The organism is Candidatus Poriferisodalis sp., from assembly GCF_965204195.1.
Lineage (GTDB): Bacteria > Actinomycetota > Acidimicrobiia > Acidimicrobiales > Poriferisodalaceae > Poriferisodalis.
In genome coordinates this window covers 3,182,619-3,239,798 of sequence record NZ_OZ241975.1, presented here as the reverse complement: position 1 = coordinate 3,239,798, position 57,180 = coordinate 3,182,619, and the positions used below count along the sequence as shown (strand labels likewise).

50 protein-coding genes (1 of these 50 cut by a window edge) are annotated in these 57,180 nt (G+C 66.4%); 31 read left to right on the top strand and 19 right to left on the bottom strand.

Annotated elements, in window-relative coordinates; genetic code table 11:
• Window positions 1-51: 51 nt before the first annotated feature.
• Window positions 52-1,125 carry an alpha/beta hydrolase fold domain-containing protein gene (locus ACOGI8_RS14510; RefSeq protein WP_419854505.1) on the bottom strand — a complete coding sequence of 358 codons (1,074 nt, stop codon included), beginning with the start codon at window positions 1,123-1,125 and terminating at the stop codon, window positions 52-54.
• 267 nt (window positions 1,126-1,392) lie between these two features.
• Here ACOGI8_RS14510 and ACOGI8_RS14505 point away from each other — a divergent pair, with 267 nt between their 5' ends.
• The gene (locus ACOGI8_RS14505; RefSeq protein WP_419854504.1) at window positions 1,393-1,575 is read left to right on the top strand and encodes a NagC family transcriptional regulator; all 183 of its coding nucleotides are present in this window, start codon (window positions 1,393-1,395) and stop codon (window positions 1,573-1,575) included.
• A 252-nt stretch (window positions 1,576-1,827) separates the two neighbouring features.
• Window positions 1,828-2,661 (top strand): fibronectin type III domain-containing protein, encoded by an 834-nt coding sequence (locus ACOGI8_RS14500; RefSeq protein ID WP_419854503.1) that lies wholly within the window; start codon window positions 1,828-1,830, stop codon window positions 2,659-2,661.
• A gap of 90 nt (window positions 2,662-2,751) precedes the next feature.
• Here the strand turns inward: ACOGI8_RS14500 and ACOGI8_RS14495 are convergent, their stop codons facing one another.
• On the bottom strand, window positions 2,752-5,097 hold the full coding sequence (locus tag ACOGI8_RS14495; RefSeq protein WP_419854502.1) for an acetyl/propionyl/methylcrotonyl-CoA carboxylase subunit alpha: 2,346 nt from the start codon (window positions 5,095-5,097) through the stop codon (window positions 2,752-2,754).
• A 76-nt stretch (window positions 5,098-5,173) separates the two neighbouring features.
• Window positions 5,174-6,799 carry an acyl-CoA carboxylase subunit beta gene (locus ACOGI8_RS14490; protein WP_419854501.1) on the bottom strand — a complete coding sequence of 542 codons (1,626 nt, stop codon included), beginning with the start codon at window positions 6,797-6,799 and terminating at the stop codon, window positions 5,174-5,176.
• Between the two features lie 300 nt (window positions 6,800-7,099).
• Here ACOGI8_RS14490 and ACOGI8_RS14485 point away from each other — a divergent pair, with 300 nt between their 5' ends.
• A complete protein-coding gene (locus tag ACOGI8_RS14485) occupies window positions 7,100-12,235 on the top strand; it encodes a RecQ family ATP-dependent DNA helicase (protein WP_419854500.1) in 5,136 nt (1,711 codons plus the stop codon).
• A 13-nt stretch (window positions 12,236-12,248) separates the two neighbouring features.
• On the opposite strand, the gene ACOGI8_RS14480 is transcribed toward ACOGI8_RS14485, so the two are convergent.
• The 3 genes from ACOGI8_RS14480 to ACOGI8_RS14470 form a co-directional block, all read right to left on the bottom strand.
• Complete coding sequence (locus tag ACOGI8_RS14480) at window positions 12,249-12,668, bottom strand: hypothetical protein (protein ID WP_419854499.1); 420 nt, start codon at window positions 12,666-12,668, stop codon at window positions 12,249-12,251.
• Window positions 12,665-12,907: a hypothetical protein gene (locus tag ACOGI8_RS14475; RefSeq protein WP_419854498.1), complete on the bottom strand. Its 243-nt coding sequence runs from the start codon at window positions 12,905-12,907 to the stop codon at window positions 12,665-12,667. Before ACOGI8_RS14475 ends, ACOGI8_RS14480 begins: the two co-directional genes overlap by 4 nt.
• Window positions 12,908-13,049: 142 nt before the next feature.
• Window positions 13,050-13,340 carry a hypothetical protein gene (locus ACOGI8_RS14470; protein WP_419854497.1) on the bottom strand — a complete coding sequence of 97 codons (291 nt, stop codon included), beginning with the start codon at window positions 13,338-13,340 and terminating at the stop codon, window positions 13,050-13,052.
• Between the two features lie 23 nt (window positions 13,341-13,363).
• On the opposite strand from ACOGI8_RS14470, the gene ACOGI8_RS14465 reads away from it, so the two are divergent.
• Window positions 13,364-14,041: an O-methyltransferase gene (locus ACOGI8_RS14465; RefSeq protein ID WP_419854496.1), complete on the top strand. Its 678-nt coding sequence runs from the start codon at window positions 13,364-13,366 to the stop codon at window positions 14,039-14,041.
• Window positions 14,042-14,107: 66 nt separating this feature from the next.
• A complete protein-coding gene (locus tag ACOGI8_RS14460; RefSeq protein ID WP_419854495.1) occupies window positions 14,108-14,860 on the top strand; it encodes an SDR family NAD(P)-dependent oxidoreductase in 753 nt (250 codons plus the stop codon).
• A gap of 28 nt (window positions 14,861-14,888) precedes the next feature.
• Here ACOGI8_RS14460 and ACOGI8_RS14455 read toward each other — a convergent pair whose 3' ends face one another.
• On the bottom strand, window positions 14,889-15,185 hold the full coding sequence (locus ACOGI8_RS14455; RefSeq protein WP_419854494.1) for a DUF1330 domain-containing protein: 297 nt from the start codon (window positions 15,183-15,185) through the stop codon (window positions 14,889-14,891).
• An 88-nt stretch (window positions 15,186-15,273) separates the two neighbouring features.
• Entirely contained in the window at window positions 15,274-17,010 is a 1,737-nt protein-coding gene (locus ACOGI8_RS14450) for a solute carrier family 23 protein (protein WP_419854493.1), read from the bottom strand.
• 161 nt (window positions 17,011-17,171) lie between these two features.
• Between ACOGI8_RS14450 and ACOGI8_RS14445 the strand changes: the two genes are divergently transcribed.
• From ACOGI8_RS14445 to ACOGI8_RS14415, 7 genes are all read left to right on the top strand, one after another.
• Window positions 17,172-17,954, top strand: coding sequence for an alpha/beta hydrolase (locus ACOGI8_RS14445; protein ID WP_419854492.1), 783 nt, complete (start codon window positions 17,172-17,174; stop codon window positions 17,952-17,954).
• A 60-nt stretch (window positions 17,955-18,014) separates the two neighbouring features.
• A complete protein-coding gene (locus ACOGI8_RS14440; protein ID WP_419854491.1) occupies window positions 18,015-19,163 on the top strand; it encodes an ABC transporter permease in 1,149 nt (382 codons plus the stop codon).
• The gene (locus ACOGI8_RS14435; RefSeq protein ID WP_419854490.1) at window positions 19,160-20,092 is read left to right on the top strand and encodes an ABC transporter permease; all 933 of its coding nucleotides are present in this window, start codon (window positions 19,160-19,162) and stop codon (window positions 20,090-20,092) included. Before ACOGI8_RS14440 ends, ACOGI8_RS14435 begins: the two co-directional genes overlap by 4 nt.
• Window positions 20,093-20,271: 179 nt before the next feature.
• Window positions 20,272-21,369 (top strand): BMP family lipoprotein, encoded by a 1,098-nt coding sequence (locus tag ACOGI8_RS14430; RefSeq protein WP_419854489.1) that lies wholly within the window; start codon window positions 20,272-20,274, stop codon window positions 21,367-21,369.
• Between the two features lie 85 nt (window positions 21,370-21,454).
• On the top strand, window positions 21,455-23,059 hold the full coding sequence (locus tag ACOGI8_RS14425; RefSeq protein WP_419854488.1) for an ABC transporter ATP-binding protein: 1,605 nt from the start codon (window positions 21,455-21,457) through the stop codon (window positions 23,057-23,059).
• A 66-nt stretch (window positions 23,060-23,125) separates the two neighbouring features.
• Window positions 23,126-24,292 (top strand): amidohydrolase family protein, encoded by a 1,167-nt coding sequence (locus tag ACOGI8_RS14420; protein ID WP_419854487.1) that lies wholly within the window; start codon window positions 23,126-23,128, stop codon window positions 24,290-24,292.
• A gap of 85 nt (window positions 24,293-24,377) precedes the next feature.
• A complete protein-coding gene (locus tag ACOGI8_RS14415; protein WP_419854486.1) occupies window positions 24,378-25,448 on the top strand; it encodes an LLM class flavin-dependent oxidoreductase in 1,071 nt (356 codons plus the stop codon).
• Window positions 25,449-25,485: 37 nt separating this feature from the next.
• Here the strand turns inward: ACOGI8_RS14415 and ACOGI8_RS14410 are convergent, their stop codons facing one another.
• The gene (locus ACOGI8_RS14410; protein WP_419854485.1) at window positions 25,486-26,691 is read right to left on the bottom strand and encodes a hypothetical protein; all 1,206 of its coding nucleotides are present in this window, start codon (window positions 26,689-26,691) and stop codon (window positions 25,486-25,488) included.
• A gap of 88 nt (window positions 26,692-26,779) precedes the next feature.
• Here ACOGI8_RS14410 and ACOGI8_RS14405 point away from each other — a divergent pair, with 88 nt between their 5' ends.
• Window positions 26,780-27,457 (top strand): dienelactone hydrolase family protein, encoded by a 678-nt coding sequence (locus ACOGI8_RS14405; protein WP_419854484.1) that lies wholly within the window; start codon window positions 26,780-26,782, stop codon window positions 27,455-27,457.
• 154 nt (window positions 27,458-27,611) lie between these two features.
• On the top strand, window positions 27,612-29,219 hold the full coding sequence (locus ACOGI8_RS14400) for a M1 family metallopeptidase (protein ID WP_419854483.1): 1,608 nt from the start codon (window positions 27,612-27,614) through the stop codon (window positions 29,217-29,219).
• Here ACOGI8_RS14400 and ACOGI8_RS14395 read toward each other — a convergent pair.
• Window positions 29,203-30,090: a MaoC/PaaZ C-terminal domain-containing protein gene (locus tag ACOGI8_RS14395; protein ID WP_419854482.1), complete on the bottom strand. Its 888-nt coding sequence runs from the start codon at window positions 30,088-30,090 to the stop codon at window positions 29,203-29,205. The two genes, ACOGI8_RS14400 and ACOGI8_RS14395, sit on opposite strands and share 17 nt — an antisense overlap.
• Before the next feature lie 142 nt (window positions 30,091-30,232).
• On the opposite strand from ACOGI8_RS14395, the gene ACOGI8_RS14390 reads away from it, so the two are divergent.
• From ACOGI8_RS14390 to ACOGI8_RS14380, 3 genes are read left to right on the top strand one after another with little or no spacing between them, the layout of a single operon-like run.
• A complete protein-coding gene (locus tag ACOGI8_RS14390; protein ID WP_419854481.1) occupies window positions 30,233-30,979 on the top strand; it encodes a lysophospholipid acyltransferase family protein in 747 nt (248 codons plus the stop codon).
• Window positions 30,980-31,002: 23 nt separating this feature from the next.
• Window positions 31,003-32,253 (top strand): CaiB/BaiF CoA transferase family protein, encoded by a 1,251-nt coding sequence (locus tag ACOGI8_RS14385; RefSeq protein ID WP_419854480.1) that lies wholly within the window; start codon window positions 31,003-31,005, stop codon window positions 32,251-32,253.
• Window positions 32,253-33,539 (top strand): CaiB/BaiF CoA transferase family protein, encoded by a 1,287-nt coding sequence (locus tag ACOGI8_RS14380; protein WP_419854479.1) that lies wholly within the window; start codon window positions 32,253-32,255, stop codon window positions 33,537-33,539. Before ACOGI8_RS14385 ends, ACOGI8_RS14380 begins: the two co-directional genes overlap by 1 nt.
• Window positions 33,540-33,564: 25 nt before the next feature.
• Here ACOGI8_RS14380 and ACOGI8_RS14375 read toward each other — a convergent pair whose 3' ends face one another.
• Window positions 33,565-34,677 (bottom strand): LLM class flavin-dependent oxidoreductase, encoded by a 1,113-nt coding sequence (locus tag ACOGI8_RS14375; RefSeq protein ID WP_419854478.1) that lies wholly within the window; start codon window positions 34,675-34,677, stop codon window positions 33,565-33,567.
• A gap of 141 nt (window positions 34,678-34,818) precedes the next feature.
• On the opposite strand from ACOGI8_RS14375, the gene ACOGI8_RS14370 reads away from it, so the two are divergent.
• Complete coding sequence (locus ACOGI8_RS14370; protein WP_419854477.1) at window positions 34,819-35,562, top strand: helix-turn-helix domain-containing protein; 744 nt, start codon at window positions 34,819-34,821, stop codon at window positions 35,560-35,562.
• Window positions 35,563-35,575: 13 nt separating this feature from the next.
• Here ACOGI8_RS14370 and ACOGI8_RS14365 read toward each other — a convergent pair whose 3' ends face one another.
• Together ACOGI8_RS14365 and ACOGI8_RS14360 are read right to left on the bottom strand one after the other, a co-directional pair.
• The gene (locus tag ACOGI8_RS14365) at window positions 35,576-36,055 is read right to left on the bottom strand and encodes a type II toxin-antitoxin system HicB family antitoxin (protein ID WP_419854476.1); all 480 of its coding nucleotides are present in this window, start codon (window positions 36,053-36,055) and stop codon (window positions 35,576-35,578) included.
• A 13-nt stretch (window positions 36,056-36,068) separates the two neighbouring features.
• Window positions 36,069-36,275, bottom strand: a complete 207-nt coding sequence (locus ACOGI8_RS14360; protein WP_419854475.1) for a type II toxin-antitoxin system HicA family toxin — start codon at window positions 36,273-36,275, stop codon at window positions 36,069-36,071.
• Window positions 36,276-36,399: 124 nt separating this feature from the next.
• Between ACOGI8_RS14360 and ACOGI8_RS14355 the strand changes: the two genes are divergently transcribed.
• The 4 genes from ACOGI8_RS14355 to ACOGI8_RS14340 all read left to right on the top strand — a co-directional run bounded on the left by ACOGI8_RS14355 (window position 36,400) and on the right by ACOGI8_RS14340 (window position 42,173).
• Window positions 36,400-37,251, top strand: a complete 852-nt coding sequence (locus ACOGI8_RS14355; RefSeq protein WP_419854474.1) for an LLM class F420-dependent oxidoreductase — start codon at window positions 36,400-36,402, stop codon at window positions 37,249-37,251.
• A 29-nt stretch (window positions 37,252-37,280) separates the two neighbouring features.
• On the top strand, window positions 37,281-38,861 hold the full coding sequence (locus ACOGI8_RS14350; RefSeq protein ID WP_419854473.1) for an acyl-CoA carboxylase subunit beta: 1,581 nt from the start codon (window positions 37,281-37,283) through the stop codon (window positions 38,859-38,861).
• Between the two features lie 140 nt (window positions 38,862-39,001).
• On the top strand, window positions 39,002-39,703 hold the full coding sequence (locus tag ACOGI8_RS14345) for an ABC transporter ATP-binding protein (protein ID WP_419854472.1): 702 nt from the start codon (window positions 39,002-39,004) through the stop codon (window positions 39,701-39,703).
• Between the two features lie 10 nt (window positions 39,704-39,713).
• Entirely contained in the window at window positions 39,714-42,173 is a 2,460-nt protein-coding gene (locus tag ACOGI8_RS14340; RefSeq protein ID WP_419854471.1) for an FtsX-like permease family protein, read from the top strand.
• A 38-nt stretch (window positions 42,174-42,211) separates the two neighbouring features.
• On the opposite strand, the gene gluQRS is transcribed toward ACOGI8_RS14340, so the two are convergent.
• Window positions 42,212-43,153, bottom strand: coding sequence for a tRNA glutamyl-Q(34) synthetase GluQRS (gluQRS, locus tag ACOGI8_RS14335; RefSeq protein WP_419854470.1), 942 nt, complete (start codon window positions 43,151-43,153; stop codon window positions 42,212-42,214).
• The gene (locus ACOGI8_RS14330) at window positions 43,150-44,361 is read right to left on the bottom strand and encodes a nitroreductase family protein (RefSeq protein ID WP_419854469.1); all 1,212 of its coding nucleotides are present in this window, start codon (window positions 44,359-44,361) and stop codon (window positions 43,150-43,152) included. The genes gluQRS and ACOGI8_RS14330 overlap by 4 nt, the downstream gene beginning before the upstream one ends.
• A gap of 208 nt (window positions 44,362-44,569) precedes the next feature.
• Between ACOGI8_RS14330 and ACOGI8_RS14325 the strand changes: the two genes are divergently transcribed.
• From ACOGI8_RS14325 to ACOGI8_RS14310, 4 genes are all read left to right on the top strand, one after another.
• Window positions 44,570-46,120, top strand: a complete 1,551-nt coding sequence (locus tag ACOGI8_RS14325; protein ID WP_419854468.1) for a hypothetical protein — start codon at window positions 44,570-44,572, stop codon at window positions 46,118-46,120.
• Window positions 46,121-46,138: 18 nt separating this feature from the next.
• A complete protein-coding gene (locus tag ACOGI8_RS14320; protein ID WP_419854467.1) occupies window positions 46,139-47,302 on the top strand; it encodes a pyridoxal phosphate-dependent aminotransferase in 1,164 nt (387 codons plus the stop codon).
• 128 nt (window positions 47,303-47,430) lie between these two features.
• Window positions 47,431-47,721, top strand: a complete 291-nt coding sequence (locus tag ACOGI8_RS14315) for a nucleotidyltransferase family protein (protein ID WP_419854466.1) — start codon at window positions 47,431-47,433, stop codon at window positions 47,719-47,721.
• On the top strand, window positions 47,718-48,062 hold the full coding sequence (locus ACOGI8_RS14310) for a DUF86 domain-containing protein (RefSeq protein ID WP_419854465.1): 345 nt from the start codon (window positions 47,718-47,720) through the stop codon (window positions 48,060-48,062). The genes ACOGI8_RS14315 and ACOGI8_RS14310 overlap by 4 nt, the downstream gene beginning before the upstream one ends.
• A 60-nt stretch (window positions 48,063-48,122) precedes the next feature.
• Here the strand turns inward: ACOGI8_RS14310 and ACOGI8_RS14305 are convergent, their stop codons facing one another.
• Together ACOGI8_RS14305 and ACOGI8_RS14300 are read right to left on the bottom strand one after the other, a co-directional pair.
• Window positions 48,123-48,689, bottom strand: a complete 567-nt coding sequence (locus ACOGI8_RS14305; RefSeq protein WP_419854464.1) for a hypothetical protein — start codon at window positions 48,687-48,689, stop codon at window positions 48,123-48,125.
• A 94-nt stretch (window positions 48,690-48,783) separates the two neighbouring features.
• Window positions 48,784-49,926, bottom strand: coding sequence for an LLM class flavin-dependent oxidoreductase (locus ACOGI8_RS14300; protein WP_419854463.1), 1,143 nt, complete (start codon window positions 49,924-49,926; stop codon window positions 48,784-48,786).
• Window positions 49,927-50,053: 127 nt separating this feature from the next.
• On the opposite strand from ACOGI8_RS14300, the gene paaK reads away from it, so the two are divergent.
• On the top strand, window positions 50,054-51,352 hold the full coding sequence (gene paaK / locus ACOGI8_RS14295; RefSeq protein WP_419854462.1) for a phenylacetate--CoA ligase PaaK: 1,299 nt from the start codon (window positions 50,054-50,056) through the stop codon (window positions 51,350-51,352).
• Window positions 51,353-51,387: 35 nt separating this feature from the next.
• On the opposite strand, the gene ACOGI8_RS14290 is transcribed toward paaK, so the two are convergent.
• Complete coding sequence (locus ACOGI8_RS14290; protein WP_419854461.1) at window positions 51,388-52,572, bottom strand: Fic family protein; 1,185 nt, start codon at window positions 52,570-52,572, stop codon at window positions 51,388-51,390.
• Between the two features lie 550 nt (window positions 52,573-53,122).
• Between ACOGI8_RS14290 and ACOGI8_RS14285 the strand changes: the two genes are divergently transcribed.
• The 3 genes from ACOGI8_RS14285 (at window position 53,123) to ACOGI8_RS14275 (ending at window position 54,540) form a co-directional block, all read left to right on the top strand.
• Complete coding sequence (locus tag ACOGI8_RS14285) at window positions 53,123-53,431, top strand: NIPSNAP family protein (RefSeq protein WP_419854460.1); 309 nt, start codon at window positions 53,123-53,125, stop codon at window positions 53,429-53,431.
• Window positions 53,432-53,552: 121 nt separating this feature from the next.
• Window positions 53,553-54,356, top strand: a complete 804-nt coding sequence (locus ACOGI8_RS14280; RefSeq protein ID WP_419854459.1) for an HpcH/HpaI aldolase family protein — start codon at window positions 53,553-53,555, stop codon at window positions 54,354-54,356.
• Window position 54,357: 1 nt separating this feature from the next.
• Entirely contained in the window at window positions 54,358-54,540 is a 183-nt protein-coding gene (locus ACOGI8_RS14275) for a hypothetical protein (RefSeq protein WP_419854458.1), read from the top strand.
• A 28-nt stretch (window positions 54,541-54,568) separates the two neighbouring features.
• Here ACOGI8_RS14275 and ACOGI8_RS14270 read toward each other — a convergent pair whose 3' ends face one another.
• A complete protein-coding gene (locus ACOGI8_RS14270; RefSeq protein ID WP_419854457.1) occupies window positions 54,569-56,227 on the bottom strand; it encodes a hypothetical protein in 1,659 nt (552 codons plus the stop codon).
• Between the two features lie 180 nt (window positions 56,228-56,407).
• Between ACOGI8_RS14270 and ACOGI8_RS14265 the strand changes: the two genes are divergently transcribed.
• Window positions 56,408-57,180, top strand: partial view of a vWA domain-containing protein gene (locus ACOGI8_RS14265; protein ID WP_419854456.1) — the 5' portion only. The gene runs 67 nt beyond the window's last position; 773 of the gene's 840 nt are visible here — the first part of the coding sequence; its start codon is at window positions 56,408-56,410; the stop codon falls past the right edge of the window.

Below are 57,180 nucleotides of genomic sequence, written 5' to 3'. Positions count from 1 at the left end.
GCCGCGCGAGTCCTCGGCCTCTGAACGAGCGGCGTCACCGCGGCGCGGCAGCTACACCGAGTAGGCGAAATCCCGCAGGGCTGCGGCGGTTGCTGCGTACACCTCGGGCATCGCGCCCCGGAAGATCACGTCGCCCGCATGGCAGGTGCCGTTGACCGTGCGGGCCTGCACGCTGTTGCCCGCAGCAGCCAGCTTGCGGTAGTAGGCGAGGCCCTCGTCGCGCAGCGGATCGAGCTCGTTCACCGAGATGACGTGCGGGGGCAGCCCGGTCAGGTCGTCCACGCTGGCGTGGAGCGGCCACGCCAGCGGGTTGGTGCGGTCTGGCCCGCCCAAGTCGTACACTTTGGCGATGCCGCCCATGTTCTCGCAGTCCAGGAAGTACTGGTTGTTCTCATGCAGCGACGGCAGGCCGGCGGGCGGGTCCGCGTACATGCCCGAGATGTACGGGCACTGGGCGAACACTCCGTCGATCATCTCGAGATAGCCGTCGCGCTTGGCCTTGAGCGCGGTGGCCAGGGTCAGGTTCCCGCCGCCCGACTCACCCGAGACAGTGATGGTCGACACGCCCAAGGCATCCTTGTTGGCCGCGACCCACTGCAGGCCCGAAGCGCAGTCGTTGAGGCCGGCGGGGAACGGGTGGTTGCCCAGCTCGCCGCCGCCGTTGCGGAACTCGACGCCGATCGCGACCAGCCCGAGCGCCGCCAGCTCGTCCCGCCAGCGGACATAGGACTGTCCCGATGCTTTCAGCAGCACCATCCCGCCGCCGTGGATGTGATAGACGCACGGCTGCGGGCCCGCAGCATCCGACTGGTTGTGGATGTAGAGGTTGATGTCGTTGCCGTCGACGCCGCTGATCACCTCGGTGCGCGACTCCACGCCCTCGACAGCCGGCAAGGCGCCGAAGAGCGCGTCGAAGAGCATCTCGAAGCCGGGCTCAGCCTCATTGACCCAGGCGTACAGATCCTCCATCGACGTCTCTGCCGTCGCGGGCGACGGCTCGCCGTGGCCGCCCATGCCCACCATCTCCAGCACCGCGATCATGCGTGGGTCGGCCCGCGGATCGTCGGCAATGGTCATGTCCGGATCGCCCAGCCGTCCGGGACGATGTACTGCTGCTGCGGTCATGTGGGCTCCTTCCGCCCGCCGGACGACGCCGAGCCGCCGTGCTGTGCCGCCGACAGTAGTCAAGGCCGGGCCTGCTCTTGTCGAGTCTGCCGCGGTGAGATGAGCCACACGTCATGGCGACCCGAGGTGCCGACAGCCCGCTTCCCGCAAACATCTTCACTGTTTTGCGCAGGCTCCAGAGATTGGAGCAAGCATGGGATCGGTGGATGCAGAACTTCGTCCGGCGGCGACGTCGAGGCCCGCGGCGGCCGCTGGGCCGCCGCGGAAGTGAAGCTCGGCGGCGAGCGCGACATCGAACAAGCCGCCCGCTCGCTGCTGCGGCTTCGCGACAAGGTCGACACGTCACGAGCCGGCGAACCGTCCAAGCTGCTCATCATCACCGCGACCGGCTACGGCTATGACAGGCCCGACGGCACCACCGTGGTGCCCATCACCGCGCTCGGCCTCTGACACACCCGCACGGAGCCGCAGGCGCGGGCGGCAGTGCAGGATCCGTGCCGTCTGGGTCACGTGCAGCAGACGCACCTGCTGGCGGTGCGTGTGTTGTAGCTTGTGGCGACCGGTGGGTCGGCTGCGTGCGTTCGCGGGCGGCTCATCAGAGCTCACCAAGAAAATCGGGATATTCGGAGACTGAAATGAAGCTTCTGGGAAGGCCTATTGCCGGGGGGGGGGGGGCAGGCTAGCCCTCTCCGTTGTGTCGGCGTGATTCGCCGACGCATAGCCGCAGTGGCAGCGGTGGCGGCGCTGTCGCTGGTATTGGCGCCGACAGGACCTGCCGCTGCTGCTGAGCCGGTAGAGCTGCCGCCCGCGCCGCCTACCGGGCTACAGGTTGACGCTGCCGGAAACGGCCTCACCGTGAGTTGGCAGGCAGCCACGACCGGCACCGCGCCGACCGGCTACAAGGTGCGCGTAAACCCTGACTGCGGCAAGGCCAAGACCAAGACCGTCGGCGCAGACAAGCTGTCTGTGACGTTCGGCAAGGTGAAGCAATGCATCACCTACAAGGTTTGGGTACGCGCCCAACACAGCGCAGGCGACAGCGACAAGCTGAAGACCGAATGGCAGCGGCCCCAACACTCAGAGGCCGACGACGAAACGGAAGAATGCGGGGCCGGATGCCGCGCCCGCTACGGCATCGCCATTACGTACTGGCACCACTTGGACGCCGAAGGCAACAAGGGCGCAATTTCCTACGTTGCGGCCATCGAGCGCGAGGAGTTCTGCTACGGCGACGAGCAGAACGAATGCGATCCCCCCCGCTACTGGCGGAAGATCCGCTACGAGAGGGCGATTCCGCAGTTCAAGAACGCTGATTTCCCGAACGGCATCTACTACGCCGAAGACGCTTGGTTCTACGCCGACGATCCGCCCGAGCTTCGCTGCGCCACGTTCTCAGGCATCGGCCGAGTCACCTACACATTGGTCGAAGGCAACCTCGATCCTCAGATCGAGGATTGCGAGCCGCCGTGCCCACCCGGTACAAGCAACCGCTTGGGCAAGACGCTCGGCTGCTACCAACACAATTGGCGTAGCTAGCCAACGCTGACGGCTGCGCCGGGCTGTTCCTCGATCCACGGGGAGCGGCCCGGCGTTATTCGACGGGGCGGGCGTGCTCTTTGGCCCGGGCTATGCGTCTGCGGTAATCACCACCAGCAATTCGCCGTTGTCGACCTGATCGCCGACCGCAGCCCGCACCTCGCTCACCTCGCCGTCGGCCGGTGCCGTGATCTGGTGCTCCATCTTCATGGCCTCCATCACCACGAGCACCTGGCCGGCGGTCACCCGGTCGCCGGGCTGCACATCGACCATCAGCACCTTGCCGGGCATCGGGGCGACCAGGCCGCCTTCGACTGCCTCGGCATCGGGATCGGGGAACCGCGACCGCTGCACCAGGGTGACTGACCCGCCGAGGGGCCCTGTGGCGTACCAGCGGTTGCCGCGGCGGCTGACCTCCCATGCGCCGCGAAATCCCGCAAGTCCAGGAACCGGCACCTCCACATCGACGGTTGCGTCCACATTGCCTGCGTAGACGCCGTCGCCGCTCACGGCGTCGGAGGAGGCCGCGTCTGCGTCGGCGAGGGGGCGAAGCGTGATGCCGTGGACGCGTACCGACCAGTCGCTGTGTGCCGGAGCGTCGGCTGCCTCATCGGACTCGCCTGCGTCGGAGGTGTCGTCAGTGTCGTCGCCTATGCCGGCGTATGGCCCTGTCTGCGGAAGTGACCCGACGCGAATCCTCCAGGCTCCGTCGCGCTGGCGGCGGTACTGCACGCTGGCCTCGATGAGTTCGCTCCCGATCGCAGCCGACAGCGGCAGCACCTCGTCGGGCATGACGCTGTTGCGATACCCCGAAGCCATGAAGTCCAGTCGAATGGCGTCACGCCGGTTGCATTCCTGCGAGACCAGTGCAACTGCGGCAGCGGCGGTGTGGACGAACATCGGATGGCGCGCCGATTCGGAAGCGGCGAGCCCGCCGCTGGGTTCGGTGCCCGCTTCGGCGTGCCCGAAGTACACCCGGTCGATGAAATCCGTCGTGGTCTCGCCGGCGAGGAACTCGTCGCTGCGCAGCACAGCGCAGAGGAAGTCGCGGTTGGTGACCACGCCGCCCAGTCGTGTGCGGTCGAGCGCAGACGCCAGCCCGAGCGCGGCCTCGGTACGGGTGGGTGCGGCCACGATCACCTTGGCCAGCATCGGGTCGAACTCGGTGCCCACCACCGATCCCGCTTCGATGCCCGAGTCGAAGCGCGCCCACGACGACGCCGAGTTCGGGCCGCCCGTGGCGGGCAGACCGTCCGACGTGTCATCGGCGCACGTGCGGGTGCTCTGCGCCACGCTGTCGGCGAGAGCGCGGAAACCGGTCGCGGGCCGCCACAGATCGACGGTGCCGGTCTGCGGAAGGAAGCCCGACGCAGGATCCTCGGCGTACAGACGCGCCTCGATGGCGTGGCCGCAGATGCCGATGTCGCCCTGTCCGTAGCCCAGCGGTTCGCCCGCGGCAATGCGGATCTGCTCCCGCACGAGGTCGAGGCCGGTGATCTCCTCAGTGACCGGGTGCTCCACCTGCAGCCGGGTATTGACTTCGAGGAACCAGAACTCGGCATCGTCGCCGCTGCCCTCGAGCAGGAACTCCACCGTTCCCGCCGAGCAGTAGCCGATCGTGCTGACTGCGGCCACTGCTGCCGCGCCCATCCGCTCGCGCAACGCAGGCGTGACGGCGGGAGACGGGGCCTCCTCGATGACCTTCTGATGCCGCCGCTGGATCGAGCACTCCCGCTCGAAGCAGTGAACGATGTTGCCTTGCGTGTCGCCCAACACCTGGATCTCAACATGGCGCGGGGCCGCCAGGTAGCGCTCCAAGAACACGGTGTCATCGCCGAACGCGCCGGCGGCCTCACGCCGCGCAGCGGCGACAGCGTCGGCGAGCGTGCTCGGCTCGTCGACGATGCGCATGCCTTTGCCGCCCCCGCCCGCTGAGGCCTTCACCAGCACCGGAAAGCCGATGTCGGCTGCGGCGGCCGCCAAGCGCTCGCTGTCCATGTCGTCGGTGACAGCTGTCGACGGCAGGGTCGGCACGCCCGCTGCGGTCATGGTCTCCTTGGCAGCCAGCTTGTCGCCCATGGCGGCGATGGCCTCGGGCGGCGGGCCGACCCAGACGAGTCCGGCGTCGATGACCGTTTGGGCGAACTCGGCGTTCTCCGACAGGAATCCGTAGCCGGGGTGAACTGCGTCGGCGTCGCTGGCCTCCGCCGCGGCGATGACCTTGCGGGCTGACAGGTAGGTCTCGGTGGCGGTGCGGCCTCCGAGTGGCACCGACAGATCGGCGTCGGTCACGAAGGGCGCTTCGGCGTCGCCGTCGGCGTACACCGCCACGGTCGAGATGCCCATAGCTCGTGCGGCGCGGAAGACCCGGCGGGCGATCTCGCCGCGGTTCGCGACGAGCAGCCGCCGTATCGGTCGAAGCTCAGAGTCGCTCATGACAGCCGCCCTCGCATCCGGAAAAGCCGTGTTGTTGCGGCGTCTTCCGTCGTGTTTCGCTCATGACAGCCGCCCCCTACATCCGGAAGACGCCGAATCCGTCGGCGCCTTTCACCACGTTGTTGTGACAGGCAGACAGCGACATCGCGATCACGTCACGGGTGTCACGAGGGTCGATGACGCCGTCATCGGTGACGCGCCCGCTGGCGTAGGGGGCCAGCGACTTCAGCTCGTGGTAGTGCTCGACCTGCTCGGTGATCTTGCGGTCGGCGTCCTCGTCGAACTCGATGCCGCGGCGCATCGCCTGGCCCCGTCGCACGATCGACATGACGCCCGCGATCTGCTTGGGCCCCATGATGGCGATCTTGGCGGTGGGCCACAGGTAGGTGAAGCGGGTGTTGAACGCCCGACCCGACATGCCGTAGTTACCCGCGCCATAGCTGTTGCCCAGGATGACCGTGATGTGCGGCACCATCGAATTGGACACGGCGTTGATCATCTTCGAGCCGTTCTTGACGATGCCGCCCTGCTCGAAATCCTTGCCGACCATGTAGCCGGTGATGTTCTGCAGGAACACCAGCGGGATGTCCTGCTGGTTGCAGAGCTGAATGAATTGCGTGGCCTTCTCGGAGCTGTCGCTGAACAGCGGGCCGTTGTTGCCCAGGATCCCCACCGGGTAACCGTGGATGGATGCCCAGCCGCAGATCAGCGTGGTGCCGTAGCGGGCCTTGAACTCCTCGAAGCGGGAGCCGTCGGTGATGCGGGCGATCACCTCGCGGCAGTCGATCATGGCTTGCAGGTCCCGCGGCATCAGCCCAAGGAGCTGCTCGGGGTCGTGCACCGGGGGATCGGCCGGCATGGTCGGGCCCGGGCCCAGCTTGCACCAGTTCAGGTGCGCCACGACCTCCCGGCAGATGCGCAGCGCATCGGCTTCGTCCTCGGCCAGGTAGTCGGCGAGGCCCGAGATCTCGGCGTGCATCTGCGCCCCGCCGAGCGTCTCGTCGTCTGAGTCTTCGCCGGTGGCCATCTTCACCAGCGGCGGTCCGCCCAGGAAGACCTTGGACTGGTTGCGGATGAAGATGTTGTAGTCGCTCATGCCGGGCTGGTAGGCGCCCCCGGCGGTGGAGCTGCCGAACACCACCGAGATCGAGGGGATCTTCATCTTCGACAGCTCGGTGACGTCATAGAACAGCCGGCCGGATTCGGCGAAGTGGCTCTCCTGCTCGAGCATCTGGCGCTCGGGGTCGTCGTCGCCGCGTAGGTCGCCGCCCGCCGACTCCACGAACTGGATGTAGGGCATGCGGTTGTCGCGGCAGATCTCGATGGCCCGCATGATCTTGCGGCCCGCAAACACCGTGATGGCCCCGCCCAGCACGGTGGGGTCGTTGCCCTCGATCATGCACTCGACGCCGTTCACGACGCCGATGCCCATCACCAGCCCGCCGCCGACGGCGTAGTTCGAGCAGTAGCCGGCCAGCGAGCTGATCTCGAAGAACGGCGAGTCGCGGTCGAGCACCATGGCGATGCGTTCGCGCACCGGCATCTTGTCGCGGCTGCGCATGCGTGCCATGGCCCGCGGCCCGCCGCCGGCCGCAGCCTGCTGCTGCAGCTCGTCGAGCTCGGCGAGCTGCTCGCGCATGTCGTCGCAGTTCTTGGTGAACCACTCGGCGGAGGTGTCGATGTGGGATCGCAGTACCGGCATGTGACTCCCGCAGGCTCGCAGCGCTCCCGCCTGCGCCCCACCAGCCGGGACCTCAGACGCGAACTGCCGAATTCTGCATGACCCAGCCCGCCTTTGCCTACTTGCCGGCTTGAGCTACGCGGTCCTGCAGCAACGCGATGGGTGGACCCTACGCCGGCTTCATCTCTTGTTGAGGTCGATTTCTGCTAAATCGAGAACGACGTGGCTGACTCGCACGCAATTCCGGACGGGCTGTCCCGATGCCTCGCGATAGATCTCGAGGTCTCACGGCAGGACCGACGTATCTTGGCGTTGGCGGGTGTGCGCGCCGACACGGGCCAGAGCGTCGTGTGGTCCAAGCGGCTTAGATCGCCTGAGACCGCCAAAGCGAGCCTCATCGCCAATACGGGTGACCACATCGTTGCGTCGCGACACATCGGTTCGGCAGCCGCCGCGCTTGCGGAGCTCGACGCCATCGCCGAAGGCGCCGAGTTCGTTCTCGGCCACAATCTGATCGAGTTCGATCTGCCGATCCTGCAGGCGGCTGATCCGGGTATGAAGCTGCTGGATCTGCCAGCGGTGGACACGCTGTGGGTCAACCCATTGGCGTTTCCGCGGCATCCCTATCACCGCCTGGTCAAGCACTACAAAGACGCCCCTCTGACTCGCAGCGAACGCAATGATCCCTACCTCGACGCACGGCAGGCGCTCGAATTGTTCTCGGATCAGTCGAAGGCGTTGCGAGATGTGCCGCCGGAGATGTTGACGGCTTGGCACTGGCTCACCACCCGTGGCCGCGAATCAGATGGCTTCAATCTGTTCTTCGGTTCATTGCGGGAGGCTCAGGGCCCGAACATGTCCGAGGCCAGAGAGGCGATCCGCAGTCGCCTTGACGGCCACGTGTGCCAGTCAGAGCTTCGACGGGCAATTGCTGACGCCCCAGAGCATGGCTGGGATCTTGCGTTCGCGATGGCCTGGATTTCTGTGTCAGGAGGGAAATCCGTGATGCCGCCGTGGGTGCGTCATCAGTTCCCCGGCACGAGTCGACTGGTTCGGCGCATGCGCGACGACGCATGCAACGACACGCGCTGCAGATGGTGTCGCGACCGCCACGACGCTTCCCAAGAACTCAAGCGGTGGTTCGGCTTCGACTCGTTCCGAGCGGAACCCGCAGACCCTGAGACCGGTGAACCGCTGCAGCAGAGGATCGTCGAGACTGCGATGGCGGGACACGACGCGCTGGCGATTCTGCCCACCGGCACTGGCAAGTCACTGTGCTACCAGCTACCCGCGCTGTCCCGCTACGACAAGACGGGTGCCCTGACGGTGGTGATCTCGCCGTTGGTGGCGCTTATGGCCGACCAAGTGGCTGGTCTCGAACGCCAAGGCATCACGTCGTGCGTCACGGTCAACGGGCTGCTGTCGGTGCCCGAGCGCGCGGCAGCGCTCGACAAGGTCCGGCTGGGCGATGCAGCCATCGTGCTGATCTCCCCCGAACAGCTGCGTAGCCCGTCAGTGCGCAGCGCCCTTGCGCAACGCGAGATCGGCTCGTGGGTGCTCGATGAGGCCCACTGCCTGTCCAAGTGGGGGCACGACTTCCGCCCGGACTACCGGTACGTGGGTCGCTTCATCCGCGAGAAGTCCGACAACGAGCGGATCCCGCCGGTGCTGTGCCTCACCGCGACTGCCAAGCCAGAGGTCAAGGGGGAGATCTGCGAGTACTTCGCCAAGCACCTCGGCATCGACATGGGGCTGTTCGACGGAGGCAGTCGCAGAACGAATCTGAACTTCGTGGTGCAGCAGACGACTCCCGCCATGAAGCTCCCCGACATCAAAATGACTCTGGACCACCATCTGCCTCCCGACGTGCCCGGCGGGGCGATCGTGTACTGCGCGACCCGCAGGCGCACCGGCGAGGTTGCCGAGTTCCTCCAGACGCAAGGACTCGACGCTGAGCGCTTCCACGCCGGACTGCAGCCAGAGGAGAAGAAGACCATCCAGCAGCGCTTCATCGAGGGCGAATTGCGGGTGATCGCAGCCACCAATGCCTTCGGGATGGGCATCGACAAGTCAGACGTGCGTCTGGTCATCCACGCCGACATCCCGTCCTCGCTGGAGAACTACCTGCAAGAGGCAGGGCGGGCGGGCCGCGACCAGCATCAGGCGCACTGCGTGCTGCTCTACACCACCGATGACGTGGAGCGCCAGTTCGGGCTGTCGGCCAGATCGCGGCTCACCCGGCGTGAGATTCACGGGGTGCTGCGCTCGTTGCGCGCCATTGACCGTCGGAACCGACGAACAGGCGAGCGAAGCCAGCGGCCCGGCGAGGTGATCGCCACTTCCGGTGAGATCCTCACTGAGGACGAGGCCGACGAATTCAGCCGAGACTCGGCCACCGACGACACCCGTGTTCGAACTGCGGTGGCGTGGCTGGAGGAAGCAGAGCTGCTGACCCGCGAGGAAAACCGTGTGAGCGTGTTCCCGTCGTCGTTGCGGGTCAGCACGGTGGAAGAGGCCCAAGAGAGGCTCGACACAGGTGATCTGGATGATGGCCAGCAGAAGGCGCTGCTGGCCATCGTGAAGGCCCTCATCGACGCGGACCCTGACGACGGCATCTCGACTGATGACCTGATGGGTGTCGCTGGCCTCGGCTCGGACAAGCTGCGGGCCGCCTTGCACGATCTCGAACACCGGGGGCTTTCCACAAACGACACCGTCGTGACAGCGTTCGTGCATGTCGGGGTGCGCCGGCCCTCCCATCGCAGGCTCACCGAGGCCTCAGGCATGGAGGAGGCCCTCATCGGACTGATGCAAGAGGCGGCGCCTGACTTGGAGATCGGCTCTTCCACACCACTGAACCTGCGCGTGACGGCGCAGCACCTGCAGGACGCTGAATTCGAGAACGCTCGGCCTGAGCACATCGCCCGAGCGCTGGAAGGCATCGCCCAGGATGGCCGAGGAGATGGCGGCGACCGAGGCAGCGCCTCCGTGCGCAAGCACGCTTCCGAGAGCGTCTTGGTCACTCTCCGGCGCGAGTGGTCGTCCCTCGCGGGCATAGCGCAGCGTCGTCGCGGCGCGGCCGGGGCGCTTCTTGAGCATCTCTTGTCGAAGCTGGCGCCGAGTAGCCGGGGCAACGACTTGCTCGTGGAGACGACACTCGGCGAACTGCAGAAGGCCGTCGACCAAGCAATCGAGGCTGACCCGGCGCTGGGCGGTGACACCCGGGACTCCCGCAGGCTCATGGAGCGGGCGCTGATGTGGCTCCACGAACAGGAGGTCGTCAGGCTGAACAGAGGCTTGACGGTGTTCCGCCCCGCGATGACCATCTCGCTGGAGCCGGGGTCCCGGGGCTTCAGGCGAACGGACTTCGCCGAACTCGCCGAGCACTACGGCCGCACCGTGCGACAGATCCATGTGATGGCCGAATTCGCTGAGCAAGGCCTCACCAAGATTGCCGACGCCCTGCGATTGTCGCTCGACTATTTCGAGCTCGGCGAGGAGGAGTTCGTCCGCCGCTGGCTCCGGGGGCGGCGTAGCGAGATCGACCGTCCGACCACGACGGCATCGTGGAAGAAGATCGTCGGTGACCTCTCCAGCGCGCAGCGAGCGATCGTGGCAGACGACCGCGAGAACACCAACGTGCTGGTGCTTGCGGGACCGGGCTCAGGCAAGACCAAGGTGCTGGTTCACCGCATTGCCTACCTCATTCGGGCAAGGCGGCAGAATCCGCGAGGCATCCTCGCCCTCGCCTACAACCGGCATGCTGCGGCCGATATCCGCCGACGTCTGCGCGATCTGATTGGTGATGATGCGAACGGCGTGATGGTGCTGACATGTCACTCGCTCGCCATGAGGCTCGTCGGTGCAAGCTTCTCGGGAGCCGCGAGCGAAACCAGCGACAGCAAGTTCGCCGAGAAGCTCGACGAAGTCATGGCGAAAGCCATCGCGTTGCTGCAAGGAGACGAACTTGAACTCGAAGAGGCCGAGGAATCCCGGACGCGTCTGCTGGCGGGCTTTCGGTGGATACTCGTCGACGAGTACCAAGACATCGGTCACGATGAGTACCGGCTGATCTCCGCTCTCGCGGGACGGACCGAATCCGACGACGACGCTCGTCTGACCCTGTTCGCCGTCGGCGACGACGACCAGAACATCTACTCCTTCAACGGGACCTCGCCGGAGTTCATTCGCTGCTTCGAGCAGGACTACGACGCCAAGACCGAGTACTTGATCGAGAACTATCGCTCCAGCGGTCACATCATCGACGCTGCTAACGCCGTCATCGCCGCGGCGACTGCACGCTTGAAGCTCAGGCACACGATCAGCCGCGACAGAGCTCGTCGAGGCGACCCGGCTGGCGGGGCTTGGAACGAGATGGATCAGGTGGCTGCGGGCAGAGTGCAGGTGGTGCCCGCAGGAGGCGACCGGGTTTCTCAAGCGCAGGCGGTGATGGCCGAGCTTGACCGGTTGTCTGGCCTAGCGCGCGACTGGGACTGGTCGCGCTGTGCAGTCATCGCGCGTGAATGGCGTCAACTCGAACCGGTACGGAGCATCTGCGTGCGCGACGGCATCCCGGTGCAGCTCGCCAATGAGCACGAGATGAGCCTGTGGCACCTTCGCGAGACCCAAGCGCTCAGGCAACAGATCCAACAACACGACACTGCGCTGGTTCGAAGCCGAGATCTCGAAGCGTGGCTGGACCGCCGACCAGAAGGGCCGTGGTATGAACTGCTGCGCCAAGCCGTCGAGGAGCATCGCATCGAGACAGGCGGTGCCGCGATGCCGGCGGCCTCGGTCACCGAGTGGCTGGCGGAATGGTGTCGCGGTACGCGGCGGCGCCAGCGCGGACTGCTGCTGCTGACGGCCCACCGGGCCAAGGGTCTTGAGTTCGACCATGTTGCAGTGCTCGACGGAGGCTGGGAAGGACGAAGCCGCGACGAGGACGCTGATGCACCCCGCCGTCTGTATTACGTGGCCATGACCCGGGCCAAGCAGACGCTGACCCTGTCGAGTCTGGATGGTGCTCACCCATTCCACGAACCGCTTCGGGGCAGAAGCTCGGTGCTGCGGCGTCGCGCCGTGAGATTGCCGCCTCCGACGCCCGAATTGGGCCGCAGCTATCGCAGCCTCACACTGCGCGATGTGTACCTCAGCTTCGCCGGACGCGAGCCAGCCGGTCACGTCATCCACCGGAGCATCAAGGCGCTGTCGCCAGGCGATCCCCTGCAACTGTGTCGTCGCAACGACCGATGGGAGATCCTCGACCACCGCGGGACGGCCGTCGGTGTGCTGGCTAGCAGCTTCGAGGCACCGAACGGGATGCACTGTGTCGAAGCGAGCGTCTCAGCTATCGCTACCTGGGGCAAGAGCCAATCCGACCCGAAGTACACCGACAAGCTGAAGTGCGATCAGTGGGAGGTCGTGATCCCAGACCTCGTGTTCGAACCTGACGACTGATCTCGGCTGACGGTCAGTCCACAACGACAGCCTGACGGCCTTCTGCGACGAGAGCCTCTTGCAAGGGAGGCGAGGGCGTGCTCAAGTAAACCTCGGCGTCCAGGTGCAGAGCCGCCGCCAGTGCCTCGATCGACAACAGGTTGAGCGTTCGATGCCGCTCGCGCAGTTGGCCGATCAGCGGGGCGAGCATTCTCAGGCTCACTAGTCCGATCTCGGCGGGGAGCTCCAGCAGAGATTCCATGACCCTGCTGCGCAGACGTGGAGGCAGTTCGGTGAAGGCGCCCGAGAGCACCCCGCTGACCGTCGGGCTGAGTGCAGCTTGGCAGAGACGCAGGTACCAGCACCCGGTGGTGTAGACGGCCTGATGCTGACGCTCCGCGGTTCGCTCTAGCAGCAGGCCGAAGAGAACCCTGTCATCGACGAGTTGGGTCACTCGCTAGAGAGCTCGGGGTCGCCGAAGCCGGTAGCCGCCTCTGCCCATACGTCGTCGGTGATGGCACCGAGCAGCTGGGCGCGCAATTCTTCGATTCCTCCTGGTACCAACAGCAGCAGGCTGCCAAGATCGAGATAGCCGACCTCACCGCCCTCGGTCAGACCCCAGTGGTGACGGGCCGTCGCAGGAAGGCTCATCTGCCCCCGGGACGACACCTTCAACGTTCCCGTGTTCGCCATGATCCGAGTTTACAAGGTGAATTTCTCTGTTGCTTTGTGAACAACTCTATTCAAACCAGAATGCGGTGTGCGACTGGATGCCCCGGCCTGCCGCACAGGGCATGGTCATTGGCTCGGCCGTCAACCGAAGCCAGTTCGTTCCCTACTCCGACTGACGACTCGACGCAGCACCCGGTGCTGAGGAGATCGGATCGATCTGGAGTTCCTCGCACCCTTTGAGGTACACGTCGATCGAGCGTCGGAATTCACGTTCAAGGCTGACAGGTTCAGCGGCTTCAGCATTGGCGACGGGGTAGGTCCCGCTGTTGACCACGCGCGCATGCAGCAGTCCCGTCTCTTCGTCGCAGGAGAGTTCGCCGATGTAACCCTTGTATCCGAGCATCAAGCAGTCTGGCGGCGGTGCGTTGAGCGGCTGAACATGCCGGCGATCCATCTGTGCAACATAACCTCGCCGGGGTGTCTCGGGACTCGGTGTTTGTGGAGGAGCGGGCTGCGCTGTATGCGGCCGCACATTCGTTGCAGCCCACCGAGTTGCAGCGCGAACTGATTTCGGAGACGACCTCGCTCGGCCGGATCGCTGGCATGCAGATCGGCCCGCTGCAGGGCGCGTTCATGACGGTGCTGGCAACGGCGCTTCGCCCCCGGCTGGCCGTTGAGGTGGGCACCTTCACCGGGTACTCAGCCTTGTGTGTTGCCAGTGCCCTGGAACCGGGGGCCAAGCTCATCTGCTGCGATGTGTCCGAGGAATGGACGTCGATTGCCCGCCGGTACTGGGAACGGGCCGGGGTGGCTGATCGCATCGACCTCCGAATCAGGCCGGCACTCGACACACTGCGCGCCCTGCCCGCCGAGCCCCAGATCGACTTGGCGTTCATCGACGCCGACAAGTCCGGCTATCTCGACTACTACGAGGAGATCTTCGGGCGGCTGTCGCCGGGCGGCGTGATCTTGGTGGACAACGTGCTGTGGGGCGGCGCGGTCGCTGACGCCGCCAGCGGCGACGAAACCGCCGAGGCGCTGCGCGCGTTCAACGACCACGTCGCCACCGACAGCCGGGCCAGCACCGTGATGCTGCCGATCGGCGACGGCCTCACGATGATCAGCCGTCGCGGAGGTGACGCTGGCATACGGTAGGCAGTCGTTCGAGCTGGCCGACGCATTCGCGGGGGACCGGTTTCTTCAGCGACGGGGAGGTGCCGCATGGGGATGCTCGATGGACGGGTGGTCATCGTGACCGGAGGCGCCAAAGGCATCGGCAGGGCATATTGCCGGGCTCTCGCCGAGCAGGGGGCGACCGTGGTGGTCGCAGATCTGTCTGACGCCGGCGAGACGGTCGATGAGCTGGTGTCGCTGGGCGCCGAGGCGATGCAGGTGCGCACCGACGTCTCCGATGTGGCCCAGACCGAGGAGATGGATGCCACGGCGGTGGAGCGGTACGGCCGCATCGATGGCCTCGTCAACAACGCAGGGTTCTTCATGGAAGCGGCGCGCGTGCTCATGGAGGACATCGCGCCCGACGAGTGGGACCGGTGCTTCGCCATCAATGTCAAGGGCACCTGGCTGTGCTCGAGAGCCGTGGCGCCCACGATGAAGGCCCAAGGGAGCGGCAAGATCGTCAATATCTCCTCGACGACGGTCAACGACGGAACGCTGCGTTTCCTGCACTACGTCTCGTCGAAGTCGGCCATCGTGGGTCTCACCCGGGCGATGGCCCGCGAACTCGGCTCCTACGGCATCGCGGTCAACACGATCACGCCCGACTACATCCCCCACAACGAGGAATACGCGAGCGCGCGGCCCGAAGTGGACGTGGCCATCCGGGCACGCCGTGCGTTCTCACGCACACAGGTGCCCGAGGATTTGGTCGGCACGCTGATCTACCTGATGAGCCCGATGTCCGACTTCGTGACGGGGCAGAACATCTTTGTGAATGGCGGTTCCAGCTTCAACTGATCACCCGGCCGCGCCGAGCGCGGCGGGATCACCCAGCGGCGACGCCCTCGACCATCACGACGTTGGAGCGGATTGCTCGGTCACGGAACTCGTCGAGCGCCGCGTACTCCGCGGAGCCGGCGAATGCACGTGCCCGATCGAAGCTCTCGAACTCGATGACCACGAGTCGTTGCGGCGCCCAGTCGCCGTGGATCGCCTCCAGCTGCCCGCCCCGAACGATGAAGCGGCCGTTGTGTGCTGCGACGGCCTCGGAGACCTTCTGGACGAACTCCGGGAGCCGTTCGCTGTCGACAATCTCGGCGTCGATGATGACGTATCCCTGCATATTCGCCGCTCCTGTGTGGTGGATGTTCGTGCAGTCTCCGGCACGCTAACCGGCGGCAGGCCGTCATGGCATCGGATGGCACATCACCTCAGGCGGTTGAACGCTCGATGGTGACGGTGACGACGTCGAGGCCGTAGTACCGGCGGTGCCGCACTGCAGCGGCGAGGTGCCGCAAGAGCCGGAACGACAGATCGCTCACGTCCGGCATCTGGGTTTCCTCGCCCATGAAGTCGATCCGGTCTTCGAGGTTCTCCTCGGTGAACAGCGCCAGGAACTCCAGCTCGACCGATCCGGGTTCGGGCCGCAGATTGAGCACGATTCGTGGCGGCGCTTCGCTGTCGTGGTCTTCGCGCAACTGCATCATCGCTGCGAGGGTTTCCTCGCCCGCCGCGCGCAGGCGTCCGATGGATGCGTCATCCCACCTGAGTGCGCGGCCGGCCTCGTGCAGGAACGCGTCGAGATCAGGCAGTGAGGAGAAGTCCAGCGCGGTCTCCAAGCGCCGTCGTCGGGCTGCTGTCAGATCGATCAGAGCCGTCAACCCGATGGCGACGATGACGCTGACGAGCACGCCGTTCGTCAGCACGACTGCCCACGGCGAGCCTGACGACGTTGCGAATCCGCCGTGGTTCTCCAACCCGACCGCTATCGACACGGCCAGGCCGACGACCAGCGCACGCTGCGGGGTCAACCCATCGCGGGTCGCAAGTCGCATGCCCTCGACGAAGAACAGGCTCATGATGACCATCAGGAGCGCACCGCTGACAGGGCGGGGGACGGTGGGCAGCGCGGCCACTGCCTTGGGCAGCAACGCCAGACCGACCAGCAAGGCACCCATGAAGGCGCCGACCCGCCGCGCTGCGACGCCCGTGAAGTTCATCAGCGCGACGGTCGACGGGAGATAGCCGACCGTGGGCGGGACGCCCGCGACCCCCGAGAGCAGCACGCCGGTGGTGCTGACGTTCAGCGTCTGCTGCACGCCGCGGAAGTCCACTGTCCGCGGCTCACGACGGCACGCCTGCTGGATCCCCGCGCCCTCGCCCGCAGCCCGGACAGCCACCACTGCGCTGACGACAAGGAAAACCGGCAGCAGCGACCAGAAGTCTCGGCTCAGGATCGAACCGAACCCGGGCCAGCCGGCGACGTTCGGCGGTTCGAACCACGAGGCCTCGACGAGAGGGCGAGGGTCGTACAGGCCCAGCGGCACGGCTGCGATGCACCCGACCGCGATTGCCAGCGGCAGGGCCCAGAGACGCCACAGTCCGGTGCCGCGCAGCATCAGCAGCGCGATGGCGGCAAGCACCGCCACGGCCACAACAGGTCCCGCGAACCCGGTCGTGCCTTCGGGCACATCGTCGAACCGTCGCACGGCGATGGGCATGGTTGAGAGTGCGATCGCCATGAACGCCACACCGGACACGACGGGGGTGATCAGCCTTCGCAGCCTCGCCAGCCAGGTTGCGGCGGCAAGCTGCACGAGCGAGGAGGCCACGATCAGGCTTGACATCAGCGCCACGCCGCCCGTGTCGACGGCGAGGACGCAGGCGGCAAGAAACGGGACCCCGGAGCCCATGAGCAGGAAACAGCCTGGGCCGACGCGCCCCCATCTCGAGGCGTGGAGTGCTACCACGATGCCCGCCACCGCCAGCGCGCCGACGATCGCCCATTCGGCGTAGCCGCCGTCGTCGTTGAACGCCGCCGCGAAGAGAATGACGTTGGCGGTGACGTTGGCAACGATCAGGACGGTGCCTTGGAATGCCGTATTGAGCGTCAGCAGCAGCGGCGCACGCTCATCGGGCTCGTAGCGGATGTGCTCGTTCGCCGCCATATGCGCTTCCGCTGGATCCGAGTGGATTGATCCGTGGAAGTCTGCATGTTGGCGGCTGGTCATGTCGAGGGCACTGCGGGGCTGCTGGCAGTTGTTCGCGTCGGCGACGGCCTGACGATGACCAGCCCCAAGCCATAGCCCTCCGCAATAGCATCCCGGCCGTGAACGATCAGGCTGCGTGGCCCATCGAGACGCACATCCTGCACAGGGACGATGCCGACCGCAGCTACCAGCTCTGGGTGGCGCTCCCGATGGGCTACCGGCCCGACGCGACCAACCCGTACCCGCTGGTGGTGTGCTGCGATGCGCCGTGGACCTTCGGGACCGCGGTGGACACCACGCGCATCCTGTCGATGTCGCGGGAGACGCCCCGCTGCGTGGTGGCCGGCATCGCGCACGACACCCCCGACATGCGCGAGATGCTCGACCTGCGGGCCATCGACTACACGGTGACGCCGGCCGAGGCCCCGCCGATGACGGGTATCCGGGCGCCCGCTGCCGAGACGGGTCAGGCAGAGCCATTCCGCCAATGGCTGGCCAGCGACGTGATGCCGCTGCTGTACGACCGCTACCACGTCGGCGAGCCCACCTACGTCGGTCATTCGTTCACGGCGTTGTTCGGCCTGCACGTGCTGTTCAACGCACCCGACATGTTCGCCCGCTACCTGCTGGCCAGCCCGTCGGTGTGGTGGGACTACGAGGTCATGTTCCGTCTCGAGGACGAGCACCACGCCGCTGGCGGCGATCCCGCTGTGAAGGTGTTCATGTCGATGGGGGAGCACGAGACCGACGAGTACTCGCCCCAAGCCAAGTTCTGGGATCAATTCTCCGCACGCGGCTACCGCAACATCGACTCGACCTGGCATGTCTTCCCGGGCGAGAACCACAACACCGTGGTCGGCCCAGCCGTCAGCCGGGGGCTCCGGTCCCTCTACGCCGACTGACCGCCTGCCGAGGCTCTAAGTTCGCGTGATCGCGAGCGGGAACGCAGAAGGCGACGGGGGATGGCGCGGGTAGCACCAGAAGTCGATGACACAGACGCGCCCCGCGACCTAGCCGTCAGCCGGCTGGCGCGGCTGATGCGCCCCTTCGTGGGCGTTGCCGTGCCTGCGTTCGCCGCGGTCGCCGCCCTGCTGGTGGGCGCCGTCATGCTGCTCGCCTTCGGCGCAAACCCGCTGGTGGCCTACGGCGAGCTGGTGACGGGTGCCTTCGGCAGTGCCGACAACCTTGCCGACACCGCGGTGCGGGCGATGCCGCTGGCTCTCGTCGGTGTCGGCATCTGCATCGCCTTCCGTACCGACGTGATCAACATCGGCGGCGAGGGTCAGATCATCCTGGGCGCGATCGCCGCCACGGTCACTTCGATGGCCTTCGACGACGTGCCGCGGGTGCTGCTGGTGCCCATGGTGATCGTCGCCGGGGCGATCGGCGGCGGCTTCTGGGGTGCGATTCCCGGGGCGCTCAAGGCCTATGCGGGCGTCAACGAGATCTTGTCCACCATCATGATGAACCTCGTTGCGTTCCACTTCTTGAGCTTCCTGCTCCAGGATCTCCTGATCGAACCGGGTGCCATCAAGATCCAGCAGACGCGCCGGCTCAGCCCCAACGCCGACTTGCCCCTGCTCCCCGGAGGAACCCGGCTGCACATCGGCGTGCTCATCGCGATCCTGGTCGCAGTGCTGGGCTACCTGCTGCTGTTCCGCAGCGCGCTCGGCATGCGGTTGCGGGCAGTCGGTCACAACCCCGACGCCTCCCAGTACGCCGGCATGGCCGTCAAGAAGAGCGTCACCCAAGCGCTCGCGTTCAGTGGGGCCTGCTGCGGCATTGCCGGCGCGGTGCTGGTGTTCGGCAGCGAGTCGCACCGGCTGATCGGCGAGGGCGGCGCGGCAGCCTTCACGCAGAACGCCGGCTTCAACGGCATCGTGGCGGCGCTGTTCGGTGCGCTCCATCCGATCTTCACGGTGCCTGCGTCATTCCTGTTCGGCGGGATGCTCACCGGCGGCAGCGACATGCAACGGGCAATCCAAGTGCCCGCAGCCTTGGTAGTGGCGCTGAACGGCGTCGTGGTGGTGTTCGTGGTGGGGAGCTTGCGGCTGCGGGATCGGCTCAGAACCTGGGCAGGGGGCATCTCGAGCTACGGGGGCCGAGCATGAGCGACTTCTTCACCGTGAGCGTGCTCGTCGCCACCCTGGCGTCCGGCATCCGACTGGCGACGCCGTTCCTGCTGGCGGCACTGGGTGAGACCATCGGTCAACGAGCCGGCGTGCTGAATCTGGGTGTCGAGGGTGTGATGCTGATCGGCGCGTACGCCGCCTACATCACGGCGCTGCGGACCGGCAGTGTTGTCGCTGGCGTGATTGCGGCCATGGCCGCCGGTGCGGCGATGGGCGTGGTGTATGCCTTCATCACCGTGGTCATGCACGCCACCCAGGGCATCAGCGGCATCGGCATCTTCCTGTTCGGTCTCGGCTTCACCGATCTGCTCTTCCGTCAACAAGTGGGCACGCCGGTGCCGATCGACGGTCTTCGGGGTCTCGACATGGGCTGGCTCTCGGACTTGCCGGTCGTGGGGGAGCTGTTCTTCCAGCACAGCGTTCTCACCTACGTGGCGTTCGCTCTGGTGCCGGTGGTGTGGTTCGCCATGAACCGCACGACCTTCGGGCTGAACGTGCGAGCCGTGGGCGAGACCCCCGAGGCCGCAGACACCCTTGGCGTGCGCGTCAACGTGGTGCGCACACAGGCGATCATCATCGGCAACCTGATGGCGGGCCTCGCGGGAGGCACCCTGGCGCTCGACGTCGGCATCTTCCAGCAGAACCTCACCTCCGGCCAAGGGTTCATCGCCGTGGCACTCGTGTACTTCGGGGCGTGGCGCTCGAGCGGTGTGATGGCCGGGGCGCTGCTGTTCGGCGTTGTGTCGTCGACCGTGCTGCAGCTCAAGACGCTCGGCATCATCGTCGGCGCCAACTCGACCATCGCTGCGATGGCACCCGCGATCTTGACCATCGTGGTGCTCGTGCTGGTCAGCCGTCGCATCGGGGCGCCGTCGGCGCTGACGGTTCCGTTCGATCGAGATAACTGACGCGGACGCGCCGACCACCCGCACGTGGGGACGCGTATGAATCTCCGTGCGGAGGAGCATCGCGCCCTTTCGGGGTCGCCTAGCATCACCTGCAGGCCCGGGGCTCCGCCGAGCCGCGCCGCACTGCAGCGATCAGATCCGGCGAGAGCCCGCGACACGGCCGATCCGGGAGGGGTCACATGTTCAGACACACCACACGCAGATCGCTCGCAGCCAAGCTCGTAGCGGTCGCCGCAGTCGTACTGCTGCTCGCCGCGGGCTGCGGCGGTGATGAGGAAGACGCAGGCACCACTGAGGCACCGGAGGAGACTCCGCAGGTCACAGAAGCGGAGGACATGCCCGCGGACGAAGAAGAAGATATGCCCGCCGACGAGGAAGAAATGGCGCCACTGCGGATTGCCATCGTCGCGCCGAGCGCCAGCAACGACTTGGCCTTCACCCAGAGCATGGTGGACGCTGTGAACGCGATCGCCGCTGAGCGCGAGGTAGAGATTGCCATTACCGATGGCACCTTCATCGTGGAAGAAGCCGGTGCCGCGATCCGCGGCTATGCCGAGGACGGCTATGACCTGGTGATCGCGCACGGCAGCCAGTACGGCGGCCCGCTGGAGGGGATCGCGCCTGACTTCCCCGACACCTCGTTCGCCTGGGGCACAGCGGTCGACACCAAGGGCTTGGACAACGTGTTCGCATATACCGTGCGATCGGACGAGGGCGGCTACGTGTCGGGCACTGTCGCAGCGCAGATCACCGAAACCGGGGTTGTCGGCGTGATCGGGCCGATCGAGGTCGGCGATGCCAAGCTCTACGTGGACGGCTTCGTAGCCGGTGTAGCGGCGCAGGACTCGTCGGTGACTACCAACGTCGTGTACACCGACTCGTTCAGCGATGTGGCGCTGGCGGCCGAAGCGGCCGAGGCCCATATCTCCAACAGTGCCGACGTGCTGACCGGCTCGGCGCAGATGGTCGTGGGAGCGACTGGTGTGGCCGGCGAGCACGGTGGCGTGGCGTGGTTCGGCACCCAGGCCAACCAGACGGCGCTCGGCGAAGACTTCGTGGTCGCCTCGCAGGTGTACCACTGGGAGGTGCTGCTGGCCGAGATGATCTCCAAGATCGAGAACGGAACGCTCGGCGGCGAGGTGCTGACAGCGACGCTCGCCAACGGCGGCATTGTCATCGAGTTCAACGACGGCTACGGGCTTGACGCCGCGATCCAAGAGGCTGCCGAGGCAACCATCGCTGGCATCGTGGACGGCTCGATCTCGACCGGCCAATAGCAGGCGGGACCAACTTGAACGACCAGCATCGACAAGCCGGGCACGCCGAGCGGATTCCGCTGGCCTGATCGGCAGCACTTCGGGGATGGTCGAACCAACAGACAACTCGGCGGCCGGGGCCACGGTGCCACGCTCAGCTGCGGCTGGGCCGCAGCACGAGGTCCCGGCCTCGCCGATGCTGGAGATGACCGGCATCACCAAGCGATTCCCGGGTGTCATCGCGAATGAGGACGTCGATCTGGTCGTTCAGCCCGGCCAGGTGCACACGCTGCTGGGGGAGAACGGGGCCGGCAAGAGCACGCTGGTGAAGATTCTCTACGGCCTGTACCGACCCGACGAGGGCGAGATCAGGATCCAGGGAGAGCCGGTCGAGATTCCCTCGCCGGCCGCCGCGATCGACCACGGCATCGGCATGATCCACCAGCACTTCATGCTGGTGCCGACGCTGACGGTGGCCGAGAACGTGGCGCTGGGCCTGCACGGGCGCCGAGGTCTGGCGGACATGGGTCCGGTACGGGAACGGCTGATGGAGGTATCCGAGCGCCACGGGCTCGCCATCGACCCCGATGCGTACATCTGGCAGCTCGCCGTCGGCGAGCGTCAGCGAGCGGAGATTCTCAAGGCGCTCTACCGGGATGCACGGCTTCTGGTCCTCGACGAGCCGACGGCGGTGCTCACACCACCCGAAGTCGACGACCTGTTTGCCACGCTGCGATCGCTGACCGACGAAGGCCGCGGGCTCATCTTCATTTCCCACAAGCTGGCCGAGGTCATGGTCATCTCCGACCAGATCACGGTGCTGCGAGACGGTCGGGTTGTGGGACGCACCACGCCGGCAGAAACCACGCGTGAGGGTTTGGCGTCGATGATGGTGGGACGAGAGGTGCGGCTGGGCCGCGAGGTGCTTGATCAGGACGCCGGCGACCAGCGTCTGATAGTGGACCGCCTGCACGTCCGCGGTGACCGCGGGAACATCTCGCTCGACGACTTTTCGGTGCAGGTGGCGAGCGGGGAGATCGTCGGCATTGCCGGCGTGTCGGGCAACGGGCAGCGCGAACTCGCCGAGGCGATCTTCGGCCTGCGACCCATCGAGTCGGGCAGCGTGCAGATTCGTGGCGAGACCATCGCCACGCCGTCACCGAAACAGGTGCGAAGGCGCGGCATGGCGTTCGTGCCCGAGGAACGTATGCGCCACGGCGCCGTCGGCGAGATGAGCGTGTCGGAGAACCTGATGCTCGTCGACTACGACAAGCCGCCCTTCGTTCGCGGTGGGCTGCTCCAGTTCGGCACCATTGCTGAGCGCTGCTGGGAGCTGGTGCGCCGCTTCACGGTGAAAACCCCAGCGCTGAGCACCGAAACCTCGCACTTGTCGGGAGGCAACATCCAGAAGGTGGTCATTGCCCGGGAATTCTCGGCCGACGCCGATGTGCTCGTCGTGGCACAGCCGACCCGCGGAATTGACATCGGCGCGGCCGAATATGTGCACGAGCGCCTGCTGGAAAAGCGCACGGCCGGTGCAGCGATCCTGCTCATCACCGAGGATCTCGACGAGGCCCTGCAGCTCTCGGATCGAGTTGTCGTGCTCTTCGAAGGCAAGGCCATGTGCGATTTGCCTCGCTCGGAGGCCACTACCGACCGCGTCGGCCTGCTGATGACCGGCGTCAGCGAGGAGGCTCCCGCGCCCGCCTGATCGTTGAGCGCCGGGCCTCGGGAGTGGGGCAGAATGGGCGCACAGGGGCAATGGGGAGGCCGTGACATGACGGTGACCGAGACCACATCCGCAACCCAGGACCGCAGCCGCGGACCCAGGCCGGCCAACGGCAAGGTGCCGGTGTACGACGCGGACGCGCATATCGCCGAGCCGACGTCGGTGTGGGAGGAGTACGCCGATCCCAAGTACCGGGATCTGATCGCGCAGTGCCGGATCATGGACGACGGCAGCGATGCCATGTTCGTCGAGGGCAAGAGGCTGCGCAACGGCATCGCGCCGGCCTGCATCCCGGACGCATACGGCACTGATGTCACTTGGGACGACATCGTGCCCGGCAGTTACGACCCGGCCGCTCGCTTGTCGGTGATGGACGACGAGGGCCTCGACGCGGCGCTGATGTTCCCGTCGCTCATGTTGATCTCGGGTGACATCAACGACCCCGACATCGCCGTCGAGAATGCCCGTGCCTACAACCGCTGGATGACCGACTTCTGCTCGGAGGATCCGAACCGGCTGTTCGGCATGGGCGTGTGCCCGCTGCAGTCGATCGACGGGGCAGTCGAGGTGATCGAAGAGGTCGCCAACGCGGGCTTGACCGGCATCACATTCCGCCCCGAGCGCTATCAAGGTCTTGAGCTGTTCTCCGACGAGATGAACCGAGTGTGGTCCGCAGCCGAGCACCACGACCTGACCGTCGGCATCCACGGCAGCTTCGGCTCGAGCATGCCGAGCTTCGCCAAAACCCGCTATGAGAACCAGTTCTATGTCCATATGGTCTGCCACCCGTTCGAGCAGATGGCCTCGGTGATGGAGATGGTGTCCTCCGGCGTGCTCGACGACCACCCCATGCTGCGGGTGGGCTTCTTCGAGTCCGGCCTGGGCTGGTTGCCGTACTGGCTCGATCGCCTCGACGAGCACAAGGAGGCCATGGGCCACCTCGTGCCGCGGCTCAAGCGCGACCCCACGGAGATCTTCTCCGAGCAGTGCTTCGTGACCATGGAAGCCGGCGAGGGCGAGGCCTTCGAGCAGGTCGCCGCGATGGGCCTGGCGCACACCGTGGTGTGGGGCTCGGACTACCCCCACTACGACTGCACCTTCCCCGGCGCACTCGCCGAGCTGAACGAAACCTTCGAGAGCTTCGACGACGAGGTGAGCAGCCTGCGCGACGAGGTCGTCTACACCAACGCCCGCCGCTTCATGGGGCTCTCGTAGCCCCATGAACATCAGGCACAGCATGGGGCTCTCGTAGCCCCAAACCGCCAGCGCCTCTCACACCCAGCATCAAGAAGGGGGGGCAATGGAGTTCGGGATCTGTCTGCATTCGAAGATCGACGACATCGACTTGGTGGTCCGGGCCGAGAACCTGGGCTTCGATGCGGCCTGGTTCGCCGACTCACAGATGCTGTGGTCTGACTGCTACTCGTGCATGGCACTGGCAGCCGATCGCACCACGCGCATCAAGCTGGGTACTGGTGTATCGGTCGTCGATACTCGGGTCGCGCCGGTCACAGCGCACAGCATCGCCACCATCAACGTGTTGGCTCCCGGTCGAACGTTCCTGGGCGTGGGTAACGGCTTCACGGCGTGGCGGCTGATGGCACGGAAGCCAGCGCGCCTAGTCGAGTTCGAGGCGTTCCTCGACACCACACGTCGACTGCTCAGGGGCGAAGAAGCACCGTTCACCCACGGGGGGAAGACCACTGACGTCGCGTTCCAGATGGCCGAGCTGGGGTTCGTCAACGTGATCGATCCGGTGCCGATGCACGTTTCGGCGTTCGGGCCGAAGGGGCAGGCCCTCGCCGGTGCGTACGGTGACGGCCTGATCGCAGCGGTGCCTCCCCAGCGCAGTGCAGTTGAGCGTTGCCTGGCAAATGCTGCAGGCGGCGCCGCCGGTGCCGGTCGCGAGTTCGACGAGGACAGCTTCCAGATGACGACGTTGACGGCGATGGCGGTGCTCGAGCCGGGTGAGGACCTCACCTCGGATCGTGTCGTCGAGCAATGTGGACCGATGGCGGTGATGGGCCTTCACTATGCCTATGAGCGTTTCCGCCAGTTCGGGGTCGATCCGCCGCCTCACCTCCGAAGCGTGTGGGACGACTACGTCGCGTTGGTGGAGCAGAGTCCGGAAGCCGAACGCCACTATCGCATCCATGCTGGCCACGGCACGTATCTGCACCCCGACGAGGTTCAGTTCGCGACTCCGGAGCTCATCGAAGCAGCCTGCATCGTGGGCCAGGCCGATCAGTTGGTGGAGAAGATCTCCGAGCTTGAGGCTGCCGGTCTCGATCAGCTGATGGTGCTGCCGAGCTTCGCGTCCCGCTACCGAGCTGCCGAGGAGATCGGGTCGTTGATAAAGCGGTCAGGCTGAGGTGGGGGGGGGTCTCGTAGCCCCGGACTGAGGTGCTTCAGGGCGTTTCGGTGACCAACGTCCGGTGGTAGACGGCTCGCACGGCTAGCGCCTCGCGCAACTCACCGGTCATGTCGTCGGCGAACTCCGAGCGATAACTGGCATCGTTCATGACCGACACGGCGAACTGCAGGCCGGAGAACAGCCCGATGAAGGCTGCCACCAACACCAACTGGCGGCTGAACAGCAGTTCCTCGCCCCACAGCGGCACACGCACCGCCCACGACTCTGCCCAGGTGAGCTGGCTCAACGTGGTCCACTGCATCAACGTGCTCTCGCGCACGGTGAACATGCCGAACAGCACGTAGAAGCCGGTGACGATCCCCGCCACGAGCACGGTCTGGATGCTCTGAGCCACGAACAGCAGCAGGCTGACATTGGAGCGGGCCCGGCGTCCCAGCGGCGGCGCATCCGGCGGGGGCGCATCGTCGGCAGGCACCAAGTGGGCCACCGGCGTGTCTGCGCAGCGAGAGCGCACGTCGACCCAGGAGGAGAAGCGAGCAAGGTCCACGGCAAGGCGCCGCACAGAGACGCCCAGGAACAGCGCCCCGACGGCGACGAGCAGGCCGGCCACCATGGCGAAGAACGGAAGTGTGAAGTCGTGGGCCACCTGCCACATCTCGGCATTGAGGAAGATGAACGCCGAGAACACCAGCAGGATCGGAAGCGACTTGGCCAGCAGCGTCGTCATTTGACCCACCTGGCGCCACAACTGACCCACCGACCAACGCACCATCGGCACCAGGCCCCAGCTGGTCACCACATATGCGCCACCGAGCAGCACCACATTCAGACCCAAGGTGAACGCCGCATCGACGATGACCGCGTTAGCCGATCCCAGGCCGGCGAACACGGCGCCGAGTCCGAGATAGGCCAGCACCTCCCACGGACCGAACCGCTCGGGCAGCTGAAATAGACGCCGGCCGCGGATGCGGTTCACGAGCGCCATGGCCCCCGCCATTGCCGCCAAGCCCACCACGAAGATGCCCGCTTGGGCCCAGCCCGTCCACCGGTCGCCCAATACCAAGAAGAACTCGATGAACACCACGAACGCCAAGAACGGCGCGGCGCGGGTGAGCACGTCGGTGGTTGCGGAATAGTCGTGAATCAGCTGCGGCAGCCCTTGGCGCACGAACCACCGCTCGCACCGGTGTCGCTCGGCGGCGAGGTCGCGCTCGTGGCGTGCGTCACCCACGTACTCCATGACGCAGCACCTTAGGAAACCCAGAGACGGCGGCCAAAGTGGCGGTGCCGAGCCATCGGCAGTGCTCGGGCCGCTAGACATTGGCGCCATGGGACAGACGATTTCCTTGACAGCTTCAGACGGCGTGACGTTCAGCGCCTACCGGGCCGAGCCATCGGGGCCACCGAAGGGCGGCGTGGTGGTCGTGCAGGAGATCTTCGGGGTGAACGACCACATCCGCAGCGTTGCCGACGGCTATGCCGCCGACGGCTACCTGGCGGTGGCGCCGGCACTGTTCGACCGCGTGCGGGGCGGGGTTGAGCTGGGCTACAACGCGGAGGGCATCGATGTCGGCCGCAAGATCGCCTTCGAAGATCTGACCGTGGACCAGGTGATGGCCGACATCTCGGCTGCCGCCGACTGCGCTGCCGAGGGCGGCAAGGTCGGCATTGTCGGCTATTGCTGGGGCGGGTCGATGTGCTACGTGGCCTCAGCCCGTCTGGCCGACAAGATCGCTGCGGCGTCGGGTTACTACGGCGGGCAGATCATGCCGCACCTCGACGAGCGGCCCACCGCCCCGCTATTGCTGCACTTCGGCACCGAAGACCAGGGCATCCCGCTCGAGAACGTGCATGCCATTGATGAGCGCTGGGATCACATCACCGTGCATGTCTACGACGGTGCCGATCACGGCTTCAACTGCGATGCCCGAGCCAGCTTTCACCCCGATGCCGCGGCGCTGGCCAAGCAGCGCACCCTCGATCACTTCGCGGCGCATCTGAGCTGAACCGCCAGTTTCGCCCGGGCGTCGTCGAGCGCCCACGAGCCGAGCGCCAGCGCGACGACACTTCATCGGACACGTCTGCAAGAGTGACGCCGATGGCCAGCGTGACGGCACTTCGCTGCGCACATCCGAGAGAGTGACTCCGATGCACAGGTGGATGAAGGCAGCTGTGCCCGCGCTTGCCGTCGCGCTGGCATTCTCGGCCTGCAGCACCGGTGAGGATGATGCGGTCCCGGCAGCGACGACTCCGCCGCCCGATACGTCCCCGGCTGTCACGACGACTGCCGCCTCACCGGCCACGACGGCGCTTCCGTCCGAGACCACTGCGCCGCCACCTACGACTGCAGCGCCAGAGCCCACGTCGACTGCGGCGCCCGAAGCCGACATCACCGATGCGGGTGCGGCAGCGGCTTCCGACACGTCACCGCCGTTGGGCGCAGGCGCCGGCGACAGCTTCTACCCGTGGCTCGGCAACAGCGGCTACGACGTCACTCACTACGACCTGGTGCTCAATGTCGACCCGGTCGCCAACACCCTCGAGGGCATCACGACCGTTCACGCAGTGTCCACCCGCGAGCTCGAGACGATCTACTTGGATCTGTCCGGACTCGAGGTGAGCGCTGTGAAGGTGGACGGCGCCCCAGCAGAGTTCTCGCGCGAACGCGCCGAATTGATCGTGCAACCGGCGCCACCGATCGCCGCCGGAGCTGGCTTCACTGTCGAGATTGCGTACTCCGGCGTGCCCGAACGCATTGACGACCCGGGCGTGCCGTTCGCCCGCATCGGCTGGTTCAACGAAGGCGGCGTGATCTTCACTGTCAACGAGCCGTCGGGTGCCATGTCGTGGTTCCCGTCGAACAATCACCCGACCGACAAGGCCACGTTCACCATCAGCATCACGGTGCCCGAGCACTTGACGGCGGCATCGACAGGTGTGCTCGCCGAGGAGTCGGCGGCCGACGGTCGCCGCACGTTCGCTTGGCAGATGAACCACCCGATGGCCACCTATCTGGCTGCCGTGTACATCGGCGAGTTCGAGCGCCACACCCAGCAGACGCGCGAGGGCCTGCTGATCCGCGACTACATCCCGAGCGCACTCACCGACGCGGAGCGTCAGGTCACGCTCGAAGCCCTGTCCGTCACGCCAGGCGCCGTCCAATTCTTCGAAGAGCTACTGGGCCCGTACCCCTTTGATGCGTACGGCACACTCGTGCTGCCGTTCAGCGTTGGCTTCGCGATGGAGAATCAGACGCTCTCGCTGCACGGCAACCAGACGCTGACCCCGCTGATCATCGCTCACGAGTTGGCGCACCAGTGGTTCGGCAACTCAGTGTCGCCGGGGGACTGGAGCGACATCTGGCTCAACGAGGGATTCGCCCACTACCTGGCCTTCCTGTACCTCGCCGACCATGAAGGCCATGACATCGGCGCGCTGATGGCCAACGAACTGCGGGCAGCGCGCCGCGCGGGCGCAGCGCCGCCCGGCAGCGTCACGGTGGAGCAGCTGTTCGACTTCCCGTCCGTCTACCAGCGGTCGACGCTGACCCTGCATGCGCTGCATCGCCATGTCGGCGACGAGACGTTCTTCGAGATGCTGCGGCAGCACTACCTGCGGTCCGCCGGGAGCAGCGCGACCACGCCCGATTTCATGGCGATCGTGGCGCAACTCGGCGGGCCAGAAGCCGTGGCCCTGCTCGCCTCGTGGCTCTACAGCCCCGAGATCCCCTCGACCCTGGACGGATCGGCATCTAGCTCAGGAAGATGACACCCCGGTCCACTGCGGCGCCGCCTTCGGCGTTGAGCACGTCGAAGCGGACGGCCTGCGTGGCGCCGCCATCGCTGACGGGCACCACGTCCCAGACGCGCGCGGTGATGGTCGAGGGCATGAGCACCATGGCGCGGAAGCGGCAGACGATCCGGCGGACGCGGCGCGGATCGCCGTCGGCAACGGCGTCGACAACCGCCGAGACGCCCAGCGCCAGCGTGGCGGTGCCGTGCAGGATGATGCCGGGCAGCCCGGCCTTGCGCGCAACGGCCGCGTCAGTGTGGATCGGGTTCCAGATGCGAGCGCACTCGGTGTAGGAATGCGCAGCGCCGTGTGCGACTGGCACCGGAATCTCGGCGAGCGGCTCGGCGGGCAGGTCGCCGAAGTCGGGCTCGGCAGGGGCGTCGGGATCGGGCCTGTTGCCACCGGCGGTCTCGACGTTGAGGAATACCCCGCCTTGGTACGTCGTGGCAACTGGCTTCCCGTTGGCATCAGCAGTGTCGATGCGCATGGTCTGGTAAGTGCCGGGTTTGCGCTGCTCGACACCGGTGTAGGTGACGCTGGTGGTGAGATGGTCGCCGGGGCGCACCAGCCGGTGCACCGTCAAATCATGCGTGGCGTGCACGGAGCGCTGGACCTCGTCGGGTGTGATGCCCCACCGGTCCGAGATGTCGCGACCTGCCACGATGACCGGCCACTCCGGGCATACGGCGAACATCGGGTGCGCCACCACGCCGTCGTCGGCCAGCGTGTCGAAATAGCAATCGTGGGTGTCGCCGAGCGACGCCGCATAGGCCATCGTCCAGCGCTCGTCCACATCATGGGTGATCGGCCCGATCACCTCGCCAACCATGTCTGAAGGAACCGGCATCGTGCTTCCCCTCGCTTTGGCACGGAGAGTAGTCAGCGCCGACCGTCGGGCGGGCGGCGACGCCGGCTGACATACACGGTCATCGTTTCCACATCGGCGGCCGGGTCGTCGCGCGGCGACCGAGAAGCGCCAGAATCACCGTGTGGACTTCGGCAAGCGACTGCGGCAATTGGCCCGGCCGGGTGCGCTGCTCGCGGCCGACGGTATGGCCGGAACGCTGGCGTGGCGGGCGGCGCGGGGGCTCATACGCATCCTGCTCTTTCGCGTTTACCGGCTGCGAGCCACCGGGTACGAACGCTTGCGGGCGGACGGCCCGTTGATCTATGCGCCGGTCCACCGCAGCCACCTCGACGGCCCGCTCATCGGCGGCCTCACCCATCACCGGGTCCGCTACCTCGGCAAAGAGGAGCTCTTCCATCCCAAGCCGCTCGGCTGGTTCATGCGCTCGATCGGCACGTTTCCGGTGCGTCGCGGCGAGGCCGATCTCGATGCGATGCGCGCAGCGCTCGGCCTGCTGACCGATGGCGAGACGATGCTGGTCTTCCCAGAGGGAACACGCCAGCCTTCCGACGACATCGGCCCCGTCTTCGATGGCACTGCATGGCTGGCTGCGAAGTCGGGTGCACCGGTGCTGCCGGTGGGCATCGCGGGCACACGCGAGGCAATGCCCAGCGGCGCGAAGTTCCCGAAGCGGACACAGGTCGCGATCGTGGTGGGGGAGCCGCTCGCTCCGCCGACCGGACCCGACGGAGGCCGTGCGAGGCGGCCGGACATGACGGCGTGGACGGCGACCTTGCGCGACGCGCTCGACGACTGCCAGCAGCGCGCGCGTGCGCTGGCAGACGAGTCCGGCCGCGCCCGCACACCCATGCGCGATCTCGTTCCGTGATCGGGCCAGGTCACCGTTCACCGGTGTGGCCCAGCGCCGAGCCGGGCGCCCTTGCCGGTATCCGCATCTGCGATTTCACCGGGCAGCTCGCGGGCGCCGGCGCCACCAAGATCTTGGCGGCTCTCGGTGCCGAGGTGATTCGCATCGAAGACCCCGTGCGGCAGGGCAAGTGGGACATCCTGCGAGGAACCCAGCCGTTCGTGGGCGAGCACCGCGGCATCGAGGCCGGAGGCTCGTTCAACAACCACAACGCCGGCAAGCTCGGCATCACGCTCAACCTGCGCGATGACCGGGCCAAAGAACTGCTCCGCGACCTGATCGCCGTCAGCGACTCGGTCACCGAGAATTTCGCGGCCGGCGTCATGGAGCGGCTCGGCTTTGGCTACGAGGCGCTGCGCCGGATCAGGTTTGACATCGTCTACGTGTCGAACTGCGGCTTCGGTGCCGACGGTCCCTACGCGAGCTTTCGCTCGTGGGGCCCGATCGCGCAGGCCGTATCCGGACTGACGTTCCAGTCGGGACTACCCGATCAGCCTCCGGCCGGGTGGGGCTACTCGTTCATGGACCACACCGGCGCCTACTACATGGCGATAGCGATCCTGATGGCGCTGTATCACCGGCGGCGCACCGGCGAGGGTCAGTGGGTGGACCTAGCCTGCATCGAGGCAGCGGGAACACTCCATGGAGCCGCGTCGCTGGACTTCACGGTGAACGGTCGCCGGGCGCGGCGAAGCGGGATGCCCAACAGCAACCGATCCCAATCGCCGGCGATGGCGCCGCACGGCATCTTCGCCTGCGAGGGCGACGACGAGTGGGTCGCGATTGCCGTTCGCGACGACGAGGACTGGCAGCGCTTCGCGGACGCGGTCGGCGAACCGTGGACGGGCGACGAGCGCTGGCAGCGTCTCGCCGGTCGCCTGGTCCACGAAGGCGAGCTGGAGCAACTCGTCGGCCGATGGACCGCGAAGCGCAGCAAGGACGCCGTCGGGCTCCAGCTCGTCGAGGCGGGAGTGCCCGCTGCGCCGGTGCTGCGCCCGAGCGAGCGCATCGACGGCGATCCTCGAACCCGAGACTGGGGCTTGTGGGTCACCGTGCCGCACAGCGCGGTCGGCGACACGCGGGTCGAGGGCCTGCCAGTCCGCCTGTCTGAGACCGACTGGGCGATTGGCCGCGGCGCTGCATGCCTGGGCGAGGACAACCGGTACGTCTTCGGCGATGTGCTCGGGCGCAGCGACGACGAGATTGCCGAGCTGGAAGCCGAAGGGGTCATCTGATGGCTTCGCTCAACGCCTCGCCAACGGCAAGCCCCCGTCCGCTCGATGGGCTCCGGGTCATCGAACTGACGTCGGAACGGTGCGCGCTCGCCGGGAAGCTGCTCGCCGACATGGGCGCCGATGTGATCGTCGTCGAGCCTCCGGGCGGATCGCCGATGCGCGCCTACGAGCCGTTCGCCGACGACGAGGCCGACCCCGAGCGTGCGCTGTGGTGGTGGCACTACAACACGTCGAAGCGCTCGGTGGTGCTCGATCTGGACGCGGCTGACGGCGCGGGTGATTTCCGCCGCCTGGTGAGCACCGCCGATGTCGTGATCGAAGCGGAGCCGCTCGGTCGCCTGGCAGCGCTCGGGCTCGACTGGAACCAGCTCCGCGGAGCGCCTTCGAGTGCATCGGCGATTGCAGCTCAACCCTCCACCGATGCCAGCGGGCGGAACGAACGGCTCATCTGGGTGTCGATCACGCACAACGGGCGAGAACGCCCCGACCCTCCGGCCACCGACCTCACCGTGCTGGCTGAGGGCGGTCCCGTGTGGTCGTGCGGCTACGACGACCACACCCTCCCTCCGGTGCGAGGCGGCGGGAACCAGGGCCTGCAGATGGCCTGCCACTACGCCGCGGCCACGCTGATGGCGGCGCTGATATGGCGGGAGGATTCGGGCCGCGGGCAGCTCATCGACGTCTCCATGCTCGCGGCCGCCAACCTGACCTGTGAGTTCGCGACCTACTTCTGGCTCAACCAGCAGGTCAATGTGCAACGCCAGACCGGGCGCCACGCCCTTCCGCAGATCTCCGAGCCCACCCAGGTGCGCTGCGCGGACAGTCGCTGGCTCAACACCGGGGTGCCGCCACGACGCGGACCCGAGTTCGCAGCCCTCTCGGGGTGGTTGGCCGAACTGGGTCTGGCCGGCGAATGCCCCTACACCGAGCTGCTGAAGCTAGGCGAGAGCTACGAGCAGATCGACATCCTCCACCTCGACGCCGATCCGCTCAGCGCCGAAGTGTTCGGAGCGGGTCGCGACACCATCAACTTCCTGGCCGAGCGGCTCGGCGCTCATGAACTCTTCGTGGGTCTGCAGTCGATCGGCCTGGCCTGCGGCATCGTCTATTCGCCCGAGGAGATGCTGGTCGACGAGCACTTCGTGGCCCGAGGCTTTCCCGTCGCGATCGATCACGACGGCACCCCGGTCACCTACCCAGGCGCGCCGTACAAGTTCTCAGCCACGCCGTGGCGCGCCACACGGGCGCCACGCCTCGGCGAGCACCAGGATCTGCTCGCCGACTGACCGCCGCTGCACAGTCGGCAGGCGGCTAGGCGGCTGTGGCTACTGATTCGGTGGCGGCGAGGCCCACGGGCGGGGCGTCCCACTCCTTGAGCACAGGCAGCACCTCAGTGGCGAACAGGTCGCGGTTGCGGCGGGCCTCGGTCCACGTCATGCCGGCGTAGGCAAGGTTCGGGAAGAACGCCGCCATGTCGATCTTGTCCTTGATGACCTGCAGCTTCTCGAGCACCTGGTCGGGCGTGCCGTAGGGCATGAGGCGGGTGAAGTCCTCCGCAGCGCCGCGGGCGCCGTGGCGGTCGATGTACTTGGAGATGCCCTCGTAGAACTCGTAGCCCTTGACGCCCTCGTGCGGCCGCTTGGGCCCGAACTCGTAGTGCTTCATCACGGTGCCGTAGTAGTTGCCGATGTGCTCCATCGCCTTCTCTTCGGCCCGGTCGGCGTTGGTGTCCACCCAGCAGAACCCGCCTGACAGCGGCGGGGGCGGCGGCGCGGTGTGATGCTTGGCCCACTCGCCGTGGTATGCGGCGAAGTCTGACTCGACGATCTCCCACGGCTTCTGCGGGATCACCAGCAGGCCGATACCGAGCTGTGCCATGAGCGGCATGCCCTCAGGCGACACGGCAGCCGCATAGGTGCGGCCTTTGAACGAACGCTCCGGGGTGGGGCGGATGTCTCTCCGGGGTTGCTGCACGAACTCGCCGTCGTGCTCCACGTAACCCTGCTCGAGTCCTTCGATGAGCATCTTGGCGTACTCCAAGAACCGCTCCCGGCTGGAGTTCATGTCCACCCGGAAGCCTTCGTACTCGATCCGTGCGAGGCCGCGGCCGATGCCAAGGATGAGGCGGCCATCAGAGAGGTTGTCGAGCATGGTCACCTGCTCGGCAACTCGCATCGGATCGTGCCACGGAAGCACGATGACGGCGGTGCCGAGTTGCAGGTTCGTGCGACCGGCCACCCAGGTCAGGAACTGCACTGGATCGGGGCACATGGTGTAGTCGGTGAAGTGGTGCTCCACGGTCCAGATCGAGTCGAAGCCGAGGTCCTCGGCTTCCTCGACCATGCGGATCTCCTGCTCCCAGACCTCACGGTCCGACAGAGCATTCTCCGGATTCTGAAAAACAGCCGAGTAACCGACGTGCATGACGTGCCCCCTGTGTCCGGCCGCTTGTGCCGCGACCAAAATCTAATGTTAGGCAGATTCTCGACCTGCCGTGGCCGGGCCATGCACGGTCGAGGGTCCGACGGTTAGCGTCGGTCCGAATCGAAGCAGGAGAAGACGGTCATGGAGACAACGGCGGTAGCGCGCAGCATGCGCGGTTCAGTGGGAATGCTGGCGATGGACTGGCTGATGGATCCGGCCACGCTGGAGAAGGCGGCGCAACGCGGCATGGCCGAGGGGCTCGGGGCGTATGCAACCGGCCGGCTGGGCGTGCTCGGCGAGTGCCCGGTCGACAACGTGATCGGGGCGGCGTTCTTCTGGAATCCCGACACGATGCGCTCGGCCGTCGAAGCGGGCCGCGCCGTGATGAACCCGTCGCAAGGGGCGCTGATCTGGGCCGACATCTGCACTGAGTACGGCGAGAAGCGGCTCGCCGGGATGGAGGGCGCGGAGCGTTTGGGGGAGCTGCTCGAGCGGGTCGTCGACGCTGCGGTCCCCCAAGGCGCACCGACCTTTGTCGGCTGGCGAGACATGCCCCGACCTGGGGAACCCGGCCCGGCTCACGCGTTCTTCATGGCACAGATCATGCGCGAGCTGCGCTTCGGACGCCATGCGGTGGCCGTGCAAGCGCTGGGCATGGGGCCGCTGGAGGCGATCCTGTCGGGTCCTGCCGGCGAATGGAATGCCGAGTTCTTCGGGTGGCCCAAGCCCTATCCCGACGTCAGCGATCTCGGCGATGCCCGCGAGGAGATCGAGTCGCTCACCGACAAGCTGCATGCGCCCGACTTCGAGTGCCTGACGCCCGATGAGCGCGCCGAGGTGCGCGAACTCGCCAAGGCGGCGCGATTCCACAATCCCGACGAGTAGCGGGGACCGCACGTTAGGCGACGGTCGCGGGTTCCTCGCTTGGCGCCCACTGCTCCAGCGGGGCGGCTTCGCTGATCATCTGCAGGCCGAGGGCGGCGAGGGCCCGTTCGACCTGCTCGGGCTTGGCGGGCCGGTAGATGTCGGTGAGCCGTTTGGCGTGCGAAGGGCGCATGCCGATGCGGCCCGCCAACTCGGCGGCGGTGACGTCTTGAGCCAGCATGGCCTCGTGGAGCGCGAACTGCGAAGCCACCGCGGGCGACACTGAGACCAGCACCTGTCCGGGCTCGGGATCACTCGGGGCCGGGAAGCGCTCGCCGTCGTCGATGCAGAAGCTCAGCGCCGTCTCGAGGCAGTCCCGCAGGTGCCCGTTCACCTCCTCCACCGACCAACCGCCTGTGTGCCCTGCATGTACATCGGGAAAGACCGCGAGGTAGCAAGTTCGTCCCGTAGCAGCGGCCTCCTCCTCATCGCGCTCGATAGTGCACGGGTACACGAAACGCATCGCTTCAGAACTCCTTCTTGTCGATGTCGAGGTCCCGCAACATCGTGCGCAACAGTCCAGGGCCGAGTTCCCCGCGCGGCACGCTTGTCGTTCGCACGCCGAGCCGGATCATGGCATGGCTGCCCTTGCCACGATCGGGCAGATACTCGACCTGCAGCCCACGCCTGCGAGCGTAGCGGCGGAGTCTGCGCAGGAATTCCTGGTCGGTCACGGGTGGCAACACCAGCGCGGGGGTCTCGCTGCGTCAATTGATTTTCTGGTCAGCGGCGCAGGGCGCTGATCGGCCATGATGTTCGCCGCCGCGCCGCCCGAGCGCGGCGGACGGGGGCTTCCAGATGAGATTCGGCCTGATCTCCGCGAACTTGATGGGCAACGTCGATGGCGCTGCGGCGCAGGAGACCGCCCAGACCGCTGAGGAAGTCGGCTTCGATTCGCTGTGGGCGATCGAGCATGTGGTGGTGCCGAAGTCGTACAGCTCCACCTATCCCTACGACGAGGGCGGGCGCCTGTTCAAGGGCGCAAGCCAGCTCGACCACTCAGACCCGCTCATCTGGCTGGCGTACGCCGCCGCAGTGACCACCCGCATCCGGCTGGCCACCGGCATTCTCATCCTGCCCCAGCGCAACCCCCTGATCCTGGCGAAGGAGATTGCTTCGCTCGACCGCCTGTGCGGCGGTCGTTTCGACTTTGGCATCGGCGTGGGATGGCTGCGCGAAGAGTTCGACGCACTCGGCGTGCCTTTCGATCGCCGGGGTGCCCGCACCGACGAGTACATATCGGCGTTGCGCGTGCTGTGGACCGAAGAGGAAGCCGAGTTCCACGGCGAGTTCGTGGACTTCGACCCGGTCTACTCGCAGCCCAAGCCCATCCAGCAGCCGGTGCCGATCCTGGTAGGCGGCCACAGCGACCGCGCCGCCCGGCGCGCCGGCGAGCTGGGCGACGTGTTCTTCCCGGCCGAACGGCCTGCTGAGGTGCTGGCGGGGCTCTTCGAATCGACGCGCCGCTATGCCGAGGCCGCGGGACGCGACCCAAATGACATCGAGATGTGGACTACCGGCGGGACCGACCGGGCCCATCTCGATCAGCTGGTCGAGCTCGGCGTGAGCCAAGTGATGGTGCCGGGGCGCAGGCCGCCCCAGCTCGGCGAGACCTACGGGCAGATCCTCGCTGACTATGCGGATGCATAAGCGAGGCATGACAGTGCAGGAGGCAAGCAATGGCTGAATACGGAGACGGCGACGCGATCAGCCACGAGCAACGGGTTGCCGAGATGCAAGCCCGAGCTGACGTGATCCGCCGCGACATGGGCGGCGCGTCGAAGGTCCGCGCCATGGAAGCCGAAGGCGACCGGACTATCCGCCAGCACATTGATGCCTTCCTCGACGACGGCTCGTTCCGTGAGATCGGCACGTTCAGCCGGTCGCTCCGCCCTGAGATGCGTGACATCACACCTGGTGACGGCAAGATCGGCGGGCACGGCAATGTGGACGGCCGACCGGTGGCAGTGTTCGGCGACGACATCACGGTGCTGCGCGGCTCGAGCTCCATCGTGGGCACCCGCAAGGAAACCCGTCTCTACGACCGGGCGCTCACCATGGGCATTCCGGTCGTGCACTTCGGCGAGACCGGCGGCGGCCGCATTCCCGATCTCATGGGTTCGGAGGGCATCTCCGAACCCGGCGCCATGTTCGAGATGTCCCAGCGACGTCACCGGATCCCGATGGCCACCATGATCTGCGGCCAGTCGTTCGGCGGCTCGTCGTTCGTGTCGGCCATGAGCGACTACGTCGTCATGGTACGCGGCTCGTGCCTGGCGGTCACCTCGCCGAAAGTGTTCGAGATCGCGACCGGTGAGGTCATCTCATTCGAGGACGTGGGCGGCGTGGACGTGCACGCTCGCATCACCGGGCAGATCGATCTCGGCGTCGACACCGACGAGGAGGGGTACGAGGCCATCCGGCGGTGGCTGTCGTACATGCCCTCGAATGCCTGGCAGCCAGCGCCACGGGCCGAGCCACGCGGCGGCGACGGGCCCGATCCCGAGCTGGCCCGCATGGTTCCGGCCCGGCGCACCCGCGGCTACGACATGCGACGCGTCGTCGCCCGCATCTGCGACCCCGGCTCCGTTTTCGAGATGCAGCCGAATTACGCCCGCAACGTGGTGTGCGCGCTCGCCCGGCTGGACGGGTATGCGGTGGGCGTCATCGCGAACAACCCGATGTTCCAGGCGGGAACCCTCGACCCGCAGGCCTGCCACAAGGTCATCCGCCTCGCCACCGTGTGCGACTCGTACAACATCCCCATGATCTTCCTGGTGGACGTGCCGGGCTTCATGGTGGGCAAGCGCGTCGAGCACGACCTGATGCTCCACTGGGGCATTCGCATGATGCATGCACTGCAGAACGCGTCCGCGCCCACGCTCACGGTGTGCCTGCGCAAGGCATTCGGCATGGCCTGGCAGGCCATGAACGGCTCCCGGATGCCGAGCCATGGCATCTACTGCTGGCCCGGTGCGGAGGTCGGCTTCATGGATCCCGAAGTCGGCGTGAACGTGGCGTTCGGCTCGAAGCTCTCGCGCATCGCCGATCCCGACGAGCGCGAAGCCGAGCGGCTGAAGCTCGTGGCCGAGGTGGCTGAGGCGACGAATCCCTTCGAGGCAGCCGGCACCATGCGCATCGACGAGATGATCGACCCCGCCGACACCCGCAGCGTGCTCATCTCCGACATCCGGATGCTGGCCAATCGGCCGGTGCCGCCGCCCGAGCAGCGACCGCTCAGCTACTGGCCGAGCTGCTGAGGCTCGGAGGCTGAGCAGCCTGCCGACAAGCCAGCGAGCAGTAGCGTCTTGGAGCAATGCCGAGCGACCATGATGTCGGTCGAGAGTGTCGGTAGTTCGTACCATTACCGAGGTCGGCAGCGACTGGGGAGATCTCTGACGTGATCGATCTCGAGGGCGTCACCAAGCACTACGAAGTCGGCCCTGTGCTGGTGACAGCGCTGGCCGGCATCGACCTGCACGTCGACGCGGGCGAGTTCGTGGTGGTGCTGGGTGCATCGGGCAGCGGCAAGACCACGACGCTCAACATCATCGGGGCGCTGGACACGCCGTCGTCGGGCAAGGTGACGGTTGGGGGCCGTGACCTCACGTCATCGAGCACGAGCGAGCTCTTTGCGCTGCGGCGCGAAACCGTCAGCTTCATCTTCCAGAGCTTCAACCTGTTCCCCGGGCTGACTGCAACCGAGAACGTGGAGTTCGGCATGGATGTCTCGGGCCGCAGCGGTTCCGCTGACCCGGCCGACATCTTGGATTCGGTCGGGCTGGGCCACCGGCTCGGCCACTTCCCCCACGAGCTGTCGGGCGGCGAGCAGCAGCGGGTCGCCATCGCCCGGGCGCTTGCCACCGGCAATCCGGTGTTGCTGGCCGACGAGCCGACAGGCGAGCTCGACTTCAAGACAGGTGCTCAGATTCTCGAACTGCTGGCCGAGCAGGCCAACCAGGACAGGGCTGTGCTGGTGGTGACCCACAATCGCGAGATATCCAGGATGGCCGACCGGGTCGTCGAGATGAGCAGCGGGAACATCATCAGCGACGGCCCGCCAGAGGGCGGCAAGACTCCGCTGTCCGAACTGCACTGGTAGGCCCGCCCCCATGTGGTTGTTCCGGCTGCGGTGGTCCCTGCGGGACGCGCGGAAACGCTGGATCCAGATCGTCGCCATCGGCTTCACACTGGCGATCGGCATCGGGCTCTACGCGGGGCTCTCGAGCGTGACGCAATGGAGGCTCATCTCCATCGACAAGAGCCTCGAGGCCACCAGCATGTACGACCTGCGGGCGACGGTCGGCGAGGGCGGCGACGTGCCGGCCGGCTCGCTGGCTCGCATTGCCAGCGAGATCGACGGCATCGACCGCTACAACGAACGCCTGCTGTTCGACACCCAGGTCGAGACCGTCGTCGACGGCGATGAAGTGCTGGCGCACGGGCGCATCGTCGGCATGGACCTGTCGGGGAGCGAGCCCGTCGTCAACGACGTCTACCTGATCGATGACGCAGCGAGGCCGGTCTCGAACAGCGCAACACCGCAGGTGCTGGTCAACCGGGGATTCGCGACCTTCTGGGACCTGCCGAGGGACGGCACGCTGACTGTCGGCGGCGACATCGGTGTGGACTATGTCGGCCAGGCCGTGTCACCCGAGTTCTTCCTGATCATCGAAGGGAACGGATCGCTCGGCAAGTCCAACCTGGCGGTGCTGTTCACCCCGCTGGCCGCGGCGCAGGACATCTCGGGCCGACCTGGCGTTGTCAACGATCTTGTGCTGACCCTCGAGCCCGGCGCCGATGCCGCGGCGGTGACCGGGCAGCTCATCGAGGCCGCAGCGTCGCAGAATGGCGTGCTGCTCGATGTCCTCACCCGAGAGGCGACGCCGTCGTACATCGGCCTGACCGGCTCGCCGGAGATCGACCAGGGCATCTACAACGCCATCTCGCTCCTGCTCTTCGCCGGAGCTGCGTTCGCCGCGCTGAACTTCTCGGCGCGGATGGTCGAGTCGCAGCGGCGCGAGATCGGCAACTCCATGGCGATCGGGGAGCGTCCCCGGTCGATCGTCATCCGGCCGTTGCTGATCGGCCTGCAGATCGGCATTCTCGGCATGATCCTGGGCGTCGCCGTGGGCTACGCGATCGCCTTCCAGACGGTGAGCGTCGTGCAGGAGGTGGCGTGGCTGCCGATCTTCGAGCAGCCCTTCCAGGCAGGCATCTACGCGCAGGCCATGGCGCTCGGATTCGCAGTGCCGGTGCTTGCCGTGCTCTGGCCCGTCCTGCGAGCCGTCAGGGTGCGGCCGGTGGACGCGATTCGCTCGAGTCATCTGGCATCTCGGGGCGGCAGTCTGGGGCCCATCATCAGCCGCATCCCGTTGCCGGGCCGCAGCCTTGAGCGGATGCCGTTCCGGAACCTCATGAGGGCCCCTCGCCGGACGTTCCTGACGCTGCTGACCTTCACCATGAGCCTCGCGATCATGTTCGCCATGCTGGGGCTGGGCAGCACCTTCACGGCCACGCTCGACGACGGCAACGAAGAACTGCTCGGCGGTGAGCCTGACCGCTTCACGGTGCAGCTGGATTCCTTCTACCCGGTCGAGGGGCCGCAGGTCCAGAACGTGCTCAACGACCCCACGGTGCAACTCGGCGAGCCGGCGATGGTGCTTGGGGCAAATGTCGGCGCCGCTACGTCAGATGGCATCGACGAAGGCATCGACGATCCGATCCGGCTGGATCTCGCGGTCCGTTTCGTCGATTTCGGCAGCACCGTGTGGACGCCGACTGCGACGGAGGGAGCGCTGTCGCGGGGATCGCCAGGCATCGTGCTCGCCGACAAGGCCGCTCGTGACTTCGGTGTGGGGGTCGGCGATGACGTCATCGTGACGCATCCGGCGCTCGTCGATGGGGCGTTCACTTACAGCACCCGCAGCCTGCCCGTCGCGGCGATCCATCCGCATCCGCTGCGGCTCAACGCCTACATGGATCTCTCGCAGGCGTCCACCTGGGGCTTCGGCGATCTGGCCAACATCGTGACCGGCGTGCCGGCAGACGGCAGCAGCCTGAACGACGTGAAGCGAGCGCTCTTCGGCAGCGGCACGGGCGTGGCACTGGTGCAGGGGTTGAACGAGACGTTCCAGTCCTTGGAGGATTCGCTGGAGCAGTCCAGCGGCGTGTTCGTCATCACGCGAATATTCGTCATCTTCCTGGTGATGCTGATCGCGTTCAACACCGCCAACATCAATGTGGACGAGCGCTCCCGCGATCACGCCACGATGTTCGCCTACGGCATACCCGTGCGGCGGGTGATCGCGAACCTCTCGGTGGAGGGGCTGCTGCTGGGCGTGGTTGCCGTGGTGCTCGGCGGTCTGTTCGGGTACGCACTGTTGCTGTGGATGGCGTTGTTCCAGATGCCGACGGCTGTGCCCGATGTCGGCATGATCGTGTCGGTGCGCTGGTGGGAGATGGCGGCGTCGTTCGTGGTAGCGCTGGCCGCAATCGCGCTAGCGCCTTTGTTCCCCGGCCGCAAGCTGAAGAAGATGTTCATCCCGGGCCAGCTGCGGGTGATGGAGTAGCACCGCTCAACGCTCGGCCCTCGCACTGGCGGAGCCCTTCAGGTTGCCGAGTCCACCGGCGCATGCACCCACGGTTGCCTTGGCAGAACCAGGGGGTTGAAGCGCTGCGTTGTTTCAGCGAGATCATCGAGGCTCGTGACCGGGTCGAGTCCGAGGTTCGACAGCAGCAGGTTGACCACGTCGACCGGCGTCTCGCCGAGTGCCAACCGATCTCGCAAGGTGACGGCGCCGTCCCGCTTGGCCAGGCGGCGACCCTCCGGGCCGAGCACCAGCGGCACATGGGCGAAGGACGGAGCATCAAGTCCGAGCAGGCGCGCCAGATGCACCTGGCGCGGCGTGGACGGCAGCAGGTCGTCGCCGCGCACGACCTGATTCACGCCCTGTGCGGCGTCGTCCACGACGACCGCGAGGTTGTAGGCGGGGGTGTCGTCGCCGCGCTGGATCACGAAGTCGTCGACGATGCCGGTGTAGGTGCCGAGCTGGCGGTCGACAACGGTCACCTCGGTGGGCTCGGGGCCGTCCGAGCCCACTCGCAGCCGCAGCGCTGGCGGTCGGCCACTGCTGCGTCGTTGCGCTCGCTCAGCCGGTGTCAGGCGTCGGCAGGTTCCGGGGTAGGCGCCTTCAGGTGACGGTCCATGCGGGGCCGCCGCGGCTTCGGCGATCTCACGCCGGGTGCAGAAGCACTCGTAGGTGAGGTCGCGCCGGCGCAGGTCGGCAATGGCGTCGCGGTAGAGGTCCAGGCGGTCGCTCTGGCGGACTGGCTCGCCGTCCCAATCGAGCCCGAGCGCGGCCACGTCGCGCAGTTGCGAGTCGTAGAACTGCGGTCGCACGGCACCGTCGAGATCTTCGAACCGCCACAGGAACCGTCCGCCGGCCGAGCGGGCGAACAGCCAAGCCAGCAGCGCTGTGCGGAGGTTGCCGAGGTGCAGGTCGCCCGTCGGGCTCGGGGCCCAGCGACCAACTGTCGGATTTCTTGTCAAGCGCTGCCCTCGGCGAGCGCCTTGATGCCCTCAACGCAGCGCGCCATGTTCGCCAGATGCTCGTCCTGGCGTCGGGACAGGATGCGAGGCTCCTTGTCGGGCATCGCCGTGATTGCCACCGAGAGGCCGGATTCACCGGGACCGATGCGCACGGTGTGGCGCAGGCGGCAGCGCTGGCCGTGCAATACGTCGATCTCGTAGCGCCACCGGGCGCCGGCTACCTCTTCGGTCTCGCCGGTCGCCCAGCCGAACAGCACGTTCGGCTCGTATTCGGTGACAGTGAGATCGATATTCCACTCGCCGATGGCGGGGTGCTGGTTGTGGCCGATGAACTTGGCGCCGGCGGCCGGCCCGTCGTAGCCCGGGGCCCACTCGGCGCGCACGAATTCCTCGGAGAAATCGGCCCCAGCGTTGATGTCGCTGACGATCTCCCAGACGCGTTCGGCTGGTGCATCGATGTCGACTTCGACCGTGGCGCCGGGGCCCTCGCTCAGTGTCCGGGCGGCCGTCTCGTCGCCTCGTGCCTCCCAGGTGCGACCCCAGCCGTCCACGTACGCGATCTCGTTGGCGCGCCGGCGTGGCACCGAGCCGAACTCAGTGCCCTTCGCATAGGCCAGCGGCAGCAGTGCCACCGGCGTGACGCCCTCGGGGATGCCGAGCACCTCGCGCAGCTCGTCTTCCTTGTTGAGGATCGCCGTGGTCCAGGCGGTGGCGAGGCCCCGAGCCCGCGCCGCGAGGCAGAAGCTCCATGCCGACTGCAGCACCGAGTCGAACAGGCCCGGCTTGCCGCTGTCGTCGTGGACTCCCCAGACGCACGGAATGACGATCACCGGCACCTCGGCGAGATGTTCCGCGAGGTGGAACGCCGACTTCATCACCTGCTCCATCGGGTGTCCGGTTCCCGCTGTCGCGTCGCGCCCCCGCTTCATGAACGCACCGACGACGGAGTTGTACATATCGCCGATGGCCTGGCGCTGCTGGGGATCACGGATCAGCAGCCATCGCCGGCTGGCCTGGTTGCCGCCGCCGGGACCCTGCTCGGCGACGTCGATGCAGTCGAGCACGAGGTCGTGGGGGACCTCGCGTTCCAGATCGAGCCGCAACCGCACCGAGCGGGTGGTCGACAGCACGCCGTCGACCGATGCGAGGTCGACAGCGGCGGTGTCGTAGCGGGCGGGCACATGGGAGTTCAGCTCTGGTGTCGGCATGCCGCCAGTATTGCCGCCGCAATCACTAGTTTCCGGGGCCGTGACGGCTGCACTCTCGCCCGGTACTGCGCAAGTGCTCTCTTGCGTGTCTGCCGTGCGTCGGACTCTCTGATACCCCGCGATCTTGCGCCTCCCCATGCTCACGGGCTCGCACCGTCGACCTGCTTCCGTCCGGGAGGCTGCTCGGCTGCTCAGGCTGGGCGCGGCCATGTTGCTTGCCGTTGTCGCCGTGGGCGCGTGTACTCGCATCGGTTTGGAGACGCTGGAGACATCTGAGCCGATCGGGACCGGCACGGCGGAAGCGGAGGGCGGCGCGGCTGCCGAGACGACCGCGACCCGGGTGCCGGAGTCGTCCGAGCCGCCTGCGCCTGCGACGACCGTTCGCGACTGTTCGCCGCGGGCCGCAGCGGACGACCTGGCAATCGGCACCGCTGGAGCTGTGCTCGCGAGCGTCCAGGTATCACGTGCGCTCTACGACTGCGTCGACGAGATCGGCTTGGCGTTCGCCGATGATTCCGAGGCGATCCTCACGCTGGTCGCACGCGGGATTGACGGACCGCTGCTGCTGATCGAGTCGTGGTCGGCAGCTGAGCCGATGACAGAAATACAGCGTCTCGCCCCGGAGCGGATCGTGGCGGCGGGATTCAACGAGCAACGTCTCTCCCAACGGCTCCCCGGCTTCGACATCGAGTGGGTTCCCGTCAATCCAACCGCAGCCCTGCCGCATCGAGATGCTCCCCCCGAGCGGGTGTGGATCGTCGGCAATGCAGAGCAAGCTGCGGTGTTCGGGGCCCTCGGGAGCCAGATCGACGCAGCAGCGTTGACCGTGGCCGTGGGCGACGACTTGCGGGCCCTGCCTGGGGCCGCTCGCGCCATGCTGCGCGACGCTGCGCAGGTGGAGTTGCAAGTGGACCTTGGCCCCGACGCAGCGTGGCAGCTGGAAGTCGTCCGTCGCGGCGACGAAGTGCCCGGCGGCGGCCTGCTCATGTTCGAGCCCGGTCGCGCTCGCCGTCTGGTGGCCATGTACGGCCACCCGTCGACGTCGCAGCTCGGGGTGCTCGGAGAGCAGAACCCAACCGAGGGCGTGGCGCGCCTGGCCACCATCGCGGAGGGCTACGACGCTGACGGGTCGGACGTAGTGCTCGCGTTCGAGATCATCGCCACCGTTGCCTCCGCCCGAGCTGGCCGCGACGGCGATTACTCCAACGAGACCGCGCTCGACGACATCAGGCCCTGGATCGAAGCGGCGGCTGCCAACGACATGTACGTGGTGCTCGACCTGCAGTCGGGCCGAACCGACTTCCTGACGCAGGCCAAGCACTATGAAGAGTTCCTGCGGCTGCCGTATGTCGGTCTGGCGCTCGACCCCGAATGGCGATTGCGGCCCGGCGAGGTGCATCTGCAGCAGATCGGAACGGTCGATGCTGCCGAGATCAATCAGGTCGTCCGGTGGCTGGCCGGCCTCGTCCGTGAAGAAGCCCTGCCTCAGAAGCTGTTGATTCTGCACCAATTCCGCTTCTCAATGATCACCAACCGCGAGCTCGTCGAGACCCCAGCGGAACTCGCAGTGATGATCCACATGGACGGGCAGGGTCCGATCAACACGAAATACAGCACATGGAATGCGTTGACCGGCGAGCCAGACGCCCATCGCTTCTACTGGGGCTGGAAGAACTTCTACGACGAAGACTTCCCCACGCCCACCGCAGCACAAGTGCTGGCCCAGACACCGTCGCCGTTGTTCGTCTCGTACCAGTAGCCGCGTAGCCTCCGCGACATGGCACGGCTGCCGTATTTGAGTTCGCGCCTGCAGGGCTACCAGTCGACGATCTTCGCCGAGATGTCGGCGCTGGCGGTTCGCACTGGTGCCATCAACCTTGGCCAAGGCTTCCCCGACACCGACGGGCCGACCGAGGTGCTCGAAGCAGCAGTCGCAGCGATTCGCAGCGGTACCGCGAACCAATACCCGCCGGGCATCGGTATCGCTGAGCTGCGCCATGCGGTGGCCCGGCACCAGAAGCGGTTCTGGGGCATGGATGTCGACCCCGACAGCGAGGTGCTCATCACGGCGGGTGCGAGCGAGGCTTTGGCCGCGAGCATCCTGGCGCTGACCGAGGTGGGCGACGACGTGCTCACGTTCGAGCCGTGGTACGACCTCTACGGCGCTGTGATCTCCATGGCAGGTGCCGTGCGGAAGGTGGTCACGCTTCGCCCGCCCGACTACGGGTTCGATCCCGACGAGTTGGCAGCGGCAGTGACGCCGCGCACGCGAATGCTGGTGCTCAACAGCCCGCACAACCCGACCGGCAAGGTGTTCAGCCGGGCCGAGCTCGAAGCCATCGCGGCAGTGGCCATCGAGCGAGATCTCATCGTGGTCACCGACGAGGTGTACGAGCACTTGGTGTTCGACGGCGAGCACATCCCCATCGCGACGCTGCCCGGCATGGCCGACCGCACAGTCACGATCTCCAGCGGCGGCAAGACCTTCGCTGTCACCGGCTGGAAGATCGGCTGGGTCTGCGCCCGCCCGGAGCTGGTGGCGGCTGTGCGCACGGCCAAGCAATGGCTGACCTATGTCAGCGGCGGACCGTTTCAGCATGCCATCGCCGCCGGGCTGGATCTCGGCGACGACTACTTCACAGCCCAAGCCGAGGATCTGCGCGCCAAGCGGGACCGGCTGTCGGAGGGCCTGCGCTCGACAGGCCTCGAGGTATTCGAGCCGTCCGGCACCTACTTCATCACCGCCGACATTCGCTCGATCGGGCATGACGACGGCATCGAGTTCTGTTGGGGCCTGCCAGACCGGATCGGCGTCGCAGCAGTGCCGAATGTCGTCATGTACGACAACGTCCACGAGGGCCGCCACCTCGTGCGCTTCGCGTTCTGCAAACAGCACGACGTCCTCGACGCTGCCATAGAGCGCCTCCGCATCCTGTCTTGACCGACCTGCACGATGGCGGGCTCGTTGCGTCACGGCGCACCGGACTCGACCATCTCGAGTAGGGGAGATGCCTTGAGCTGCTTCGGCCGCGAGCGATCGTCTGCAATCGCACCGGTACAGTCGAGAACGTGAACCGTCGCGACGCGGTGCTCGAGACTCATCGGACAGCGATCCGAGTCGCCGCGGAACGCGCCAAGGCACGGTCCATATCGTTGGTTGGCTCAGTAGCTCGAAACGAGGACAGCGACCGCAGCGACTACGACTTCCTCGTCGAATTCGACGACGACGCCGATCTGTTCGACATTGCGGGTCTTCAAGTGGATCTGACCGAATTGCTCGGCCAGCATGTGGATGTTGTTGATTCTTCGGCAGTGCGCGAGAGCCACCGAGGAATGTTCGAGGACGCAATTCCCCTGTGACCCGCAGCGACACCGAGCGTGTTCACGACATTCTCGATGCGTGCGACAAGCTGGTCGAGATTGCGGCGCTGGGGCGCGCAGAATACGACCGAAGCTGGATTCTCCAGAGCGCCGCTGAGAGACAACTCGAGATCATCGGCGAAGCGATGGCCAATTTGTCGACGGACTTCTTCGGAGACGACGACAAGTTGCCGATTCGGCAGGCGAAGGGTCTCCGCAGCGTCATCTCGCACGAGTACTTCAGGCTGCACCGCGACCGAGTCTGGAATGTCGTCGAAAACAGGATTCCCCAGCTCTTGTCGGACTTGGCCGACTACAGGGACCAAGAACCCGGTGCCTGACACTCGCCCTTGGAGAGTTCTGTCCGGTGGCCGCAGTCGATGTGTTCGTCAATGATCGGCTCAGGCATGGTTCGCCCTTCTAGCGCGTCGGGACGGGAAGACGGTGACGGCGAGGGCGGAGCCGATCATGCCGCCGGTGGTGGACAGGACGAGGTCGGCGACGGTGTCGTCGTAGGTGAGGTCGAGGCCGCCGCCTGCGCCCGTCTCGGCAACTATCCACTCGGCCGCTTCCCAGCCCACGATGGCGAGTGCTCCGAGGCCGGCGCCGAGCAGCCAGGCGTCGCGTCGTGACAGGCGATTTGCGGCGCCGCCGCGGCGGTAGCGCCAGGCGTGAAACGCGCCGACGAGCAGGATCCAGTTCAGCGTGTGGAGCACATCGTCGGTGGCGTCGAACGTGTCGTAGACGTATGCCAGGTTGCCGAGCGTGTCGATCAGGAACGGGGCCACGATCAATACATCGGCAGTCGCTGGGTAGGGCCGGAACCGTCCACGCCATGCGAGCGGCACCACCAGTGCCGACAGCATGAACAGCGGGAACCGGAACGCCATTCCCTTGCCTTCGAGGTGATCGAGCGGCACGGCAATGGCCACTACGAAGCACAGGGCCAGCGCCACTTTGAACGCCATCGCCACCGCAACCGCCCGGCGGCCGGCATCCAGTGCGCCGACGCCGATCAGTTAGGCGTCGCCGGCTGAGCGCGTCACCGTTCGCAGGCCGGGCTCAGGAGCTTGCTCGCAGGGGAGCGATCACGCCTTCGGCGAATTCGTTGAGCATGGCCAGCTCTTGGTCTTGGGTGAAGTAGCCGACGTGATGCCACAGGAAGAACTCGGTGACGCCGAACTCCTCGTGCAGTGAGGCGACGTGGTCAAGCTCTTCTGCCCGGCTGCCGCGCCAGACGCGCCCCATCGGCACCACGTAGGGCGGCGCGTTGTAGGCCCAGTTGAACAGTTCCTCGAAGCCGGCGTACAGGTCGGCGCCCTCGGCTGGCGTGCGGCCCATCGTGAGGTGGCCGCCGATCGCCAGTGCATCAGCGGCCGTGGTGTCACGCCCCGAGTTGTGCGCTTCCTCAAGGTAGATGTCGAGCGCTGTGCCGATGAAGCTCTGCCGCTCGGGTGCCACGAAGCTGACCATCTTGCCGCCCTCGCGGGCCCAGAACTTCGACGTCTCCATGCTGTAGCTGAACGGCGCGTACACCGGCGGGTGCGGCTGCTGCAGCGGCCGGGGCACGATGCCGATCTCGCGCAGCGTCTTGTTCTCGTCGACCGCGGTCGGATCGAAGTCGTCTGTCGGCGGGAAGTGCCACTCCATCTCGGGCGGGGCCTGCCAGAACTCGCCTTGGATCGACACCTTGTCCTGGGTCCACAGCGACTTCACCAGGTGCCAGTTCTCATACAGGGCCCGGCGGCTTCGCTGGTCGGCATCGGATTTGTCGGACTCGGTGGAGGTGATGCCCAGGTGCTGGCCGAATGTGCCGGTCCAGCGCGGTGTGTTGCCACGCGTGAACCCCACGAAGGTGCGCCCGCCGGTGAAGTGGTCGAGGATGGCGATGTTCTCGGCGAGCTGGATGGGGTTCACCGCGGTGAGGTTCATGCCGAGCTGGCCTACCCGCATCCGCTCGGTGTGCTGGGCCACGAAATAATCCCAGAACAGCGGGTTGGTGGTGGTCTCGATGCCCTCCACCTGCATGTGCTGCTCGGTCATGGCGAAGCCGTCGTACCCCACCGACTCGGCGAATTGCATCTGGGTCCGCACGTGATCCATGAGGGTCTGCCAACGCTCGGGCATCGACCCGGCGAGGCCGATCTGCTCGCCACGACGGCGCATGTACGGCACGACGAGGATCGTGAAACGGAAGTCGGTCATCGAGACTCGGGGTCCTTTCGGCTCACCGCACCTTGCGGCAGCGGCCGCACAGACTGCAACACTAGGAAACCGGCTGGCTCCCGAACCGGCCAACCCAGCGTCATCCGAGCGGGGGAGGAACCGCCAGATGCCCAAGTTCGAGCCCACCGCCGGGCGGGGATTGCATCCCATCGAGAATGCCTCGATCCCGGAGATCCGAGCGCTCCAGCTGGAGCGGCTGAAGTGGAGCCTGGCGCACGCGTACGCACATGTGCCCGCCTACCAGCAGCTGTTCGACGAGGCGGGGGTTCACCCGTCCGATCTGCACACCCTCGATGATTTGGCGCGCTTCCCGTTCACGTCCAAGACCGAGCTGCGCGAGAACTACCCCTTCGGCTTGTTCGCCGTGCCGCGGGAGCAGGTGCTGCGGGTGCATGCCTCCTCAGGCACCACGGGCAAGCCGACGGTGGTCGGCTACACGCAGTCCGACTTGGACATGTGGGCGCATGTGTTCGGGCGTTCGCTGATGGCTGCGGGAGTGCGACCGGGCGATGTGGTCCACGTCTCCTACGGCTACGGGCTGTTCACCGGCGGGCTGGGGGCGCACTACGGCGCCGAGCAGTACGGGTGCACCGTGGTGCCGGCGTCGGTGGGCCAGACCGCCCGGCAGGTGCAGCTGCTGGTGGACTTCGACGCCGATGTGCTGTGTGCCACGCCGTCGTACGCGCTCGTCGTTGCCGATGAGTTCCGCAACCAGGGCATCGACCCGGCGTCGACGTCGCTGCGGGTGGGGATCTTCGGCGCGGAACCGTGGTCGGAGGCGATGCGGGCCGAGCTCGAGGAGGCCTTCGGCATCGACGCCGTCGACATCTACGGCCTCTCGGAGGTCATCGGCGGTGGCGTCGCCAACGAGTGCGTCGAGACCAAGGACGGGCCGACGATCTGGGAGGACCACTTTTATCCCGAGGTCATCGACCCTGATTCGGGCGAGGTGCTGCCCGAAGGCGAGACGGGCGAGCTGGTGTTCACCTCGCTGACCAAAGTGGCGATGCCGGTGATCCGGTACCGCACCCGCGACATCTGCTCACTGCAGCCCGGCACGGCTCGCTCGATGCGTCGCATGGGCCGAGTCGCGGCACGCAGCGACGACATGCTCATCATCCGTGGCGTCAACGTGTTCCCGAGCCAGTTCGAGGAGCTGGTGTCAGCCGATCCGAGGCTGACCGGTCACTTCTTCCTCGAAGTGCATTCCCAAGGGCGCATGGAGGGCATCACGGCGGTGGTGGAGCCCAAGTCCGATGCCGGCGACCACGATGCGATCGCCGCAGACTTCACGAGCACGGTGCGCCAGCGCATCGGCATCTCGGTCGACGTCCGCACGGTCGAACCCGAAGGGATCCCGCGCTCAGAAGGCAAGGCCCAGCGCGTCCGCGACCTCCGAGGCTGAGCCCGGCCAGGGGAGTGCTTCCCCGATCGCCTGGCCTACAGCGGCTCGGTGCCTTCGCTGAGAATGTCCAGGTACTCGGTGTACGCAAAGAGCCGGTTGCGCCGCTGCCCGGTCACTTCGCGCGCGATCCTGAACTCGCCCAGGCGCCGCAGGGCATCTTGAACAGCGGGCTTCGACAGATCGGTCCGCTTCATGCCCTCTCGCACGTTCAAGATGGGCGTGCGGGCGAGTGCCCCATGCACGAGGAGCGCCGACCCGGTGGCCCGCCCTGCGCGTGCTCGAATCGTCGCGCGATCACGTTCCACCAAATCCTCCAAGCGCTCGGTGGTGCTCAGCGCGGCAACAGCGGTGGCATGAATGCCTTCGAGGAAGAACAGCAGCCATGCGGTCCAGTCGCCTTCGGTGCGCACGCGCCCGAGGAGGTCGTAGTAACGAGATCGGTGCTGCTTGAGGTACAGGCTGAGGTACAGAGCGGGCGTCGCCAGCACGCCACGCGCCATGAGCATCAGCGTGATGAGCATTCTTCCGATGCGGCCGTTGCCGTCGAGAAAGGGGTGGATGGTCTCGAACTGGACATGGGCGAGACCCGCTCGCACCAGCGGCGGCAGATGGTCGTCGTCGACGTGCAAGAACTTCTCCAGCTCCGAGATGGCTTCATGCGCCTCTGGTGCTGGTGGGGGCACGAACACTGCGGTGCCGGGACGCCGACCGCCGATCCAGTTCTGGGAGGTTCGGAACTCGCCTGGGCGCTTGTCGCCGCCGCGGGCGCCTGTCAGCAGGATGCGGTGAGCTTCCCGCAGCAGCCGGTTGCACAACCGCAGTCCGGCAGGATCAGCCATCCGGGCGAGGGCGTGATCCAGCGCGGCGACGTACCGCGACACCTCGAGCACGTCGTCGAGTGGCACTCCGGGCGCGGCGCCGAGTTCGTGGCGCATCAGATCGGTCAACGACGACTGCGTGCCCTCGATCTGTGACGACAGCACAGCTTCCTTGCGGACGTAGGAATAGATGAGCAGCGCGGGGTCGGGGAGGCGACGCACGGCGCCGTCGAATCGACCGAGCGAGCGGCTTGCCTTGTCGAGTGCCATCACGAGCGGGCCGTCCATGCCCAGCGGCGGGTTTGGCGGCAGCGGCGCCGGCACGAATGCTCGAACTTCCTCTCCGCCGACGACGGTCACGACGTAGCGACCGGTCGGGCTGTCTTGCGATTGCGGCGTCATCGGCGGTCGCTCCTCGGTGTCGATGTCGGTGCTTTGCGGTGGTCGTAGAGGCACAGTGGCTCGGATGTGGCACAGCTCGGCTGGGTGGCGGTCGTTCGGATTCGTTGCGTCGACCTCAACTCAGTGTTATTGACTATATTACAGAGTATTACCATATATTTCCACAGATAAGTCAAAGTGCCTTTTGGCTTATTTGAACAGAAGATCAGGTCGTTCAAGTAAATATTATAAGCTAAGTACATCTACAAACTCGTTCTGCCCTGCCATAGTAAGCAGGGCTTCCTAAGCACCATGTCCAGACAGTTTTCGGAGCTAAAACTGCTTACGTGCTGCCGCTATTTCGGCGACGTGAAATAAGCGATCCGGCTATTCCAGATTCGGAGCGAAACCAAAACAACGGTGCTGCCCGCGGTCGGGTCGTCATCGCGTACCGACCTGCTGGCGGCGCGTGTGCGATGCGGGCGCTACGGTGCGGCTGCCGTGCAGTTGCTTGGGCGCGGCACGCACAGCGCGGCCGCGATGGGCCGCAGCGCAGTCGAGGGAGGCAGCCATGAGCTTTGTGGAGATGCGGCGGTACAGGCTGAAGGTGGGGGCGCCGGAACGCTGGGTGAAGACCTACTTCGAGAAGGGATACGAGGCCCAGCGCAAGTACCTGGGCGAACCCGTCGGCTACTACACCACCGAGTTCGGCGGCATCAACGAGATCATCCACATGTGGCGCTACGACACGCTTGAGGAGCGGGCCGAAAAGCGCAAGGCGCTGTTCGAAGACGCCCAGTGGCTGGAATTCGTCAAGGAGATCGCACCGCTGGTCGAGACGCAGGAGAACGCCATCCTGCGCGACATTTTCGAGACTTGAGCTGCCAGCCGGCCTCGAGCTTCCGGTTTCCAGGTCGCGGGCTAGGGGTTGCGGGGTTCGGCCTCCGGCCCGGAAGCCGAGCCTGTTCTGATGCAATAACCCACCAGAGGAGCGCACACGCATGCCGAACACGATGATGGACACTTGGGCTGCCGGCGACGAGACGCTGGGCACCTGGCTGTCGATGGCATCCAGCCATTCCGCCGAGATCGCCGGGCGAGCCGGCTTCGACTACGTCTGCGTCGACATGCAGCACGGCGTGGCCGACTACCAGGTCGCCGTGACCATGATGCAGGCCATCGAGATGGGCGGCGGCATACCCATCGTGCGGGTGCCGTGGAACGAGCCCGGCATCATCGGTCGGGTGCTCGATGCAGGGGCGCGGGGCGTCGTGGTGCCGATGGTGAACTCAGTCACCGAAGCCCAGGCGGCCGTGTCGGCGTGCAAGTACCCGCCGCTGGGTGCTCGCAGCTTCGGCCCGATACTGGTGGCTGCTCGGGCTGCGGCGGGGGAGAACTACTTCGAGGTGGCGAATGACACTACGGCCTGCATTCCCATGATCGAGACTCGTCAGGCCGTCGAAGCGCTGGACGAGATCCTGGCGATCGAGGGTGTCGACGCGATCTATGTCGGCCCAGCCGACCTGTCGATCAGCTACGGCTACGGCCCCGGCTACACCGACGATCACGCCGACTACAAGGCGGCACTCGAGCACATCGCCGAGCGCTGCGCCGCACACGGCGTGGTAGCGGGCATCCATTCCACGGCTGGGCTGTCGGCCGACCGCCGCGGCAAAGGCTTCCGCATGCAAACAGTGGCGGGCGACGCCATGGCACTCGGCCGAGGCATGGCCCGCGACCTGCGCACCGCCCGCGAATCCGGCACAGCCGAAGCCACCACAGGAGCCGACTCCAAGATCTACTGACGTGCAGCAGCATCGGCTCAGCCGTGACGAATGGTGGACCTCGGTCCGGGCCGCACTTGACCATCTCGATTCCGAGCAGGTGGCTTCCTATCAAGCCGAGAGTCGCTGCCTCGACGCCGCAGCCGCGGACGGGCTTGATCGCGAGGCGATTGACGAGACGCTCAAGAATCCACTTGAGGTCTGAATGAACCCTGCGTCATGTCCGGGGCCTGCTAGGGCAGCGTCTTCGCCTTGCGGTCTGTGCCGTCGGATGTGCCCGGCTGGTCGACTTCGGCTTCTTCAGGCTCGTCGCGGCCAATGAGCGCCTTGGTTCGCTGCGCCACTGAACCGACTGCGGACGCCGCCGCCGCGGCGGTGTCAGTTGAGAGGCGTTCGGCAGCCTGAGCTGCGTCTACCGCCGCCTGCACGACCGCTGTTGCTTGGTCGGCTGAGAATCGTCCGACAGCCGCCGCCGAGCCTGCAACGGACTTGCCAGCGATCGCTGCACTGCTAGTCATGAACCTGCCGACGCTAGCGGCGCCGTCCGCGACAGCGCGACCAGCGTCAGCTGCGACATCCCCTATGGCATCGCCGTAGGCAATGGCCTGTTGGGAGATTTGGCGTACCACCGTTGCCGCGTCTTCTCTGACGAAGCTGTTGATGGATTCCAGGGTTACATCCTTGGTGGCGAGGTGTGCGAGAACGCCTGCGGTGACACCTGCGAGCAGCGCAACGCCAGCAGGTCCGCCCGCGACACCAACGAGCGCGATGGCGCCCAGGCTGGTCCCTGTGCCGATGGCGCCCTTGAGCCCGCCCTCGGCCAGTTCGATGTACTCGTCTGCATGATTCGCCTTGTGGAAGGCGCGCCCGAAGGCGACAACCGACACTGCTAGCAGCAGTGGGTTCGCGCTCACGGCAGCCGACATGCCCATGCCCGTCGCGAGGCTCGCGAACGACTCAGTCTCGGCCTTGTTCCAGCCGAAGATGAGCGAGACCACTCCGACGCTGGCGCCCATCAGTTCGCCGACGTCGTAGGTGTTCAGGTCATAGAACCAACTCTTGGGAATGCCGAAGGTTGACTCCAGCGAGGCGGCAACGGCGTCGAAGGTTTCCTTGTCCCAAGTGGCGAGTGGCAAACTCATTGGTGTCGACACGTCTCGCAGCAGGCCCTGGATCGCGCCCAGCACCTCCTGGATGAAGGTGTCGCCCGGGGACGCGTCGTGAGCCGCCCTGAATGCCCCGAAAATCGTGTGGCCGCCATCGAAGAGACGGTGATACTTGCCGCCGATGCCGGTTTCGATGAACACGGCGTCCATCGCTCTGTCAAAGATGGTGGCCTTGCCCTTCACTGCTGCCTGCACCAGTTTGTTCAGCTGAGGTGAGAGATCGCTCGCCACCAGACCCTGGGCAGCTGCGAACAATTGCGCTGTGCGTTCAGACGTCGAGTCGAACAACCACCGCGTGCCCGTGGCGCCGGCTCGTCCGCTGGCAGCTCCCACCTTGGCGGCCCCGCTGCCGATCGCCTTCGCTGCTGATGCGCTAGCCGTCACTGCCGCTTCGGCGCTGTTGCCGACGGCCTTCCCAGCCGATGCACCGGCTGCCGCTGCTGTTTTGGCGCTCTCGCCGACGACCCGAGCCGTCGACGCTGCAGCTGTGCCAGCAACCTCGGCCGCCTTGCGACTCCCGGAAATTGTTGCGTCAGCTACCTGCTGGGCAGTCTCACGCGCAGGGTCGGCGAGTCGACCGAGTCGTCCGGGCTCATCGTTCTCGAACTCTGGGTCCTCCGGCGAAGCGGGCGGCGGCGTGAACGGGTCCCTGCCGTCTGACGGCTGGTCTCTCTCTGCCGACTGGCGATCGGCACTTTCGTTCAGTTCCTGTTGCACGTCGCTCACTCGGCTGAGATTAGGTCCGACTCGGTTTGTCCGGCCAATTCGCAAGGGTCTCGCAGCCGTGGTTGTAACACCCCCTCTCTACGTTGGACATCAGTGAGGTGGAGGCCGATCAGCGGTTCCACTGCTGGCCCGTCTGGCAGTTACGCCGGGTGGGTCGGGGTCTGCAGAAAGGGAAAGAAAGTGGGCTCAACATCAACCAGCGGGAATACGAATGGGAAGCTCGAGCGGAGTGACACGGCACCCTGGGAGCGCGGTGAGCAAGCAACCGGCTCGGCAAGCGACGCACAGCAAGCGAAGAACACCAAGAAGGCCAAGGGCGGCAAGCAGGGCGGCAAAGCGTCGCCGTCTGACCGGTCGAAGGTGTGGATGCTGCTGGATCGCTCCGGGTCGATGTCCGGGCTCGAGATAGCGGTCGTGCACGGCGTCAACGGGTTCATCGCTGAACAGGCGGCTCTGCCCGGCAAGTGCAAGATCACGCTGGTTCAGTTCGATTCAGGCGACCCGTTCGAGGTTCTCGCCGACGCTGTGCCGGTGAACAAGGCGTGCCCGCTGTCTGTGGAGCAGTACCGCCCTCGCGCGGCGACGCCCCTCCTGGACGCGATCGGCTCGCTGATCGGGCGGGCCGACGAGCGAGCCAAGCGGCGCCGCAAGGCTGGCAAGGAGTCCGAGGACCAAACCGTCGTGATCGTCACCGATGGTCTGGAGAATGCGAGCACCGACTTCGCCTGGGCCGACATCCACCGGCTCATCAGCAGCCGGCGCGAGCAGGGCTGGGCGTTCGTGTTCATGGGTGCCAACCAAGACTCGTACTTCGAGGGCGCCCGGCTGGGAGTCGAAGCGGGCAACGTGCAGAACTACGAGGCGTCCGACGAAGGCGTCGGTGAGGCCTTCGCATCGGTGAGCCGGGCGTACAGCGAGCGGCGGACAATGCACTCCACCGTGGGCCTGACGCC

Excerpts from the sequence above, each read along its gene's own strand:
- paaK (WP_419854462.1), top strand. The coding sequence starts at position 50,054 with ATGCCCAAGTTCGAGCCCACCGCCGGGCGGGGATTGCATCCCATCGAG.
- ACOGI8_RS14375 (WP_419854478.1), bottom strand. The coding sequence starts at position 34,677 with ATGCACGTCGGTTACTCGGCTGTTTTTCAGAATCCGGAGAATGCTCTG.
- ACOGI8_RS14330 (WP_419854469.1), bottom strand. The coding sequence starts at position 44,361 with ATGCCGACACCAGAGCTGAACTCCCATGTGCCCGCCCGCTACGACACC.
- ACOGI8_RS14410 (WP_419854485.1), bottom strand. The coding sequence starts at position 26,691 with ATGGAGTACGTGGGTGACGCACGCCACGAGCGCGACCTCGCCGCCGAG.
- ACOGI8_RS14420 (WP_419854487.1), top strand. The coding sequence starts at position 23,126 with ATGACGGTGACCGAGACCACATCCGCAACCCAGGACCGCAGCCGCGGA.
- ACOGI8_RS14455 (WP_419854494.1), bottom strand. The coding sequence starts at position 15,185 with ATGCAGGGATACGTCATCATCGACGCCGAGATTGTCGACAGCGAACGG.
- ACOGI8_RS14280 (WP_419854459.1), top strand. The coding sequence starts at position 53,553 with ATGCCGAACACGATGATGGACACTTGGGCTGCCGGCGACGAGACGCTG.
- ACOGI8_RS14305 (WP_419854464.1), bottom strand. The coding sequence starts at position 48,689 with ATGGCGTTCAAAGTGGCGCTGGCCCTGTGCTTCGTAGTGGCCATTGCC.
- ACOGI8_RS14285 (WP_419854460.1), top strand. The coding sequence starts at position 53,123 with ATGAGCTTTGTGGAGATGCGGCGGTACAGGCTGAAGGTGGGGGCGCCG.
- ACOGI8_RS14290 (WP_419854461.1), bottom strand. The coding sequence starts at position 52,572 with ATGACGCCGCAATCGCAAGACAGCCCGACCGGTCGCTACGTCGTGACC.
- ACOGI8_RS14300 (WP_419854463.1), bottom strand. The coding sequence starts at position 49,926 with ATGACCGACTTCCGTTTCACGATCCTCGTCGTGCCGTACATGCGCCGT.
- ACOGI8_RS14380 (WP_419854479.1), top strand. The coding sequence starts at position 32,253 with ATGGCTTCGCTCAACGCCTCGCCAACGGCAAGCCCCCGTCCGCTCGAT.
- ACOGI8_RS14430 (WP_419854489.1), top strand. The coding sequence starts at position 20,272 with ATGTTCAGACACACCACACGCAGATCGCTCGCAGCCAAGCTCGTAGCG.
- ACOGI8_RS14340 (WP_419854471.1), top strand. The coding sequence starts at position 39,714 with ATGTGGTTGTTCCGGCTGCGGTGGTCCCTGCGGGACGCGCGGAAACGC.
- ACOGI8_RS14425 (WP_419854488.1), top strand. The coding sequence starts at position 21,455 with ATGGTCGAACCAACAGACAACTCGGCGGCCGGGGCCACGGTGCCACGC.
- ACOGI8_RS14495 (WP_419854502.1), bottom strand. The coding sequence starts at position 5,097 with ATGAGCGACTCTGAGCTTCGACCGATACGGCGGCTGCTCGTCGCGAAC.
- ACOGI8_RS14355 (WP_419854474.1), top strand. The coding sequence starts at position 36,400 with ATGAGATTCGGCCTGATCTCCGCGAACTTGATGGGCAACGTCGATGGC.
- ACOGI8_RS14405 (WP_419854484.1), top strand. The coding sequence starts at position 26,780 with ATGGGACAGACGATTTCCTTGACAGCTTCAGACGGCGTGACGTTCAGC.
- ACOGI8_RS14350 (WP_419854473.1), top strand. The coding sequence starts at position 37,281 with ATGGCTGAATACGGAGACGGCGACGCGATCAGCCACGAGCAACGGGTT.
- ACOGI8_RS14475 (WP_419854498.1), bottom strand. The coding sequence starts at position 12,907 with ATGGCGAACACGGGAACGTTGAAGGTGTCGTCCCGGGGGCAGATGAGC.
- ACOGI8_RS14325 (WP_419854468.1), top strand. The coding sequence starts at position 44,570 with ATGTTGCTTGCCGTTGTCGCCGTGGGCGCGTGTACTCGCATCGGTTTG.
- ACOGI8_RS14490 (WP_419854501.1), bottom strand. The coding sequence starts at position 6,799 with ATGCCGGTACTGCGATCCCACATCGACACCTCCGCCGAGTGGTTCACC.
- ACOGI8_RS14395 (WP_419854482.1), bottom strand. The coding sequence starts at position 30,090 with ATGCCGGTTCCTTCAGACATGGTTGGCGAGGTGATCGGGCCGATCACC.
- ACOGI8_RS14400 (WP_419854483.1), top strand. The coding sequence starts at position 27,612 with ATGAAGGCAGCTGTGCCCGCGCTTGCCGTCGCGCTGGCATTCTCGGCC.
- ACOGI8_RS14320 (WP_419854467.1), top strand. The coding sequence starts at position 46,139 with ATGGCACGGCTGCCGTATTTGAGTTCGCGCCTGCAGGGCTACCAGTCG.
- ACOGI8_RS14450 (WP_419854493.1), bottom strand. The coding sequence starts at position 17,010 with ATGGCGGCGAACGAGCACATCCGCTACGAGCCCGATGAGCGTGCGCCG.
- ACOGI8_RS14510 (WP_419854505.1), bottom strand. The coding sequence starts at position 1,125 with ATGACCGCAGCAGCAGTACATCGTCCCGGACGGCTGGGCGATCCGGAC.
- ACOGI8_RS14435 (WP_419854490.1), top strand. The coding sequence starts at position 19,160 with ATGAGCGACTTCTTCACCGTGAGCGTGCTCGTCGCCACCCTGGCGTCC.
- ACOGI8_RS14460 (WP_419854495.1), top strand. The coding sequence starts at position 14,108 with ATGGGGATGCTCGATGGACGGGTGGTCATCGTGACCGGAGGCGCCAAA.
- ACOGI8_RS14415 (WP_419854486.1), top strand. The coding sequence starts at position 24,378 with ATGGAGTTCGGGATCTGTCTGCATTCGAAGATCGACGACATCGACTTG.
- ACOGI8_RS14470 (WP_419854497.1), bottom strand. The coding sequence starts at position 13,340 with ATGGATCGCCGGCATGTTCAGCCGCTCAACGCACCGCCGCCAGACTGC.
- ACOGI8_RS14440 (WP_419854491.1), top strand. The coding sequence starts at position 18,015 with ATGGCGCGGGTAGCACCAGAAGTCGATGACACAGACGCGCCCCGCGAC.
- ACOGI8_RS14370 (WP_419854477.1), top strand. The coding sequence starts at position 34,819 with ATGGAGACAACGGCGGTAGCGCGCAGCATGCGCGGTTCAGTGGGAATG.